Annotated in this window: 50 protein-coding genes (1 of these 50 cut by a window edge); 24 read left to right on the top strand and 26 right to left on the bottom strand. The window is 68.1% G+C overall.

Annotation, left to right across the window (positions count from 1 at the left end; translation table 11 throughout):
• Window positions 1–302 precede the first annotated feature (302 nt).
• From ACWEKM_RS00965 to ACWEKM_RS00935, 7 genes are all read left to right on the top strand, one after another.
• Window positions 303–1133 carry a carbohydrate ABC transporter permease gene (locus ACWEKM_RS00965; protein WP_451619001.1) on the top strand — a complete coding sequence of 277 codons (831 nt, stop codon included), beginning with the start codon at window positions 303–305 and terminating at the stop codon, window positions 1131–1133.
• A gap of 74 nt (window positions 1134–1207) precedes the next feature.
• A complete protein-coding gene (locus tag ACWEKM_RS00960; RefSeq protein ID WP_451619000.1) occupies window positions 1208–1336 on the top strand; it encodes a hypothetical protein in 129 nt (42 codons plus the stop codon).
• A 36-nt stretch (window positions 1337–1372) separates the two neighbouring features.
• Window positions 1373–1966 (top strand): carbohydrate ABC transporter permease, encoded by a 594-nt coding sequence (locus ACWEKM_RS00955; RefSeq protein WP_451618999.1) that lies wholly within the window; start codon window positions 1373–1375, stop codon window positions 1964–1966.
• A 35-nt stretch (window positions 1967–2001) separates the two neighbouring features.
• On the top strand, window positions 2002–3291 hold the full coding sequence (locus ACWEKM_RS00950) for an ABC transporter substrate-binding protein (protein WP_451618998.1): 1290 nt from the start codon (window positions 2002–2004) through the stop codon (window positions 3289–3291).
• Complete coding sequence (locus tag ACWEKM_RS00945; protein WP_451618997.1) at window positions 3288–4403, top strand: ABC transporter ATP-binding protein; 1116 nt, start codon at window positions 3288–3290, stop codon at window positions 4401–4403. The genes ACWEKM_RS00950 and ACWEKM_RS00945 overlap by 4 nt, the downstream gene beginning before the upstream one ends.
• A gap of 12 nt (window positions 4404–4415) precedes the next feature.
• Entirely contained in the window at window positions 4416–4976 is a 561-nt protein-coding gene (locus tag ACWEKM_RS00940; protein WP_451618996.1) for an HIT family protein, read from the top strand.
• Window positions 4977–5033: 57 nt separating this feature from the next.
• A complete protein-coding gene (locus tag ACWEKM_RS00935) occupies window positions 5034–5804 on the top strand; it encodes a GntR family transcriptional regulator (RefSeq protein ID WP_451618995.1) in 771 nt (256 codons plus the stop codon).
• 198 nt (window positions 5805–6002) lie between these two features.
• On the opposite strand, the gene ACWEKM_RS00930 is transcribed toward ACWEKM_RS00935, so the two are convergent.
• Window positions 6003–7382 (bottom strand): MFS transporter, encoded by a 1380-nt coding sequence (locus tag ACWEKM_RS00930; protein WP_451618994.1) that lies wholly within the window; start codon window positions 7380–7382, stop codon window positions 6003–6005.
• Window positions 7383–7804: 422 nt separating this feature from the next.
• On the opposite strand from ACWEKM_RS00930, the gene ACWEKM_RS00925 reads away from it, so the two are divergent.
• Window positions 7805–7927, top strand: a complete 123-nt coding sequence (locus ACWEKM_RS00925; protein WP_451618993.1) for a hypothetical protein — start codon at window positions 7805–7807, stop codon at window positions 7925–7927.
• Between the two features lie 370 nt (window positions 7928–8297).
• Here the strand turns inward: ACWEKM_RS00925 and ACWEKM_RS00920 are convergent, their stop codons facing one another.
• Both ACWEKM_RS00920 and ACWEKM_RS00915 read right to left on the bottom strand, forming a co-directional pair.
• Window positions 8298–10109, bottom strand: a complete 1812-nt coding sequence (locus tag ACWEKM_RS00920; protein ID WP_451618992.1) for a hydantoinase B/oxoprolinase family protein — start codon at window positions 10107–10109, stop codon at window positions 8298–8300.
• On the bottom strand, window positions 10109–12196 hold the full coding sequence (locus tag ACWEKM_RS00915; protein WP_451618991.1) for a hydantoinase/oxoprolinase family protein: 2088 nt from the start codon (window positions 12194–12196) through the stop codon (window positions 10109–10111). Before ACWEKM_RS00915 ends, ACWEKM_RS00920 begins: the two co-directional genes overlap by 1 nt.
• Window positions 12197–12569: 373 nt before the next feature.
• Between ACWEKM_RS00915 and ACWEKM_RS00910 the strand changes: the two genes are divergently transcribed.
• The 3 genes from ACWEKM_RS00910 to ACWEKM_RS00900 all read left to right on the top strand — a co-directional run bounded on the left by ACWEKM_RS00910 (window position 12570) and on the right by ACWEKM_RS00900 (window position 16432).
• Window positions 12570–13271: a GntR family transcriptional regulator gene (locus ACWEKM_RS00910; RefSeq protein ID WP_451618990.1), complete on the top strand. Its 702-nt coding sequence runs from the start codon at window positions 12570–12572 to the stop codon at window positions 13269–13271.
• 659 nt (window positions 13272–13930) lie between these two features.
• Window positions 13931–15412: a diaminopimelate decarboxylase family protein gene (locus ACWEKM_RS00905; protein ID WP_451618989.1), complete on the top strand. Its 1482-nt coding sequence runs from the start codon at window positions 13931–13933 to the stop codon at window positions 15410–15412.
• 219 nt (window positions 15413–15631) lie between these two features.
• The gene (locus ACWEKM_RS00900) at window positions 15632–16432 is read left to right on the top strand and encodes a nucleotidyltransferase domain-containing protein (protein WP_451618988.1); all 801 of its coding nucleotides are present in this window, start codon (window positions 15632–15634) and stop codon (window positions 16430–16432) included.
• An 86-nt stretch (window positions 16433–16518) separates the two neighbouring features.
• On the opposite strand, the gene ACWEKM_RS00895 is transcribed toward ACWEKM_RS00900, so the two are convergent.
• A complete protein-coding gene (locus ACWEKM_RS00895) occupies window positions 16519–17274 on the bottom strand; it encodes a TetR/AcrR family transcriptional regulator (RefSeq protein WP_451618987.1) in 756 nt (251 codons plus the stop codon).
• Between the two features lie 86 nt (window positions 17275–17360).
• On the opposite strand from ACWEKM_RS00895, the gene ACWEKM_RS00890 reads away from it, so the two are divergent.
• Window positions 17361–18941, top strand: coding sequence for an MFS transporter (locus ACWEKM_RS00890; RefSeq protein ID WP_451618986.1), 1581 nt, complete (start codon window positions 17361–17363; stop codon window positions 18939–18941).
• Window positions 18942–19069: 128 nt separating this feature from the next.
• Window positions 19070–19663, top strand: coding sequence for a TetR family transcriptional regulator (locus tag ACWEKM_RS00885; RefSeq protein WP_451618985.1), 594 nt, complete (start codon window positions 19070–19072; stop codon window positions 19661–19663).
• Window positions 19664–19677: 14 nt separating this feature from the next.
• Here ACWEKM_RS00885 and ACWEKM_RS00880 read toward each other — a convergent pair whose 3' ends face one another.
• On the bottom strand, window positions 19678–20709 hold the full coding sequence (locus tag ACWEKM_RS00880) for an SMP-30/gluconolactonase/LRE family protein (RefSeq protein ID WP_451618984.1): 1032 nt from the start codon (window positions 20707–20709) through the stop codon (window positions 19678–19680).
• A 172-nt stretch (window positions 20710–20881) separates the two neighbouring features.
• On the opposite strand from ACWEKM_RS00880, the gene ACWEKM_RS00875 reads away from it, so the two are divergent.
• From ACWEKM_RS00875 to ACWEKM_RS00845, 7 genes are all read left to right on the top strand, one after another.
• Window positions 20882–22699 (top strand): flavin-containing monooxygenase, encoded by a 1818-nt coding sequence (locus ACWEKM_RS00875; RefSeq protein WP_451618983.1) that lies wholly within the window; start codon window positions 20882–20884, stop codon window positions 22697–22699.
• Window positions 22700–23088: 389 nt separating this feature from the next.
• Window positions 23089–23430 (top strand): ArsR/SmtB family transcription factor, encoded by a 342-nt coding sequence (locus ACWEKM_RS00870; RefSeq protein WP_451618982.1) that lies wholly within the window; start codon window positions 23089–23091, stop codon window positions 23428–23430.
• On the top strand, window positions 23427–25190 hold the full coding sequence (locus ACWEKM_RS00865) for a SulP family inorganic anion transporter (protein ID WP_451618981.1): 1764 nt from the start codon (window positions 23427–23429) through the stop codon (window positions 25188–25190). Before ACWEKM_RS00870 ends, ACWEKM_RS00865 begins: the two co-directional genes overlap by 4 nt.
• Complete coding sequence (locus ACWEKM_RS00860; RefSeq protein ID WP_451618980.1) at window positions 25190–25600, top strand: pyridoxamine 5'-phosphate oxidase family protein; 411 nt, start codon at window positions 25190–25192, stop codon at window positions 25598–25600. The genes ACWEKM_RS00865 and ACWEKM_RS00860 overlap by 1 nt, the downstream gene beginning before the upstream one ends.
• Window positions 25600–26025: an ATP-binding protein gene (locus tag ACWEKM_RS00855; RefSeq protein ID WP_451618979.1), complete on the top strand. Its 426-nt coding sequence runs from the start codon at window positions 25600–25602 to the stop codon at window positions 26023–26025. Before ACWEKM_RS00860 ends, ACWEKM_RS00855 begins: the two co-directional genes overlap by 1 nt.
• Window positions 26026–26078: 53 nt before the next feature.
• Window positions 26079–26474, top strand: a complete 396-nt coding sequence (locus tag ACWEKM_RS00850; RefSeq protein WP_451618978.1) for an STAS domain-containing protein — start codon at window positions 26079–26081, stop codon at window positions 26472–26474.
• Window positions 26475–26540: 66 nt separating this feature from the next.
• Complete coding sequence (locus tag ACWEKM_RS00845; protein WP_451618977.1) at window positions 26541–26891, top strand: zinc ribbon domain-containing protein YjdM; 351 nt, start codon at window positions 26541–26543, stop codon at window positions 26889–26891.
• Between the two features lie 350 nt (window positions 26892–27241).
• On the opposite strand, the gene ACWEKM_RS00840 is transcribed toward ACWEKM_RS00845, so the two are convergent.
• From ACWEKM_RS00840 to ACWEKM_RS00825, 4 genes are all read right to left on the bottom strand, one after another.
• Entirely contained in the window at window positions 27242–27580 is a 339-nt protein-coding gene (locus tag ACWEKM_RS00840; RefSeq protein WP_451618976.1) for an ArsR/SmtB family transcription factor, read from the bottom strand.
• Window positions 27581–27585: 5 nt separating this feature from the next.
• Window positions 27586–27771: a hypothetical protein gene (locus ACWEKM_RS00835; RefSeq protein WP_451618975.1), complete on the bottom strand. Its 186-nt coding sequence runs from the start codon at window positions 27769–27771 to the stop codon at window positions 27586–27588.
• A gap of 167 nt (window positions 27772–27938) precedes the next feature.
• The gene (gene bla, locus ACWEKM_RS00830; RefSeq protein WP_451618974.1) at window positions 27939–28868 is read right to left on the bottom strand and encodes a class A beta-lactamase; all 930 of its coding nucleotides are present in this window, start codon (window positions 28866–28868) and stop codon (window positions 27939–27941) included.
• A gap of 227 nt (window positions 28869–29095) precedes the next feature.
• Window positions 29096–30220 carry an FAD-dependent oxidoreductase gene (locus tag ACWEKM_RS00825; protein ID WP_451618973.1) on the bottom strand — a complete coding sequence of 375 codons (1125 nt, stop codon included), beginning with the start codon at window positions 30218–30220 and terminating at the stop codon, window positions 29096–29098.
• A 606-nt stretch (window positions 30221–30826) separates the two neighbouring features.
• Here ACWEKM_RS00825 and ACWEKM_RS00820 point away from each other — a divergent pair.
• The 3 genes from ACWEKM_RS00820 (at window position 30827) to ACWEKM_RS00810 (ending at window position 34906) form a co-directional block, all read left to right on the top strand.
• Entirely contained in the window at window positions 30827–32365 is a 1539-nt protein-coding gene (locus ACWEKM_RS00820) for a UvrD-helicase domain-containing protein (protein WP_451618972.1), read from the top strand.
• A 97-nt stretch (window positions 32366–32462) separates the two neighbouring features.
• Window positions 32463–34133: a protein kinase domain-containing protein gene (locus ACWEKM_RS00815; protein WP_451618971.1), complete on the top strand. Its 1671-nt coding sequence runs from the start codon at window positions 32463–32465 to the stop codon at window positions 34131–34133.
• Between the two features lie 236 nt (window positions 34134–34369).
• The gene (locus ACWEKM_RS00810; protein ID WP_451618970.1) at window positions 34370–34906 is read left to right on the top strand and encodes a hypothetical protein; all 537 of its coding nucleotides are present in this window, start codon (window positions 34370–34372) and stop codon (window positions 34904–34906) included.
• Between the two features lie 96 nt (window positions 34907–35002).
• Here the strand turns inward: ACWEKM_RS00810 and ACWEKM_RS00805 are convergent, their stop codons facing one another.
• The 12 genes from ACWEKM_RS00805 to ACWEKM_RS00750 form a co-directional block, all read right to left on the bottom strand.
• Window positions 35003–36265 (bottom strand): amidohydrolase family protein, encoded by a 1263-nt coding sequence (locus ACWEKM_RS00805; RefSeq protein WP_451618969.1) that lies wholly within the window; start codon window positions 36263–36265, stop codon window positions 35003–35005.
• Window positions 36266–36377: 112 nt separating this feature from the next.
• Window positions 36378–37820 carry an amidase gene (locus tag ACWEKM_RS00800; protein ID WP_451618968.1) on the bottom strand — a complete coding sequence of 481 codons (1443 nt, stop codon included), beginning with the start codon at window positions 37818–37820 and terminating at the stop codon, window positions 36378–36380.
• On the bottom strand, window positions 37817–39697 hold the full coding sequence (locus ACWEKM_RS00795; protein ID WP_451618967.1) for a dipeptide ABC transporter ATP-binding protein: 1881 nt from the start codon (window positions 39695–39697) through the stop codon (window positions 37817–37819). The genes ACWEKM_RS00800 and ACWEKM_RS00795 overlap by 4 nt, the downstream gene beginning before the upstream one ends.
• A 10-nt stretch (window positions 39698–39707) precedes the next feature.
• Complete coding sequence (locus tag ACWEKM_RS00790) at window positions 39708–41288, bottom strand: ABC transporter substrate-binding protein (RefSeq protein WP_451618966.1); 1581 nt, start codon at window positions 41286–41288, stop codon at window positions 39708–39710.
• Window positions 41289–41358: 70 nt separating this feature from the next.
• Window positions 41359–42249, bottom strand: coding sequence for an ABC transporter permease (locus tag ACWEKM_RS00785; protein ID WP_451618965.1), 891 nt, complete (start codon window positions 42247–42249; stop codon window positions 41359–41361).
• A complete protein-coding gene (locus ACWEKM_RS00780; protein WP_451618964.1) occupies window positions 42246–43211 on the bottom strand; it encodes an ABC transporter permease in 966 nt (321 codons plus the stop codon). The genes ACWEKM_RS00785 and ACWEKM_RS00780 overlap by 4 nt, the downstream gene beginning before the upstream one ends.
• A gap of 399 nt (window positions 43212–43610) precedes the next feature.
• Window positions 43611–43931, bottom strand: a complete 321-nt coding sequence (gene fdxA, locus ACWEKM_RS00775) for a ferredoxin (protein WP_451618963.1) — start codon at window positions 43929–43931, stop codon at window positions 43611–43613.
• A 5-nt stretch (window positions 43932–43936) separates the two neighbouring features.
• Window positions 43937–44938, bottom strand: a complete 1002-nt coding sequence (locus tag ACWEKM_RS00770) for an NAD(P)/FAD-dependent oxidoreductase (protein WP_451618962.1) — start codon at window positions 44936–44938, stop codon at window positions 43937–43939.
• Window positions 44939–45118: 180 nt separating this feature from the next.
• Window positions 45119–45967 carry an IclR family transcriptional regulator gene (locus tag ACWEKM_RS00765; RefSeq protein ID WP_451618961.1) on the bottom strand — a complete coding sequence of 283 codons (849 nt, stop codon included), beginning with the start codon at window positions 45965–45967 and terminating at the stop codon, window positions 45119–45121.
• The gene (locus ACWEKM_RS00760) at window positions 45964–46911 is read right to left on the bottom strand and encodes a DODA-type extradiol aromatic ring-opening family dioxygenase (protein WP_451618960.1); all 948 of its coding nucleotides are present in this window, start codon (window positions 46909–46911) and stop codon (window positions 45964–45966) included. The genes ACWEKM_RS00765 and ACWEKM_RS00760 overlap by 4 nt, the downstream gene beginning before the upstream one ends.
• Window positions 46908–48245: a M20 family metallopeptidase gene (locus tag ACWEKM_RS00755; protein WP_451618959.1), complete on the bottom strand. Its 1338-nt coding sequence runs from the start codon at window positions 48243–48245 to the stop codon at window positions 46908–46910. The genes ACWEKM_RS00760 and ACWEKM_RS00755 overlap by 4 nt, the downstream gene beginning before the upstream one ends.
• Window positions 48246–48360: 115 nt before the next feature.
• Window positions 48361–49617, bottom strand: a complete 1257-nt coding sequence (locus ACWEKM_RS00750) for an aromatic ring-hydroxylating oxygenase subunit alpha (RefSeq protein ID WP_451618958.1) — start codon at window positions 49615–49617, stop codon at window positions 48361–48363.
• A gap of 168 nt (window positions 49618–49785) precedes the next feature.
• On the opposite strand from ACWEKM_RS00750, the gene ACWEKM_RS00745 reads away from it, so the two are divergent.
• Entirely contained in the window at window positions 49786–51279 is a 1494-nt protein-coding gene (locus ACWEKM_RS00745; RefSeq protein ID WP_451618957.1) for an AMP-binding protein, read from the top strand.
• A 115-nt stretch (window positions 51280–51394) separates the two neighbouring features.
• Here ACWEKM_RS00745 and ACWEKM_RS00740 read toward each other — a convergent pair whose 3' ends face one another.
• The 5 genes from ACWEKM_RS00740 to ACWEKM_RS00720 form a co-directional block, all read right to left on the bottom strand.
• Window positions 51395–52351 carry a quinone oxidoreductase family protein gene (locus ACWEKM_RS00740; protein ID WP_451618956.1) on the bottom strand — a complete coding sequence of 319 codons (957 nt, stop codon included), beginning with the start codon at window positions 52349–52351 and terminating at the stop codon, window positions 51395–51397.
• Entirely contained in the window at window positions 52351–53205 is an 855-nt protein-coding gene (locus ACWEKM_RS00735; protein WP_451618955.1) for an alpha/beta fold hydrolase, read from the bottom strand. The genes ACWEKM_RS00740 and ACWEKM_RS00735 overlap by 1 nt, the downstream gene beginning before the upstream one ends.
• Before the next feature lie 60 nt (window positions 53206–53265).
• Window positions 53266–54114: an alpha/beta fold hydrolase gene (locus ACWEKM_RS00730; protein WP_451618954.1), complete on the bottom strand. Its 849-nt coding sequence runs from the start codon at window positions 54112–54114 to the stop codon at window positions 53266–53268.
• Between the two features lie 180 nt (window positions 54115–54294).
• The gene (locus tag ACWEKM_RS00725; RefSeq protein WP_451618953.1) at window positions 54295–55098 is read right to left on the bottom strand and encodes an enoyl-CoA hydratase/isomerase family protein; all 804 of its coding nucleotides are present in this window, start codon (window positions 55096–55098) and stop codon (window positions 54295–54297) included.
• A protein-coding gene (locus ACWEKM_RS00720) for a CoA transferase (protein ID WP_451618952.1) crosses the window boundary here: on the bottom strand, window positions 55095–56819 show its 3' portion. Its footprint extends 576 nt past the window's final position; only the last 1725 of its 2301 coding nucleotides appear in the window; the start codon falls outside the window, past its right edge — the gene reads right to left on this strand; its stop codon occupies window positions 55095–55097. Before ACWEKM_RS00720 ends, ACWEKM_RS00725 begins: the two co-directional genes overlap by 4 nt.

The raw sequence follows: 56819 nt of genomic DNA, 5'->3' as shown, positions 1-56819 counted from the left end.
TGGATCGCACGTTTCAGAGAAGGAGGGCATCCCGTGACTGACGCGACGTGTACGGCCCTTGGTGACACACGTGTGCCGGCCACCGTTGACGGCGACCACTACGGCGCCGAGGCAACGACGCTGCCGGCTGCCGTAGTCGGGATGGGTCAGTGACCGTCACCCGAGCAGCGGACCGGCGCAAGAAGATCAATCGTTCCTCTGGCGACGCCGACGCCGGCGGACCTGAAGACTCAATGCGAAGTGGGTCCCGGCGGCGAAGGATCATCCGGGCTTGCGCGCCCTACATACTGCTCACGCCTGCGATGCTCCTGCTCACCCTGTTCGTGTTGCTGCCCGTGGGCATCGTGACCGTGTTGTCCTTGTTCCACTACGATCTGCTGGCCGGTTCGCACGATTACGTGGGCCTGGGCAATGTGCAATCGCTCGTTCGCGGGGGACAGTTGCTGCCCGCGCTGTGGCACACAGTTCTTTACTGGCTGATCACGGCGCCGGTCATCGTGATTGCCGGACTCCTGGTTGCCGTGGCCATCAACTCGCTCGGCAAGGGATCCGGACTGTGGCGCACGGCGTATTTCATGCCTGCCGCGTCGACCCTCGCCGCCATGTCCGTGATCTGGTCGTGGATGTTCTACCCGAGCAGCGGCGTCATCGACTCCACGCTCGGTCGCGTCATCGGTGTGAGCGGCTGGCTCGGTTCGACGACGTGGGCGCTGCCGGCGGTGGCACTCGTCGGTGCCTGGCAAGGAATCGGCTCGTCCATGATCATGTTTCTGGCGGGTCTCAACAACGTGAACCCTGATCTGGTCGAAGCCGCTCGGCTCGACCATGCCGGAGCCTGGCAGCGTTTCTGGCACGTCAGTTTTCCTGCGCTGGGGCCTTCGCTTGCGTTCGCGGCCGTGGTGGCGACCCGCAATGCGCTGAGCGTCTTCGACCAGGTCCAGGTCATGACGGCGGGCGGTCCGGTACGTGCCAGTACCACGCTGTCGTTCCTGGTGTGGCAGCAGGCAATCACCTTTGGCAATCTGGGCGGTGGGTCGGTGATCAGTGTGCTTCTGTTGTTGCTGGTCCTGGCTGCCACGTTTGTTCAGCTACGCGGCTTCGGCCGACGGTGGGAAACGGCAGGCGCGCGATGACCCTGTCCCGCCGCACGACCCGCCTCGCACGCCTGACCACTACTCATGGAGTACTGGCCGGGGGAGCTGTTGCGATGCTCTTCCCGTTCTACCTCATGGTCCGCTCCGCCTTCACACCCGAGCCGTACATTCTCGACGGCAGTCTTGGCCTCTCCCACCTCACGCTGGAAAACTTTGCCGCCGCCTGGCAGGCCGCGCCGTGAGGCCGGTATTATCTCGACAGCATTCTCGTCACCGGGTTGATCTTTATCTGCCAGCTGGCCACTGCTGTTCCTGCCGGGTACGCGTTGGCGCGACTGCAATTCCGCGGCAAATCCTTTCTGTTCTGGATCGTGCTCGCCTGCTTTATCGTGCCACCCCAAGTCGCCGCGATTCCGAATTATGTGATCCTGGCGCACGCCGGGCTGAACGACTCCATCGCCGGCCTGATAGTTCCCTACACCTGCACTGGCTTTGGGATATACCTGATGCGCCAGTTCATCCTCTCCATCCCGCAGAGCCTGTTCGATGCGGCGCGGCTGGATCGAGTCGGCCCCATCGCAATGGTGTGGCGGGTGGTTCTTCCCAACGTCAAGCCGGCCATCCTTGCGCTGGCCGTCTTCAGCGTGATCTACAACTGGAACGATCTTTTCTGGCCCTCCCTCATTCTCCGCAGCAACACCCACGGCACCGTACCGTACGGAATTTCACTCTTCGCATCCCAGGAGTCCGGCTCCAACTACGGGGCTCAGATGGCGGCTGCCACCCTGGCGGTCATCCCACTTCTTCTCGGCTTCCTGGCCTGTCAAAAACACTTCGTTCGCGGGCTGGCTCTCGCTCGCGGACTCGACTGATCCCGCTTCGACATCCCGAAGGTGAGTATCTGAGCATGTCTGTCGATATCTCTCGTCGCACGCTGCTGGCCGGCGCCGGAGCCCTGAGCCTGGGCGGACTTGTGGCCGCCTGTGGCGGCGGCTCATCCAGCACAGGACAGGATCCGCTGGAACTCGTCGTGATCGACAACGCCGTATACGGATTCCTGCCGGCCCTGCTGTCGAAGCTCTACGGTCCCGACGCGGCCGGCACCGTCAAGCTGGTCAAGACGCCGGGCAACTTCGACTCCGTCGATCAGCGGGTCCAGTCCGACCTGGCCGCCGGGGTGCACGACTCGCTCGCCATGATCGGCGGCTACAACCTTGGCAAGTATGTTTCGGCCAAGCGAGCCGTCGACCTCGGCCCCCTCATCTCGTCCAGCGGTTTCGATCAGGCGCAGATGGTTCCCAACCTCATGGACCTCTGCAAGGTCGACGGCAAGCTCTACGCGATGCCCTACTCCATCTCCACCTGCATTCTGGTCTACAACGCGGATGCCTTTACCAAGGCGGGTCTCGATCCGCGTAAGCCACCGAGGACGTTCTCCGAAGTCCGCCAGTACGCCCAGCAACTGGTCGAGTCGAAGACGACCAAGTACGGCGTCACCTTCGGCAACGACCACAGCAACAACTTCATCTTCCAGAATTTCCTGTACTCCAACGGCGGAAGGATGGCCTCCGCCGATGGCATGACACCAGCCTTCAACGAAGAACCAGGTGTCGAGGCACTGCAGTTCTGGGCGAAGCTGTTCAAGGACGGCCTCGGCCAGACCATGACCGGCCAACAAGAAGAGGACGCCTTCGGGCGAGGCGACCTGGGCATGCTGTACACCAGCTCGGCGAAAATCGTCGGAATTGCCAAGGCATCGAAGTTCGACCTCCGCACCGCGGTCATGCCCATCCCCGACGGCGGCACCCGTCGATGTGTCGCAGGACTCGGCAGCATAGTCCTTCTCGATCAAGATGCGCAGCGTCAGAAGAAGGCATTCGATGTCATCTCACGCCTGGTGAGTCCAGCCGCGATCACTACACTCGTGAAATCCACGGGACTTTCCTCGGTGAATCAGGTGGCCACCCGCGACAAGAAATATCTGGGCGGCTTCTTCACCAATCCGCTCTACGCGCCGGGGAACCAGCAACTCGCAGACACCATCAACCAATTCACGTTTACCGGATCGCAGTCCAATCAGATCAGCGACGAGCTCAAACAGGAAATCATTCTCGCTCTGCGCGGCTCGAAGAGCCCCAGCCAGGCACTCAACGACGCGGCCAAGCAAGCATCCACCCTCCTGGAAGAGTCCAAGTGACCGAAGCGAACACCCAGCAGTCATCGGGACCCGAAACGTCGCGCAAACGTCCCGGCCACTCAGGTCTCGGTCATACGGTCCACTGCAGGAAAATAGCCAAGTCCTTCGACAAAGAGGCAGGCTACGCACTGGACCACGTTGACATCACCATTCCAGCGGGCCGGATCACTGTGCTGCTCGGCCCCTCCGGGTGCGGCAAGACCACTTTGCTCCGCTGCATCACCGGCCTGGAGACCCCCACCACCGGCACGATCGAGTTGGACGGCCGCGATGTCACCGCGCTTGCCGCCGAAGAGCGCGGAATCGCGATGGTCTTCCAGAACTATGCCTTGTACCCGAACAAAACCGTGCGAGGCAACATCGAGTTCCCGCTCCGCATGACCCGTGTACCCCAACAAGAGCGGCGGGCGGCGGCCAGCGACATCGCCGCGCTTCTCAAACTGGAGGGACTGCTCGACCGCCGCCCCGCTCAACTGTCGGGCGGACAACGTCAACGTGTGGGCATCGCCCGCGCCCTGGTCCGCCGTCCAGCCGTGCTCGTCATGGACGAGCCGTTCTCCAACCTGGATGCCGAGCTGCGCGCCAGCATGCGCACCGAACTGTCGGCGCTGCAGCGGCAACTCGGCATGACCGTGGTGTTTGTGACCCACGACCAGATCGAGGCTCTGTCCCTCGCCGATCACCTCGTCGTCATGAACGCCGGACAGGTCGAGCAGGCCGACGCACCGGACACGGTCTACAGCCGGCCGGCCACCACCTTCACCGCCGGTTTCCTCGGAGCCATGAACCTCTTTCCGGTGAACAGGCTTCCCGCCGACTACGATTACCGCGGTGCCCACAGCATCGGTGTTCGACCCGAGGATCTTCAGCTCGGTCCCGGCCACAGTGACGACCTCACGTTCGCCGGGACCGTCACAGCCGGCGAACTGCACGGACGGGACCGTCTGCTGCGCATCGAGACCGAGGCAGGCACAACCCGCGTACTCGTCCCCGCTACAGTCCGACCATCCGGACCGCTCATGATGCATGCCCGGCCGGCGCACTTGCACTACTTCGACGCCGACGGACAGCGCATGACCACCACGCCGGTCCAGCACCCCCACCACGCTTGAGGAGCTGCTTCCATGACTGTCAGCGGAAAGCCCGAGACGAATACAGTCGACGCGTTCCGTCCCGAGCCGGACTCCGACTGCATGATGTGCTCCGAGATCGAGGTCGGACCCAGCGAGGTCACCAAGGGGCGCTACATCGCTGATCTCACTGCCTCAAGACTGCTGCTTTTTCCCAACCAATATGTCAGAGGGATATGCATGCTCATCAGCAAGACGCACGCCACAGAGCTGCATCACCTGCCGGCGACCGAAGCCGGCGGCTACTTCAATGACCTTCTCCTGAGTTCTGCGGCCGTCGAGGAGGCGTTCCAGCCGCACAAGCTCAACTGGGAGGTGCTGGGAAACTGGGTTCCGCATATCCACGGATTCATCAAGCCCCGCTACCTGGATGATCCGATCCCGGACAACCGGATACCCCACGACGTTCCGTGGGAAGTTATCGATGAGCAGGAGATGGACCGGCGGGTCGAACTGGTCCGCGACGCACTCTTCGCGGCACTGGACCGTGCCCCAAGGCGTCTTGAGCTCAACGTTGTCCTGGATCCACGCGGAGACGATCGGCACACCGGCTGACCACCCCAGCCAAGTCGCCACCGGCCCCCGAGCACCCGAGAAGAGCCCACCAGCATCATGCCAAGCATTCACCTCAACCGGCACAACGGAACAGCGCTCTACCGCCAGCTGAGCGAAATCATTGAAGGCCGTTTGAAGGCCGGAGAGTTCCCGCCGGGTAAGCGTCTGCCGAGTTTGCTCGAATTCGCCGAAGAATACGGAGTGAACCGGCTCACCGTCCGGCAGGCACTGGACGAGCTCGCCCGGCGAGGCGTCATCGAGGTGAAGCAGGGGAACGGCACGTTCCCCGCTGCGACCAAGGTTCGTTTCGACATCGGGGCCGTGCCCAGCTTCACCCATAACATCTCGGTCCACGGCGCGACCACGGATACCCATCTCCTCGACGTCCGCACCGTTGCGGACAAGCGAATCCAAACCGAACTGGGTACGACCGAGCGCCTGATCCGCTATGAACTCGTACGCTACGTCGATGGAATTCCCTGGAGCCTCAGCACCATCTGGATCGACCGCAGCCGGCTACCGCGCCTGAAAACCTACTGGCCCTCGACGGAAGGCACTGGATCGCTGTTCGATGTACTGCGTGATCATTACGACATCGAACTGCGCCGGGCGTACCGCACCTACTGGAGCGAACTCGCAGAACCCCGCGACGCCGACCAACTCGATGTTGCTGTCGGCTACCCCATCCTGGCATCAGAGGGCCTGGACAACACGCAACACGGCGAACCGATCCTGTTCACCACGTCGAAGGGTCGCGGGGACCGGATGAAGGTGACCTTCCGGTACAACGATGCGCACTCACACGAAGCTGCCGAAGACCAGAGATAGGGCATGGGTGCCATGCTTTTGGCTATGGCAGCAGGGCCTCTTGGCGGTGCTCGGTCGGGATCGGTTGGGATCGCAACCCCGAGCGGCCAAGAGGACCCGCTGTCATGTCCCGGCTGCCGCCGGATTACCTGGGCAAGAGCCCTGTTCGATAGGTCAAGCCCGCCGGGCGGTGAGCAGATGGCGTCTGAGCGCCACCGATCAGGAGCTGACCCTGTCCTGCCCGTTGGCAATGACTGCCGATTGTCCCGGGTGGCGCCTGGGTTGCGGGCCCTCGCTCAGGGACACCTTGTATGTCTCGGGAGCAGCGAGCACGAAGAAGAACACCACCGCGGCAAGCACGGCGACGTACACGCCCGGGGCGAGTCGGCTGCCGGTTTGTGTGACCAGGAATGCACACAGCAGCGGCGCGGTTCCCCCGAACACGGTGTAGGCGATGTTGTACGCGAACGACGCACCGCTGTAACGGACTCGGGTGGGAAACATTTCCGCCTGGGTGACCGCCATGCCTGCTCCGACTATGCCGACGCCCAGAACCAGCATGGCCTGGCCGAGGACGGCCGACCACAGACTGCTTGCCTGTGCGACGGAGAACGCGGGAACACCTAGGACAGCCAGGGTGGCACAGCCCGTATACAGTACGGGCTTTCTTCCCACTCTGTCACTCAGTAGACCGAACACCGGGGCGACGACAAGGAAAAGCGAGTATGCGATCACGGTCGACAGCAGCGCGGCGGTCTGGGAGATACCGATGTTCACGGTCAAGAAGGTGACGAAGTATCCGCTCACGATATAGAACACAACTCCGGTGACCGCGCTGAAAGCCAGAACGTAGACGATCTGCTTGGGGTACTCCTTGATGGCGCGGACCAGCGGCAGCTTTTCCACCGTGTCTGTCGCCTCCACCTCTTGGAACTCGGGAGTGTCCTCCATCTTGAGGCGGATCCACAGGCCCACGAGCGCCAAGGGCGTCGCGATCAGGAAAGGCACGCGCCAGCCCCAGGAAGAGTAGGCGCCGGGCGACAGCGACGACGTGAACGCCAGCACTGTAAGGGCGCCGGCTATGGTCGGCAGCACGGTGGACGTCAGTGATATGGCTGCCCAGAATCCCCGGCGCTCGGCCGGCGCGTACTCCACGATGAACGAATTCGCGCCGGGGAATTCACCGCCTGCCGAGAAACCCTGGATGAGCCTGGCCACCAGCAGCAGGAGCGGAGCCAGCAGGCCGATCTGGCCGTAGGTCGGCAGAAGACCGATGATCGTCGTCCCCACACCCATCATCAGGATCACAGCGGACAAGATGTTACGTCGGCCGATCTTGTCACCGAGGTTCCCGAAGAAGAACCCGCCCAGTGGGCGTACCAGAAAGCCAATGCCGTAGATTCCGAATGTGGCGAGCAGGGCTGCGGTCTTATCGCCTTCGGCGAAGAAGTGGGTCGCGATCGTCGGCGCGGTAAATCCGTATACCGCCCATTCATACCACTCGACGAAGTTTCCAACAGTGCCTGCAGCAAGGGCCTTTCGCGCCGTTCTGGCGGACCCGTTCGAACTCTTCGTATCTGATGCTGTCCTGGTGACCATCGTTTTCCTTCCGATCTGATTTCCCGTTCCACCGCAGGCAGGCCCTGCCGTCACCCAGGTGACCGCAGTGACACGTGTCCTTCCGTCGAGTGGTAAGTCCGAGATGAGGCGGTCGGCTCTCTGCGCTACGTCCGCTGGCACCTGCACATGCCACACGGGGTCTTGTCGAGGCTGGTGGCTGCCTCGTCTGCGAAGAAGTCGCCGCTTCCGTCGGGGAACAATGACGTCGCTGAAGGTTCCCTGGTGCCGACCGCGAGATCATTTCATTCTGAAGTTGCTGGTCACGGGGGTGATGTGACCGGTTGGACAGCAGGTGGTCATCTACTGTCGAGGCCGGTTCGCCGGAGATACATGTCGGCGTTCTCGTCGGCGTCTACTGTCCGCAGGGATCGGGGAGTTCGCGGTCGGGGAGAAAGCGACCGGTGTCGGGGGTGGTGACGTGGGTGATGCGGCGGCGGATCGTGGTGGCCGATCGGGCCGAGCAACTGCGCGAGGAACCAGCAGAAACGGTGGCTGAGGCGGCCCTGGAGGTCGCGGAGGTGTGATCGGCCGGTTCGCCGGGACCGATCGCGCGGTCGAGGCGGGGGAGGCGGGGGAGGCGGGGGAGGCGGTCATGGATACGGAGTTGAAGCAGCTGACCACGTCGTCCGGGGCGGGCAGGAAGCGGCTGGTCCCAGGCCACGAGGGGGATGGACGCGGACATGCTGCCGGCGGAGTACCCGGCGGTCATGCGACTGGTGGCTGATGCCGTGGAGCCGGCCCAGTCCGGCAAGGTGCTCGGCAGGGGCCCGCTGCCCGGCCCGGTCGAGGCCGGCGCAGCATGCCGGGGACGAGCGAATCACCCGGATCCGTCAGCGATTTCCTGGGGCGGGAGCCTGCCGTCGGGACGATACCGGGCCGGGGCACGGTCTCCCGTCACCGATGATCGCGAACACCTTCGCGGAGCCGGGCCCGCAGCTCGGCCGTCGCGTTCTCGTCGACAGTCAGGTCCTCCCGGCTGCCGGTGATCACCACGCCGTAGACCTCGCGCGCGTGGTCGGTGCTTTCCCAGCGTTCGAGTACGTCCTTGAGCACGCGCCGCGGATCGCGGTCGAGGGGATCACCGTATCCTCCGCCGGAGCACTCGACACCGCGCACGGCCTCGCCCTTGTCCAGCTTGACCGTGGCATTGTTGGGCAGGAGCGTTTCCTTGCCGTCGGCGTCGATGAACCACCCGGCGGCCAGGGCTCCGTCGCGCCCGCCGAGCACCCCCTGGGGCGCGTTGACCTGCCCGTCACAGGGATAGATGACCGAGACACCGTCCTCCTTGGACTCATAGGCCAGATCGACCGTGGCCCCGCCCCGGTGTTTGCCGGCCCCGCCGGCATCGGTGAGCATGCGGATGTGCCGGTACTGGATCGGCATCTTGATCTCGTCGATTTCTACCGAATCACGGTAGGTGAGACCGGCCGAGCTCGGCAGGTTCCAGGTCAGCCAGCCGTCGGCCGCTGGGCTGGCGGGTCCGCCTGCGGCACCCATGAGAATCTGATTGACGAACCGGTCACCGATCCGGGAGTCGAAACCGGCGACCACCGCGTGCGGAACGCCGAGCCCGACCGGCCCCTCGGCGATTCCGTAGGGCTCGCCGAGTTGAGCGAAGGCCGCGCCCACGCAGTTGGTGACCCGTTCGGCGAGGTTCGTCGTCGCGACCGAGCAGCTGTGCGGGAACTCCGGGATCCCTACGGCCGCGCCCTTCTTGAGCTTGACGTCAATACGGCGGAACGCCCCCGAGTTCTTCGGCACCCGCACATGCAGACCGTTGAAGATGCCGCTGTAGACGGCGGACATGGTGGTGGCCTCGGTGAGATTCAAACCGCAGTCGACGTTGGGCACATTGTCCGTGAGGTCGACCGCGATGCGTCCGTCGGCGGACTGTATGTCGATGTCGACCTGGAACGCCAGGCCCTCGGGCAAGTACGGCTCGAACGGGTCGTGCTGACCAGTGTTGTGCAACGTTGCCTGGGGGAGGGCCTCGATGGCATGACGCATGAGATCCTCGGAGTAGTCGAACCAGTCCCGAATGAACTGCTTGACCACATCCTTCCCGTACTTGGCACACAACTCCTTCAGCCGCCGTTCGGCGACCCGAGTGGCCCCGAGCGCGGCGAGGAAGTCGCCATGCCATTGGCGCGGTACCCGAATACGGGCCATGCACATGCGCATGATGTCGTCGTTGGTCGTGTAGTCCCGCTGCACCCGCACGGCCGGGAAGATCAGCGCCCCTTCCTCGTACACGTCCTTCGCGGCGGCATGATACGTGGTCGGGACGGAGTTGCCCGTGTCGGCCTGGTGGGCCTTCGCCACGGCGGTGAACATGTGCTCACCCTCGACGAACACCGGCACCAGCACCGCATGATCCGCGGCGTGGGAGTTGCCCCCATAGGGATTGTTGTCGAGGAACGCGTCACCCTCGGCCAGATTCGGGTGCGCGGCCAGAACATTCGCGGCCTGCAACTGCACTCCAAAGATGTGCACGGGAATGCCCTCCGCGCACACCAGCAGTTCGCTGTCGGCCGTGGCGATCGCGCAGGAGAAGTCGCGCCCGCTGTTGATCACAGCTGAACGGGCCGAGCGAAGCAGGGTGGTGGTCATCTCCCGCACGATGCCGTCCAGCCGGTTGGCCAGGATCGCGGTGAGGATCGGATCGAACTCCTTGTTGCCAGGAGTATCCAGAGTATCGCCGGACATCAGTGGATGTTCCCTTCCGGAGCAACGTGCAGGATGTAGTTGCCAGAGCCGCTGACCTCCGTGGCCATTCCCGGATAGACGACCAGTGTGGTCGTGGGCTCTTGAATGATGGCCGGCCCGGTGACTTGCTGGCCGGGACGCAGATCCTGGGAGAGGTAGACGGCCGTATCGATCCGCCCTGCCTGCCCGAAGAAGCAGCTGCGTGTTTTCGAGGGAGCGCCGTGGGTTCGGGAAACCTTCGGAACCGGAGGATGCCGCGTGTCCAGGTGAGCCGTGAGCCGGGCCTTCCAGCTGATGAATTCCAGCCCTGCCGAGTCGTCCCGGAAGGCGAACAGGCGCTCGTGTTCGTCATCGAAGGCTTTACGGAGCTGAGCTACGTCCTCATCGTTGTGGAACCTGCTGACGGGGACCGGCGTCACGATGTCCCACACCTGACCCTCGTAGCGGGCCTCGGTGAAGTACTCGATGGTGCAGCGGTCCTCGGGCAGACCGATTCGGGCGGCGAAAGCCGACAGTTTGTCTTCCAGCCCGGCCAGCGTCCGGTTCACACGCTCCAGGTCGAACGTGTCCGACCGGGTGATGACCGATGCCGATTCCTCCTTGACGATATCCGCGAAATGCATCCCCGATGCGGACAGCGCCGCAGCGGTCTTGGGGAGGATGACGCGCTTGCTGCCCAACTCCGCGGCGATCTGCATGATGTTGATGCCGGCGGCGCCTCCCCCGGCGACCACCGTGCTCTCTTTGGGGTCCAGGCCCTGAGAGATGGTCATGTCATAGACGGCCTTGACCATATGGTCGGTGGCCAGGGTGAGAATTCCCCACGCGGTTTCGTCCACGCTGCGGCCCAGTTTCCTCGCCACCCGGTCCAGAGCTTTCTGGGCTGCGGGGGTGTCCAGGTCCATGCGGCCACCGAGGAAATGGTCCGGGTCGAAGAAGCCCAGCACACACGCGGCGTCGGAAAGGGTCGCTTCGGTGCCACCGCGCCCATAACACGCGGGCCCTGGCTCGGATCCGGCCGAGTGCGGGCCGACGCGCAGGAGCCCGCCGTCGTCCACCCAGGCGATGGAACCGCCGCCGGAGCCGATCGAGCGGATGTCCACGGAGGAAATCCCGAGCAGATCCCCCTCCCATTCACCGCCCAACCATGTTTCCCGGCTGTGGACCAGTTCCGAGTTGTGCGACAGACCCACGTCGAATGTCGTACCGCCGGTGTCGCAGACTATGGTGTCGCCGCCGAAGCCTTCCGCTGTCGAGAACGTCACGGCGGCAACCGGAGCCATCGCGGGCCCCGATTTCGCGGCATTGATCGGTGCCGCGATCATTTCCTCGACGGTCATGACGCCGCCAACGCTGGACGAAACCAGCAGCTGACCCGTGTAGCCGAAGTCACGGAGATCCGATTCGAGCTGGCGAAAATGACTCTGCATCAGCGGTTTGAGGGAAGCGTCGATGGCTGTGGCAGAGGCCCTGCGATATTCCCGCACGATCGGCGCGATCTGGTGCGAGAGGGTGTAGGGAACGCCGGGGAGGATCTCCTCGATCAGCTCTGCGATCCGCAACTCATGCGCCGGGTGGACGATCGACCACAGCAGACACACCGCCACCGCCTCGTAGTTTTCTTCACGAAGCTGGTTGAGGATGCCTCGCACGGCGTCTTCGTCGAGCGCCTTGGTGATCCGCGCTTCCGAGCTGACGCGCTCGGGGACCTCGAAAGTCCTGCGCCGCGGGATATAAGAGTCCGGGTACTCGGTGGTGTAGTCGAAGACGTCCCGCTTGCCGCCTTCCTTGAGCACGAGGATGTCGGGGAATCCTTCGGTGGTCAACAGCGCGGTCTTGGCCACCGTACGGTTCACGATCGCGTTGGTGGCCCGCGTGGTTCCGTAGATGAACGAATCCGTGTTCGCCGCTATGGACTGCGCGGAGATGCCCAGGTCTTCACCGATGCGATCCAGTGCCTGGCGCATCCCGTCGAAGACCCGGTTGTGGGTGGTCAGGGCTTTGCCGATGTAGTGGTTGTCGTTCTCGTCGCGGACGACGACGTCGATGAAGGTACCGCCGGTGTCAGCGGAAACGGCGAAGCGCATAAAAAATTCCTTGCTACTCGACGACCAGCATGTGATCCAGAGGGCTGAAACTAATCAGCGGGCCGACTCGACGATTTCTCGTTTCCCTGTAAACCTTGACGTCTTCCGGGTATTTCCGATATGCGGCCTTCTCTGCTTCGGATCGGCGGGATCACGGCCACGGGGATGCGGTGGCGGCAAGCCGGGCCGGCGCCCGGGTCGTGGATTCCTGGCCCAGTGAAGGTCGACAACAACACGTTCGACGAAGTGGTCCCCTCAATCAGGTCACGGCCACCCGGTCACATCATCGATCAGACAACTCGGTTTGAGGTACGGTTTGGCCGAGTATCATAGGCGGAGTGTGCAGTGTCAAGACCGTGTACTGAGGGGATGAATGAAGTCTCAAAACGGCAACGGCCAGGCTGTCGAGGCTCTGCGCGAGCAGATCTACCAGCGCCTGTGCGACAACCTGCGCGGCGGGAGGTTCGCGCCCGGCGAGAAGATCACGATCCGGCAGATCGCGGACCGTGAGGGCACCAGCCCGACACCGGTGCGTGAGGCCCTGTACCGGCTGGTGGCCAACGGAACGCTGGTGGCCGAGACGAACCGCTCGACCCGGGTGCCCCTACTGACCGGCGCTGACATTCGAGAGTTGCGGGATATTCGGGCCACTGTAGAGGGGCTGGCTGCGGCGCGAGCCGCTGAGATCTGTGATGCTTCGCTCATCACCAGGCTCCGGTCGATCAGCGCGCAGCTGCGGGAGGCCCGCGAGCAGGAGGACTACGAGACGGACCTGCGCTGCGTGTACGAGTTCCAGTTCGGCCTGTACCGCGCCTGCGCCATGCCCTATCTCATCCAGATCATCGAGGGCTTGTGGCTGCGCACCGGTCCCTATCTGACCCTGCTGTACCCGGACTACATGCAACGTGTGACCTCTCTGCGCGGGGACTGGCGTGAACGGGTGTGTGTCGCCCTCGAACAGCACGATGCCGACGCGGTCCGGAATGAGATCGACCGCGATGTACGGGAGACGCTGAGCCACCTCGCCTCGATCGTCGAGGCATCGCAGTTGCTACGGGCCGGTGGTCGACGCTGACGAAGCAGTACAACCGCCCTCCCGGCGGCGGGTGAGCCTACGACTCCGTCGGCGATGACCGAGCGCGGTCGGCCCGTGACGTGAAGACGGCCGCGCGGGTTTCGCCTGCCCGCCTGCCCGCCTGCCCGCCTGCCCGCCTGCCCGCCTGCCCGCCTGCCCGCCTGTCTCGCCGGGCACGCCCTCCGCCGCCGGCTGAGCATCGAGGCGAATTGGACCTGCCCTGGGCGAAGGCGTTCGCGAGCTACTGGCAGCAGCTCACAGCACGCACGGGCCGTACCCCGACCCGACGGGGACCAGGCCGGAGGAGAAGCGGCAGCATCCCGGCCCGTGGAACCCGGCACACCCACACCTTCCACCCTTGACACCGCACATCTTGTCTACGATGATGAAGAAAATCATACCTCAAACTGCGAATTGCGTGATGCGGTGTTGGAGGTGCGGTGCATTGACTGTGGCTGTCAAGCAGGGGCAAGGAGCCTGGCAGTGGGACACGGGTGGGCCTCACTTCCCTTCGCGGGACGGTCACGCGCCGAGATTCCGACTGTGAGGCGGTGCCATGGCGCACGGTGGGGTCGGACCCGTTCCACATTATGGAAAACCTCAAGGCTTTGCCCTGAAAGCAAGCTGAGTTCTCATTTCACCAAGGAAACGGAGCTGCCATGTCTGAATCCTCCGCATTCGCCGACCCTGTCTCCGGCTACGGACACGATGCCCTTTCACCTGTTCTCACCACAACCGACAGTTTGAGTGTGGCCGTTGATGGCTGCCTGATGGTGGAAGGCCGGCGGGCCGATGAGCTGGTGAAAGAGTTCGGCAGTCCGCTCTATGTGCTGTCCGAGCGGACACTGAGAGCCAATTACCGCAGGGTGGCCCGTGCCATGGCCGCCGCCTGGCCGGTAAAATCAAAGATCCTCTATGCGATCAAGGCGAATAACAACCTCGCGGTACGAGCGATCTTCCACCAAGAAGGAGCCGGGGGTGACTGTTTTGGTGAAGGCGAGCTCTACGCGACATTCCTCGGCGGCGCCACGCCAGATTCGGTCGTGTTGAACGGCAGCAACAAGAACCCTCGTGACCTACGTGCTGCGGCCGAACTCGGGCTGGTCATCAACATCGACGGGGAGGACGAGATCGACTTCCTTCGAGAAATCGCGCGGGAGCTGGGTCGGTCTGTTCGTGTCTGTCTGCGTTTGCGCGCGATCCCGGCGGAGTTCACGGATCGGACTCCGGACTACATCGACAGCGCTGGACGATCCCTTGCCGAGAAGATCGAGGGCGCGCAGTGGGGTTTCTCCGTCGAGAGTGCCGCGCGGCTCATCCCGGCCATCATGAACACGCCGGGGCTTGATCTGCTCGGTTATCACCATCACCTGGGTCGGCTTCTCCCGGACCTGGACTACAACACGGCCTGGGCGCGCGAGCTCGTGGGTTCGATCGGTCTGCTCGAGAAACATACCGGCTTTGTTCCCCGCCTGCTCAACATCGGCGGCGGGTTCGCCCGCGAACGGGACCCGGAGTCTCGCAACCGGGAGCTCAATCCGAACAGGGTCGAAGACCACATCCGGGCGGTCACCCGCGAGTTGATCGCCGGCTTGAACGGGTTGGGCTTTCCGCTCCCGGAGCTGTGGGTGGAACCCGGGCGCTATCTCGTGGGGAATGCCGGTGTGCTGTTGGGGACGGTCGGACAGATCAAACGTGACCTGGGGCGGATCTGGGTCAACGCCGACTTCTCGATCAACAACCTGATGCGGATCGAAACCTCCGGCAGCAACTATCACGTCCTGGCCGCCAACCGCCTCCGCACGCCCGCGGTCGAGCCGGTCACGGTCGTCGGCCCGCTGTGCACCGGTTCCCCGATCTCGCGCGAGCGCCCCATGCCGGAGCTGAAGAGGGGTGACATCCTGGCCGTGCTGGACGCCGGCATGTATGCCGAGACCGCCTCCACGCAGTTCAATGGTGTACCGCGCCCCTGCACCGTGCTCGTGAACGGCGACCGCGTCGACGTCATCAAGGAGCGGGAATCGGTCCTGGATGTGTTCGCCCAGCACCGTGTACCACCGCGTCTACGTGCCGTGCCGCACCGCCCGCAGAGCGAGATCGAACCCGAACCCGAAAACGATCGCGAGACCGACAACGCCTGATTCGAGCCCGAAGACGGACGTGCCCGGGTACGCGTAATTGCTGGGCACGTTCCGTCAGGATCCAACCTATGCCGGAAAAATCGTCGACTGGGCTGAGCAGCCCTGGCCTGCCGTTGGGCGATCGACGGGGCGTTGAACCACCGCCTATCCGCTCGCATGATGCCGCATCGTCTCAGAAATCCGTTCGGGGTGGGCGACAGCACACGGCACAATCGCCTCATGAACGAACGAGGACTGGACGGCGACGGAACAATCGCACGTGAAGGCGCTTTGGACCGAGTGCCGCCACTATTCGGGCCCGTGGTCGACGCGGCCCGCAGTCATATCGCCGAGACGTTCGAGAGCCCGCGGCTGCACAGTGCCTACCTCTACGGCAGCATTCCCCGCGGCACCGCCACACCCGGAGTTTCCGACCTCGATCTGCAGCTCGCTCTCCATGACGAGCCCACTGAAGCCGACCGCGCTGACGCCAAAGCGATCGAGGCCGCACTCGACCAGGCATTCCCCCAGATCAATGGCGTCGGGATCCTGCTGACCAGCACATGCGCTCTGCTCAGTGATGCCAGCCGTTACGACGGCGGATTCTTCATTGCCTGTCTTTGCACCCCGCTGCTCGGCCCCGACCTCGCAGAACAACTGCCTCATTACCGCCCCACAACCCTGCTCGCACGTGAAACGAACGGCGACCTCGCCCGCGTGCTGCCACGCTGGCGTGCCAAAGCCGCCGAAGCCACCACGGACGCACACCGTCGAACCCTCAGCCGCGTCGTCGCTCGCCGTATCGTCCGCACCGGGTTCACTCTGATCATGCCTCGATGGGGCGGCTGGACCAGCGACCTCGGCAAGTCGGCCGAACTCTTCGGCCGGTACTACCCGAAGCGCGCTGGACAGATGTGTATCGCCGCGTCCATCGGCCGCGCCCCCTCGGCCGATCCGGTAGCGCTGGGAATGCTCATCGACGACCTCGGCACCTGGCTGGCCGCCGAATACACAGCCGTGCACGGCGAGAAAGAGGCATGACAGGGACTGACGAACGGTCGAGGCACGGGCGTATCCGACAGCGGTTCGGGGTGAGGCTGCTGTGGGTGTGAACGAGGTGATGAAGGTCAGGCGGGTTTGGCCTCGGAACGGTTCACCGCAGCAGAGGGTCCTGTGCTGTCGTTCTCCAGCGCGGGGGCGAGGAGGTGGCAGAGGGAGTCGGCCAGCAAGTGGAGCGGGTCGGCGGTGTCGAGGGGCCAGCCGACGGCGATCCAGGCGGAGAAGAACGACTCGGTCTGGAGCACGGCCATCAGGGCGCGTTGGCGGGCTTCCGCGGGGTCGACGCCCCGCCAGCGCTCGGATTGCCCGACGAGCAGGCCGACGTAGCGCTCGTGCGCCTCGACGTACTGGACGCGGCGGGCGCCCATGCTGCGCAGTGCCGCCGGGGCCGCGGCGTTGGCCACGCGGCGGATCGGCGCCACCTCCTCCCAGCGGGTCTGCGCGCTGTCGAGCCAGGCACGCACGCTGGCCAGGGTCCACTGCGGCAGGGCGGCCAGGTCGGTGTACGCCTCCTCCATCAAGGCGTACACACGCGCGACGAGGGCGTCGAGGATGTCGGCCTTGCCGGGGAAGTGGGCGTACACGGTGGCCCGGGTCACGCCGGCGGCCTGCGCGATGTCCTCCATCCGCGCCTCTAGGAACGATTTTTCGGCGAACACCTCGACGGCGGCGTCGAGGAGCCGCAGGTGTGTGAGTCTCTTCTGCTCCGCGCGCAGATTCTTACGGGGCACGGGTTCGGCCCGGCCAGTGTCCGGGGGAGTCGCGGCGTCGGAAGCGGGTGGGGTACCCCGCTGGGCGGTCTGCCGCGTGGTTGAGCGATGCATGACTTCACCATACGCCGTGTATGGTGAGCTGGTCTCGCTATACATGGCGTATAGCGACTTGCCGATTCGGCCGGGAGCCCCCTCTGATGAGCACCGCTGTGAACAAGTCGAGTCCCACGGACGCATCGCCCGAGTCCCGCCGACAAGTGCTGAAGGCGCTCAGCGGGCTGCTGCTCGCGCTGTTCGTCTCGACCTTCAGCAGCACGGTGGTGTCGAGCGCGTTACCGAAGATCATCGGAGCCGTGCACGGATCGCAGACTCAGTACACGTGGGTGGTCACTGCGACGCTGCTCACCACGACGGTGACGACTCCGATCTGGGGCAAGCTCGCCGATCTCGTCAGCAAGAAGGCCCTCGTGCAGACGGCGATAGCCGTCTTCATGCTGGGCGCCCTGGCCTCCGGGATCAGCCAGACGGCCGGTCAACTCATTGCGGCGCGCGCCTTGCAGGGCATCGGGGTGGGAGGGGTGCAGGCTCTCGTCCAGATCGCGCTCGCGGCCATGATCCCGCCCCGGGAGCGCGGGCGTTACAGCGGTTACCTCAGCAGCGTTACGGCGACGTCCACCATCGGCGGGCCGCTGCTCGGCGGCGTCATCGTCGACACCTCCTGGCTCGGCTGGCGGTGGTGTTTCCTCATCGGAGTACCGGTCGCCGTCGTCGCGCTCCTGCTGCTCCAGCGGACGCTGAACCTCGCCGTCATCCGACGGGAGAACGTGAAGATCGACTATCTCGGGGCCACCCTGATCGCCGCGGGCGTCAGCGTGCTGCTCATCTGGGTGTCGTTCGTGGACAACTCCTTCGCGTGGGGCTCTTGGCAGTCCGCCGCCATGGTGGGTGGCGGACTGGCACTGATCCTCCTGGCCGTGTGGGTGGAGTCGCGCGCCGCCGAGCCCATGGTCCCGCTCGCCATCGTCAGGCAGCGCACGACCGCGTTGGCGATCGTCGGCAGCCTCGCCGTCGGCACGGCCATGTTCGGCGCGTCGGTCTTCCTCAGCCAGTACTTCCAGCTCAGCCGCGGGCACACCCCGACGGAGGCGGGCCTGCTGACGATTCCGATGATGGCCGGCATCCTGATCGCCTCCACGGTCGCCGGCCGGCTGATCAGCCGAACAGGGAAGGTCAAGCCGTTCGTCATCACCGGCGCCGTCCTCCTCACCGCCGGATGCGCCGGCCTGGGGACCATCGACTTCCGGACGCCCATGCTCTTCCTGAGCGCGTCGATGCTGTGCGTCGGGATGGGTGTCGGTATGACCCTGCAGAACCTTGTGCTCGTGGTGCAGAACACCGTTCAGCTGAAGGACGTCGGCGCGGCCAGTTCCACGGTGTCCTTCTTCCGCTCCCTCGGCGGCACGATAGGTGTCTCGGTCCTCGGCGCCGTACTGGCCCGCCACGTCCACGACGAGATCGCCGAGGGCCTCGCCTCCACCAGGCTGGCCGGCGGGGCCGACTCCGTGGACAACACCGCGCAGTCCCCCGCGGTGCGGGAGATCGTTCGGATCGCGTACGGAGACGCGACGGCGCAGGTGTTCGCGCTCTCGGCCGCCGCGGCCGTCCTCGCCGTCGTCGCGGCGGTCCTGCTGCGACCGGTTCGGCTGCGCAGCAGTCTCGACCTGCCGGAGAAGACCGCGGCAGCCGCTTCTCGGTCGGCCGACCCGGTCGCCGACTGAGGCGCGGCATTGTCGACCGGCACGGCAACGACCTGCCGGTCGACGGCGGTGTGATCGCAGCGGTGTGCTCCGGCCGCATTGGGAGAGATACCTGAACCGTGCCTGATCCGGGCCGATATCCTCACGCTGTGACACGGCGACCCCTCCCTGACGAGCGACGGCCGGCGAACGACGGGCCGAAGGCGGCCGCGCGCAACCGGGCCGCTCTCATCGCCGCTGCCCGGGAGATCTACGCGGAGCACGGGCTGGACACTCCGCTGTCCGCGATCGCGCGCCGGGCCGGTGTCGGCCAGGGTGTGCTGTACCGGCATTTCCCCGACCGGGCCACGCTGGCGCTCGCCGTACTGGAGGAGAACGTCCGGCAGATCGAGCAGGCGGCGGCAGCGCACGGCACGGACATCGCCCAGGTCCTCGGCGTCCTGACCTGGCACCAGACGGACTCGATCGCTTTCGTCGGTATCCTGCACGCCGATGAGGTGAGCAGCCACTCCGGCACCCCCGCCTATGCCCTGACCTTGTCCCAGCGGGTCGAGCGAGCCCTGCGCAGACATCTGCCGGGCGGGCATCCGCTCGCCGCGGCGCCCGATGATCTCATGATCGCCATCAGCATGGTCTCCGGTGCCGTCACCGGCCCCACCCGCGAGCAGCGGGAAGGCCGGGCCCTTGCGGCCTGGCGGCTGCTCGGTGTCGCGGTGGGACCGGTGCGACCCTTCGCGGGGTGAGCGGCGGCGGGGCCTCAGCCGCCGTTGGACTGGCGGGTCCCCTCGGCCAGCGCGTCGAACGAGTACACGTAGCCCCCGTCGGGTCCGCTGACGGTCATGTACGCCTTTGTGCCGCCGGGTGTGATGGCCACGTTGGTCGCCATTTCGAGCCCTTCGGCGGCGCGGGCGGGAACCTCCACGGTCGCCAGGCGCTCACCATACTTGCTGTACACCACCATCGCGGGCCGGCCGGACAGGCCCTGGTAGAGGTTGCCGTCCGCGTCCACGGCGATCGAGTCGGTCTCCGCGATCCCGCCGTCGACCCGGATGGCGGTGTGCCGGGACGCGACCCGGCCCTCGCCGTCGAGGAGGAGGTAGGAGATGCGGTTCTGCGTCAGCTCGCTGAACCACAGCCCGCGGTAGTCCGCGTCGAAGGAGATGCCGTTCGGCGCGGACAGGCCGTCCGCCAGGACGGTGGCGCCCTTCCCGTCGCGGTCGATCCGTACGACGCGGCCCTTCGCCTCGCCCTCGGTCATGCCGCGTGAGTCGCTGACGTACAGATTGCCGTCCTGGTCGAAGGCGAGGTCGTCGGGGTTCATCCGCGCGCCGTCGACCTCGCCGGAGAAGAAGGTCCGCACGTCACTTCCGTCCGGGGCCAGACTCACGATGTCACCGTGGGAGAAGTCGGTCAGATAGACGCGTCCGTCGTAGGGGCTGAACTGGGCCGAGGTGTAGGTGCCGCGGTCGTCGGTGTGGACCTTCTTCGAGGTCTTCTTCCGGACGTCCACGCGCAGCAGCTTCGGTTCCCCGGCGGGAGCGGTGACATCGACGACAAGCAGCTTGCCGTCCTCGTCGAAGGTCGGTCCCTCCAGCAACGTCATCCCGGTCTGCTGGTGCGTCTGCGTCACCCGCATCACCTTCTGCGCACGGATGATGCGGTCCCCGCCGGCGCCGGCGCCGGCCGCCGTGTCCGCGGCGGGTCCACCGGTTTGCGTTCCGCACCCGGTGAGGGCCAGCACACCGACCGCGGTGAGCCCGGCGAAGGGGCGGATCGAGAATCGTCGCATGTCAATCACACTTCCTGTCCGAGGTATGCGGAAGCAACCTCCGTACCAACCGGACAGTGCTGTCCGGTCCTTGTTACCGTAGTGCACGGCTGCTCAAGTCCCATGATTTCTCGGCCACTTCATGGGCGAGGTGGCTTCATCGCAGTGAACCGGAAGGAACAAGGTCCCCCACATGGCACATTCGCAAGAGCTGTCGACCGAGGCACTCGCCGACCTGCGGGAGCGTTATCGGAGCGAACGGGAGCGACGAGTACGGCCCGACGGTGCCCGGCAGTATCTCCGCGCCGACGCCGAGTTCGGCTGGTACGCCACCGATCCGTACGTCGGTGAGGTGGCCGAGCGCGGGCCGGTGCGCGACACGGTGGACGTCGCGGTCGTCGGTGGCGGATTCGGCGGCATCCTCGCGGGGGCGCGGCTGCGCCAGCGGGGCGTGGAGCGCGTCCGTGTCATCGAGACGGGCGGTGACTTCGGGGGGACCTGGTACTGGAACCGATACCCCGGCATCCACTGTGACGTCGAGTCGCACGTATATCTGCCGCTGCTCGACGAGACCGGATACGTCCCGGAGTGGAAGTACGCGCCCGGTGAGGAGATCCGTCGCCACGCGGTGCGGATCGCGGAGAAGTTCGACCTCTACGCCGACGCCCTGTTCTCCACGTCCGTCACATCCTTGACCTGGGACGACACCTCCGAGGCATGGATCGTCACGACCGACCGGGGCGACAAGTTCCGGGCCACGTACGTCATCACGGCCACCGGCACCCTGTCCGAGCTGAAGCTCCCCGGCATCCCCGGCATCGAGAACTTCAAGGGGCACACCTTCCACACGTCACGCTGGGACTACGGCTACACGGGCGGCACCCCGGACGGCGGCCTCACGGGCCTCGCGGACAAACGCGTGGGTGTGGTCGGCACCGGCGCCACCGGCATCCAGGTCGTCCCGAAACTGGCCGAGGACGCCGAGCACCTCTATGTCTTCCAGCGCACCCCCTCCACCGTGGACGTGCGCGCCAACCGCCGCACCACCGCGCAGGACGTCGGCGCCGAACGCCCGGGCTGGGCGAGCGAACGACGCGACAACTTCCTGCGGATCGTCTCGGGCGAGACCGCCGACGACGACCTCGTGGCGGACCAGTGGACCGGGTCGGCGGGCCTCCTGGAGAAGCTCCTGCCGAGCTTCCGCCGGCAAGGCGACCGAGCGGCCTTCGAAGCGGCCTACGAGGCCGCGGACGCCGCCAAGATGAACGAGGTCCGCGCCCGCGTCGAGGAGATCGTCACGGACCCGGAAACCGCGGAGAAGCTCAAGCCCTGGTACCGGTACGCCTGTAAGCGCCCGACCTTCTCCGACCTGTACCTCCAGGCGTTCAACCGCGACAACGTCACCCTGGTCGACACCGCGGACACCCACGGCATCGAGCGGTTGACCGAACACGGGGTCGTCGTCGGGGACACCGAGTACGCGCTCGACTGCCTCGTCTTCGCCACCGGCTTCTCCGTCGGTGTCTCCGGTGTCCACTCGGGTCGGCTGCCCGTGCGAGGCCGACAGGGCGTCCAGTTGCAGGACGCGTGGCGGGAGCAGGGACCCCGCACGCTGCACGGTTTCACCAGCAACGGCTTCCCGAACCTCATCCAGCTGGGTGGTACGCAGGGCGCCGCCAGCGTCAACTACACACATGTGCTGGACGAGCACGCCGTCCACGCCGCGGCACTCGTCGTCGCCGCCGAGACCGCGGAAGCCTTGATCGAACCCTCCCGCGGGGCCGAGGACGCCTGGATCGCCACCCTGGCCGACGGCGCCCCCGACCACGAGTGGTTCCACGCCGAATGCACCCCCGGCTACTACAACGCCGAAGGCCGCGGCCGGCCGAACGGTCCGATCGCCTACCCCCGCGGCGCGGTCGCCTTCCACGACCTGCTGAGGCGGTGGCGGGAGGAGTCCATGGCCGAGGTGCTCAGCGCCAGGACCGTCCTCCGTCAGCAGAGGATGTAGTCGGACACACCCCATCATCTCTGGTCGGCGCGTCTGCACACCACGGGCGCCAAGGCGCCGCCGGGCGGCCCCGGCTGCCGATGAAGACGACGGGTACCTCGTTCACCCGCGCGCTGGGGCGGGTGAACGAGATCTCCGCGTCCCAGCCTGCCTCCGCCACCGGCTGACCTGTCGGCTGTGACTGCGGCGGCCTGGTAGGGCATCAGCGCATATATGTGCGAATCGCAGCAAAACGGATATCGGAATTGCGAAATTTTGCAATTGGTTACATGCTGTGGTTGGTGCGCCCGTCCGTCCTGACCCGGTAGCCGCGGGCGCAGCACATCCGTGTTGGACGTCTGTCGTGTCCGCCCCGCGAGGGTGGGGTCTGCCAGGGAAACCGAGGGGTCGTGTCCGTTCCGCTGTACCAGGCCAAGGCCGAGTTCTTCCGGATGCTGGGGCATCCCGTACGGATACGGGTGCTGGAGCTGCTACAGGACGGGCCCATGCCCGTACGGGAGTTGCTCGCCGCGATCGAGGTGGAGCCCTCCAGCCTGTCGCAGCAGCTGGCGGTGTTGCGCCGCTCCGGGATCGTCGCCTCGACGCGCGAGGGCCAGGCGGTCGTCTACGAACTCGCGGGTGGGGACGTCGCGGACCTGATGAAGGCCGCGCGCCGGATCCTGACCGAGATGCTCGCCGGGCGGAACGAGCTGCTGGCCGAGCTGCGGGAAGCCGAGGTCGCCGCGCGATGAGCACCTCACTCAGTGGGGCCCGGGCCCGGATCACTTCCCTCGGTGGGGTTCGGGCCCGGATCACTTCCCTCCTGCCCGGTCGCAGCGACCTCGCGGAGGTGCAGCGCGACCCCCGGCGGGATCTGCTGGCCGGTCTGACCGTCGCGATCGTCGCACTGCCCCTCGCGCTCGGCTTCGGAGTCTCCTCCGGCCTCGGCGCCGAGGCGGGCCTGGCGACCGCCGTGATCGCGGGCGCGCTGGCCGCGGTGTTCGGCGGTTCGAATCTGCAGGTGTCCGGGCCGACCGGAGCCATGACGGTGGTGCTCGTCCCGATCGTCGGCCAGTACGGGCCGGCCGGTGTGCTGACCGTCGGGCTGATGGCCGGCCTCATGCTCGTGGCGCTGGCCGCGCTGCGGGCCGGGAAATACATGCAGTACGTGCCTGCCCCGGTCGTCGAGGGCTTCACCCTCGGCATCGCCTGTGTGATCGGGCTCCAGCAGGTTCCGAACGCGCTCGGCGTGCCGAAGCCCGAGGGCGACCGCGTCCTCGTTGTCACCTGGCGGGCGTTCGAGGAGTTCGCCAAGGCCCCGAACTGGACCGCCGTCGGGTTCGCCGTGGCAGTGGCCGCGGTCATGCTGACCGGTGCGCGATGGCGACCGGCCATCCCCTTCTCCATCCTCGCCGTGATCGCCGCGACGATCGTCGCGCAGGCTGCCGACCTGGACGCGGCCAAGCCGATCGGCGACCTCCCCTCCGGGCTGCCCGCCCCCTCGCTGTCGTTCCTCGACCTCGGCTCGCTGGGCACCTTGCTCGCCCCGGCGGTGGCCGTGGCGGCACTCGCCGCCCTGGAGTCCCTGCTGTCGGCCTCCGTCGCCGACGGTATGACGGTCGGGCAGAAGCACGACCCGGACCGTGAGCTGTTCGGCCAGGGCCTGGCCAATATCGCCGCCCCGCTCTTCGGAGGCGTCCCGGCGACCGGAGCGATCGCCCGCACCGCGGTCAACGTCCGCACAGGAGCAGGGTCCCGCCTGGCCGCGCTCACCCACGCCGCGGTCCTCGCCGTGATCGTGTTCGCGGCCGCGCCCCTGGTGTCGAGGATCCCGCTCGCCGCCCTCGCGGGTGTGCTGCTGGCCACCGCGATCCGCATGGTCGAGGTCGGCTCGCTGCGCGCCATGGCCAAGGCCACCCGCTCGGACGCGTTGATCCTCGTCCTGACCGCGGCCGCGACCCTGGCCCTGGACCTCGTGTACGCCGTGATCATCGGCCTGATCGTGGCGGGCGCCCTCGCCCTGCGCGCCGTGGCCAAGCAGGCCCGCTTCGACCAGGTGCCCCTCGACCACGGAGACCACAGTGCAGAGGAGCACACCCTGCTCGCCGAGCACATCGTCGCCTACCGCATCGACGGCCCGCTCTTCTTCGCCGCCGCTCACCGCTTCCTGCTGGAGCTGACCGAGATCTCCGACGTCCGCGTCGTCATCCTGCGCATGTCCCGGGTGTCGACGATGGACGCCACCGGCGCTCTCGTGCTGAAGGACGCGGTGGAGAAGCTGAACCGGCGCGGCATCGCCGTCATGACGTCCGGCATCCGGCCCGGCCAGCGTCAGGTCCTCGACTCGGTGGGCGCACTCGACCTTCTCCGCTCGGACGGCCGGGAGTACGCCACCACCCCGGAGGCGATCCGGGGCGCCCGCGATCACCTGGAGATGGCCGGCGTCCTGCCCACCGTGCCCAAGCGGCAGACGAGCCCGAAGACGACAGACGTCAGCGAGGAACCCGCCTGATGAGCACCGCTCCCGCCCCCCTGCGCATGATCGAGATCTCTGGCGCGGAGGCGCTGTGGCTGCTGGAGGGCAGCAGCCTGGGCCGGCTGGTGTTCGTCCAGCGGGAGTTGACCGTCGTAAGGCCCGCCCGGCATGTGTGGGAGTACGGCCGTCTGATCGTGCGCACCCCCGTGCAGGCAGCCGCGGTGCAGGCGACGGTGACTTACCACGTGGACGAGGTCCATGCCGCGATCGGCACCGGCTGGACGGTGAGCGCGGCCGGTCCCGCCGACGTGATCACCGACCCGCACGAGGTCGGCCACTACCGGCGTACGCTCACCGGCTGGACACACGGCCCGCATGACTCGGTCCTGCGCATCCACCCCCAGACGGTCACCGGGTTCCGCCTCGCCCGTGGGACGGAAGGCTGATGTCCACGCAGCTTGAGGCGCTGCCCCACCGGCATGTGCTCACCCTGCCGAGCGAGCCGGCGGCGGTCCGGGTGGCCCGCCAGACCGCCGAACGGACCCTGATCGAGTGGGGGATCGGCCTGCGTCACCCCACCGTGGATCCGGCGCTGTTGATCCTGAGCGAACTGGTCACCAACAGCGTCCGGCATGCCGCCGCGCTCTCTCCGCAGGTCACGGTGTTCTACGCGGCCGGCGCGGACTGCCTGGCCTTCGCCGTCCACGACCGTCACCCCTACCAGCCGTCGTTGTACGCGCCCGGCACCGGAACGGGAGCCGGAGGTCTCGGCACCGTCATGGAGCTCACCCTGGGCCTGGGCGGCACCGCCGTCGTCCGGGGCGATGCCGACGGCAGGGGCAAGAGCATCTGGATCACCCTCCCTCTCTGACCGGAGAGCAGACCCCCAACGGGTAACCCGCACAAGGAAGTTCACTCACTGTCATGACCATCGACTGGCGCTACACGACCGAGCAGCACCTCGGCATCCTCTCCGTCGCCGGTTACCTCGGCCCGGACGCGGTACACCGTTTCCGCGGCGCGATCGGCTGGGTCGTCGCCCGCGGCACCGGACCGGTCGTCCTCGACCTGACCGAGCTGCGCAGTTGGTCCGCCGATGGTCAGCTGGCCATCACCGAGGCGGCGCGCCGCCTCGCAGTAGCGGGCCGCAGCCTGGAGTTGGCCGCAATCCCAGCCGACGGCTCCCTCGTCCCGGCCGGCGACTGCCCGGACATCCCCGTCCACTGCAACCTGACGGCCGCCCTCGCGGCCCATGGCCGAGGACCGTCGGTCTTGGCGGAGGGGCAGCAGGAGTGGCGCACGGACGGCTGGCCCACCTGACACCCAACCCCCACACCCACCCGCACGACATACGTATCGACTCACCGAGTGAAAGACACTGGTCCCATGAGTGAAGCACTTCCCCCTTGCCCTGAATGCTCCGGCTCGTACACGTACGAGATGGGCGCGCTCCTCGTCTGCCCGGAATGCGGCCATGAGTGGTCGCCGTCCGACTCACCGGCCGACACGGGCGGGGACAAGGTCGTCAAGGACGCGGTCGGCAATGTGCTCGCCGACGGCGACACCGTGACGGTGGTCAGGACGCTGAAGGTCAAGGGCAGCCCGACGGGGATCAAGGCGGGCACCAAGGTGCGCAACATCCGCCTCGTCGACGGGGCGGACGGCCACGACATCGATTGCAGGATCGACGGGTTCGGTGCCATGCAGCTCAAGTCCAGCGTGGTCAAGAAGGTCTGAACCGGCTCTCGCGCCGCGCCGCCGGCACCGGTCAGCCGCGGTCGGTGCCCTGTGTCGACTGAACGGGACGCCCGCCGAAGGACGCTTCAGCATACGGGCGTCGCCGTAGCGTGGGCAGACACCGCCCGGGCCTACGGCGGTGGGGCGGCCCTTGAGATGCCGGACCGGACCAGCCGTTCGTCATGCCGTGGACGGCCGTCCGGGGGAGCGGAGACCGCCCACGAGCACACTTGATCATCTCCAGGAGTGGGGGCGATGCGCCAGGGCCGACCGGAGCCGGGATCGGGTCCGGTGGGCCCCTTGTGGAACCTGGACCGCCCGCCGCAGCCGGAACCGGCGGGCGTCGCCGCTCACCGTGGCGGCTCCGTTCGGCGCAACTCGGCGAGCAGGTCCTGGCGTCCGGCCAGCAGCACGGACAGGATCCGCCGGGCCGCGGCCAGCAGCTCCGCGACATCCCCGCCGGCCAGTTCGTAGACCACCGTGGACCCGGTGCGGGTGGCGGTGACGATGCCGGAGCGGCGCAGCACCGCCAGCTGTTGCGACAGGTTGGACGGCTCGACCTCGATCGCCGCGAGCAGGTCGCGTACCGGCTTCGGGCCGTCCTGCAAGAGCTCCAGCACCCGGATGCGCACCGGATGACCGAGCATCCGGAAGAACTCGGCCTTCGCCTCGTACAGCGGAACCGGCATCCCGATCACCCCTCGTCCGCCGCCAGGTCCGCGCCGACGTCGATGCCGTGCAGACGCGCCACACGCAGCGCGTCGTCCAGCTCGTCCTGCGCGACGGCCACCTCGTAGGCGTCCTCGGCCTCCAGTGCCTGCGACAGTGCGGCACGCGCCTCGCGCACCCGCTCCCGTACGGCCTCAGCGAACCCGCCCACCCGGGACCACCTCCTCTAGAACCTGGTCGACAGGGCAACTAGCGAATTGAAGAACTCTTCAATCCTAGGCGACGGGAGCCTGGCTCGGTTCCACCGACCGGTGCCGGTAGTCGGTGTCGGGGTCGGGGTGCGTGAGGGGCGCCATCATGCTCCCGTGCGTTCGGGAGTCAGGTGAGCGTTGCCGCCACAAGCGCGGCTGTATCGGCGACCAGCGACTCGTCTGCCGGTGCTGTGGAGTCGTGCTTCGTGGACAGGACCGCCAGCACGATCGGGCCCTGGCCCGGCGGCCATGTGATGCCCACGTCGTTGGTGGTGCCGTAGTCGCCGGTGCCGGTCTTGTCCGCGACCGTCCAGTCTTTGGGCAGCCCGGCGCGGAAGCGATTTCCGCTGGTCGTGTTGGACAGCAGCCATTGGGTCAACCGGTCCCGGTCCGCCTCTTCGAGGGCCTTCCCGAGGGTGAGCCGACTGTAGGTCCGACCGAGGGCGAGCGGGCTCGAGGTGTCGGTCACCCTCCCTGGCTCTGCCGAGTTCAGATCGGGCTCCCACCGGTCCAGCCGCGTCACACTGTCGCCGATGGAACGGCAGAAGCGGGTGACCGCGCTCGGGCCGCCGAGCTCACGCAGCAGCAGGTTCGCCGCCGTGTTGTCGCTGTAGCCGATGGCGGCCGCGCAGAGGTCGGCGACGGTCATGCCGTCCGCGAGGTTGTCCGGCAGTCCTGTGATCGGCGCGTGGCCGGACTCGGTGACATCCTTGTCGGTGTAGCGGATCAGCTTGCCGAGGAACGTGCCGTCACGGTCGAGGTCCCTCAGCACCGCTGCCACAGCGATCGTCTTGAACGTCGAGCACATCGGGAACAGGTCCCTCGCCCGGTACAGCACTGTCCTGCCAGTGGCCAGGTGCTGGGCGAAGACCCCGAGCCGTGCGGAATGCGCGCGTTCAAGAGTGCGCAGGGGCCCGGTGATCTCCTCGCGGCCCGCGCCGATCTCCTCGCGGCCCGCGCCCTGGGCGAAGGCCGTTCCCCCTGCGGGGAGAACGACGGTGAGAGCCGTCGCGGTGACCCCGGCAAGAACCCCACGCCGACTCGGGCGCACCTCCATGAACGTCCTCCTCCGCTCGCGCCGTCACCGGTCATGGCAGTCGCCCACTTCAAGGCATCTGATCCCTACTTGCCCACCATCAGGACGCGGCTTCGGACGACTCGGTTCCCACACCGCGGCCCCAACTGACGGAGCAGCAGGTCCATTGTGTGGAGCCTCCAGGGCTCCCTCGATCATCAACATTTGAGCAAGAGGGGACAGTCACCGTGGTGACCTCGGCCGACGGCTCATGGGGTCTGCTCGTCCCGGGTGAAGAAGGTGATCAGTTCCTCGAGTGAGGGGTTGTCCGGGGCTTCGGCTTCGGCTTCGCCGACTGCGGCACTGCGAGGGAACAGCGCTTGCTCGTACTCGGCCAGCGCTGCCTCGACGTCGTCGGGGTACGCGGCGAGGGCCTCACCGAGTTCAGCGCCGTCCAGCATGGCCAGGTTGGCGCCTTCGCCGTTCGGGGGTATGAGGTGGGCGGCGTCGCCGACCAGGGTCACCCCCGGCACCCGATCCCACCGGTGCCCGACCGGCAGCGTGTAGTGGGGGCGCAGGACCGGCGCGGTGTCGCTGTCGGTCATCAGGGCGGTGAGTTCCGGCGCCCAGCCGGCGAACTCCTGCGCAATCCCCGCGGTGGCCGCAGCGGCATCGGCGAAGTCGATACCGGCAAACCAGTCCAGCGGCTTGGACAGCATCACGTAGGCGTGGAGGGTCCCGTCCTTCTCCCGGTGAGCTGTGATCTGCCTCTCACCCGACTCTGCCGCGAACAGCGATCCGCCACCGACAGCCTTCGCGGCAGCAGGGTGCCGTGTGTCAGCGTCGAACAGATAGGTTTCGACGAACGACGTGCCGGTGTATTCGGGGGTCGCGGTGGAAAGCAGTGGTCGGATGCGTGACCACGCGCCGTCCGCACCGACGAGCAGCCTCGTGACGGCGGTGGTGCCGTCGGCGAAGGTCACCTCGTGGCGGCCCTCGTCGAGGCCACGGGCACTGCTGACCTTGTGGCCCCACCGGACGGTGTCGGGCGGGAGCGAGTCCAGCAGGATCTGTCGCAGTTCCCCGCGCTGCACCTCGGGGCGTCCTCCTGTGCCGTCGTCGGCCTGGTCAAGCATGACGGTCCCGTCCCGGTCGAGGACCCGCATCGCCTGGCGGCCCTCCAGGATGATGCCGCGGAACTCGTCCATCAGACCCGCGGCCTGCACGGCGAGTTGGCCGTTGTAGTCGTGGATGTCGAGCATCCCGCCTTGCGAACGATCTGTCGGTGAGGCATCCGCCTCGTAGACCGTGGCCGGGATGCCGTGGAGGTGCAGGACACGGGCGAGCGTCAGTCCGCCGAGTCCGGCTCCGACGATCGTGATGTCAGTGGTCATGGTGATCCTTGCCTGTCGCACGCCTGCCGGATGGGCATCCGGCAGGATCTCCAGGAAGGCTCCAGCCCTCCGCCGACAAGCCGCCGACATCGAGCCGACAGCCCCGACATGGGACCGACACCGCGGTTTCACCGCCCGAACACGCCTGGTCAAAGCGCCGATCAGCCAGGAGGAGGCTCAGTGCGCGTTCTGACGCGGATGTTCCTCAGACCTCGTCGGGTTGCCGAGGGTGGCTCGAACGGTGGCGGTGCTCCGCACCACCGCCATGCAGAGCCCGGCGGTGACCACCGTGGCGGGCTGAAGGCCGTCTCGGTCCGCACGCGACGATGTCAGCTACGGGCACCGTCGCCGACGGCAGCGGTTCGGCGTATTGACGGTGGAGCGGTCGGTCGCGGGGCTATCCGTACTCCAAGCACGGCCCCAGGCCGTGTCCTTCGAGCGCAGCCAGCGCGAGAGTTGGCAACCGGCCACCGCCGTGAACCGGGCTGCGTCCGGTCCGCCCCGGTGTAGCGGGCGTGGATCCGGTGATCGGCGGACACGGGCTCTCTCTGTGTGTCACCTTGCGATTGCGCTACGAAGCAGCACCCCCTTTTTTTGAGGAGCATCATGCCCGCACCCACCGCCGAGCAGAGCGACGCCATCGACACTTTCCGGCGCGGGGATCACCTGGTCCTGCAGGCCGGCGCCGGAACCGGCAAGACGACCACCCTGTCGATGATTGCCGCCAGCACCGGCAAACGGGGCCGGTACATCGCCTTCAACAAGGCCATCGCCACCGAGGCATCCCGTAAGTTCCCCGGCAACGTGCTGTGCAAGACGATGCACGCGCTCGCGTACGCCGCGGTCGGGCACCGCTTCAAGAGCCGGATGGACGCGCCCCGCGTCCCGGGGTGGAAGACCGGCGCGGCCCTGGGCATCCGCATCAACATGCGCGTGCGGATCGGCGAGCGCAATGTCACCAACAAGGCTCTGTCCTACACCGTGCTGCGGACCGTCACCCGCTTCTGCCAGTCGGCGGATCCCGCCATCCAGCGCTACCACGTCCCGCGTCTGCGCGGCATAGAGGACGAACACCTCCACGCCCAGCTCGTCGACCTCGTCCTGCCGTACGCGGACCGGGCATGGAAGGACCTGCAGAACCCCGAGGAGGGCGTCGTGCGCTTCGACCACGACCACTACCTCAAGCACTGGGCCCTCACCCAGCCGCGCATCGACGCGGACTTCCTGCTCCTGGACGAGGCACAGGACACCAACCCCGTGGTCGAGAAGGTCTTCAACGACCAGCGGGACCATACCCAGTTGGTGATGGTCGGCGACTCCGCCCAGGCGATCTACGGCTGGCGCGGAGCGCGCGATGTGATGAGCGGCTTCGAGGGCACCGAACTCGCGCTGTCCCAGTCGTTCCGCTTCGGCCCCGCGCTCGCCGAGGAGGCCAACCGGTGGCTGGGCATCGTGGACGCCCCGATCCGCCTGGCCGGCACGGCCGCGATCAACACCCGTCTGGAACGCGTCGAGCGGCCGGACGCGATCCTGTGCCGTTCCAACGTCGGCGCGATGCTCGAAGTCATGCGCCTGCTCGACGAAGGCCGCAGGGTCGCCCTGGTCGGCGGCGGAGAGTCCCTGCGGGCCCTCGCGAGGGCCGCCCGCGACCTGAAGGCAGGCAAACGCAGCACCCACCCCGAACTGATCCTCTTCGAGTCCTGGGGCGAACTCCAGGAGTACGCCGAGTACGACCCCTCCGGCCGGGATCTGCTGCCGCTGGTCGATCTCGTCGACGAACACGGCGTCGACGTCATCCTCAGCGCAGTGGACAGGCTCGCCGTCGAGCAGGGCGCCGAGATCGTCGTCTCCACCGCCCACAAGGCCAAGGGTCGTGAATGGGCCTCCGTCCGCATCGGCGAGGACTTCACCGAACCCGTCGATCAGGAAGCCACCGACCAGAACGGCGACCCGCTGCCCGGCGACATCGACGACGCGGAGGCCCGCCTCGCCTACGTCGCCGTGACCCGCGCCCGCCACCAGCTCGACCTCGGCGGCCTGTCCTGGATCAACCAGCACCCCGACGGCAAGGTCGGCGGCAAGCGCCCGCCCCAGGACCCCGGATCACCCTCGCCCTGGGACCTGCTGGGCCCCTCAGCGAACTGACGGCCCGGCCGGGACGTACGCGTCTGCCGAATCGTTCGCCGCCCGGCGTGGCACGATAGTGGGTTGGGTCAAGTGCCGTGCTTTTAGGGGGTGTTGGGTGGAGCCGTTGACCGGCGACGATCCGAGGCAGGTCGGGCCGTATCGACTGCTGATGCGCCTGGGCGAGGGCGGGATGGGACAGGTGTATCTCGGGCGCTCGCCTGGTGGCCGAACGGTGGCCGTGAAGTTGGTGCATGCCGGGCTGGTCGGAGCGCCGGGCTTCCGCGAGCGGTTCGCCCGGGAGGTGCGAGCATCGCAGGCCGTTTCGGGGACGGGCACCGCGCCGGTGGTGGCCGCCGATCCTGATGCCGTTGTTCCGTGGCTGGCCTCCGCCTACATACCTGGTCCGTCGCTCGCCGAGGCTGTGCACCGACACGGGCCGCTGCCCGAGGCGTCATTGTGGCGACTCCTGTCCGGGCTGACCGAGGCGTTGGAGGTGGTGCACGCAAGCGGGCTCGTGCACCGAGATCTGAAGCCCTCGAACGTCTTGTTGTCCCTGGACCGGCCGCTGCTGATCGACTTCGGCATCGCGAGGGCCGCCGACGGGGCGGCTCTGACCGGGGCCGGACTCGTGGTGGGTTCGCCCGGGTACATGTCGCCGGAGCAGGCCGAAGGGCGGGAAGCGACTGCGGCCAGCGACGTGTTCTCACTCGGCGCGGTGCTCGCATACGCGGCGACCGGGCGGGACCCGTTCGGTGGCGGTTCCGGCCCGGAGTCGCTGTACCGGATCGTGCATCACGAACCCAACCTGACCGGTTTGCCGGACGCGTTCGCCGCCATCGTGCGGGAATGCCTGGCCAAGTCCCCGGAGCACAGACCTTCCCCGACGGCGCTGCGAGCCCGGGCGGGAGCCGCCCGCCGCGACGACGGGGCCGATTGGCTGCCGGCTCCGGTCGCCTCCGCGATCGCCCGCAAGGCCGAGCATCTGCTCAACCTGGACGGGGAGGAGGACGCCGAGGCCGTGAGAAGGCGGACCGCGGTCCCAGCCACCCCCGTCGTCACCGAGGTGGATTCTCGTCCGGCGCCCGATCCGCATGCCGAGCCGACCCAGGCAGCGGCCGATCGCGGTGTGCCCATACCCCCGCCGCAGGCGGTGCCCGCCCATCCCGGCCCGGTCCCCTCTCCTGCGTACACGGTGCCGCAGCCCGACGTGGCCCGTACGAGACGTCACGGCGGGGGTTTCAGGGCCCTGCTGTGGGTCACCATCGCCGGGATCGCAGCGGTCACGGCGGTGGCCATTGCCGCCAATGCCGGAGACCGTTCGACGTCTTCTGGAGCCGACCCCGGCAGAACTTCGGCGCGTCCGACCGAGCAGGCGACGGACCACTCGACCGATCCGGGGACGAACGAACCGACCGGGCAGGTGACAGAGGCCCCGTCGCCCGTTGTCGGTGAGTGGCGCGGCAGCTACTACTGCGCCCAAGGGCAGACCGGTCTGACCCTCACCATTTCCCAGGACGACGGCGACCTCACCGCCACCTTCGCCTTCTACCCGATCGCCTCCGATCCCGACGTGGCCCGAGGATCCTTCGCCATGCGGGGGACTTACCACGGCACGCGAATGAGGCTCTATGGCGATCACTGGCTCGAACAGCCGGAGGGCTACGACATGACCGGCCTGTCGGCGGTTGTCGCCGGGAAGTCACCGCAGAAGATCACGGGAGCCGTCACTGACGCTGACGGCACCACGTCGGACAACTGCACCACCTTCTCAGTGGAGAAGGGCTGATGAGGCATCGACAGCCGAAGGAGACCGCGGTCGCGAAGCGTTGGCCGCTCGCTTGTGGCCGGTGACATGTCTGTCAAGCCTCATGCAGCAGGTGCCGCTTGAGGTGTTCGGCGCAGGATGCTGTTTGTGGCGCGGGTGGTGTGCGGGATTTGCCGGACTTCTGTCTCAACGGGGGTCTACTGTTACGGATATGCCGCGTTATCACCGTGGTCGGTTGTCAGTTGAGGAGGAGTTCTGTGTCGTCGCCGTGTGATCCCCGGTATGCCCCCGCCGGCGATGTGAGTGCAGCGCTCATGATGATCGACTCCCGGCTGAAGGCCGTCTACGACGGGAGGACCGGGACCGATGCTGAACAGCAGGCGCTGATCGGTCAGTTCGCCGCGTCCTTGGGTCCCAGGGGGGTCGATGACGTGCTGGACGGTGCGTGCACGCTCGTTTTCATGTTCATGAAGTGGCTGCGGGCGGCATACGAGGCCCATGACAAGGATGTCATCGAGTACGTGGTTCCCAGCTTCGTGGCCACGATGCGCTTGATGCCCAGGAGTGTCCCTCCCGAGGTCATCCCCACCATGGCCGGTCTGGTGATCGCTGCGGGCACCGGTCTGAGCCCCAGCCTGTGGCGCCAACAGTACGGGTACTGGACCGAGGCCGAGCTGACTCCCCTGGAAGCGACCGCCTTCCTGCTCGCGGAGCACATCAACCGCCTCACCGATGACCAGGACTTCGCCACCCGCTTGGTCAGCGAAGCTCTGTCCAGTGTGGACGGCGACTGACGAGCCGCATCCTGGCCCGCCCCGCCCTCCCAGTGCCTTGCGTGGGAGAGCGGGGCGCCATGGCCACCCGGCCTGGACGAGCATCTGGATGAGCACCTACCGGACGGCTTCGGGCAGGGCGTGTTTGGCGATGCGGCCTTCCTGCATCACCAGCACCACGTTCGCGGGGTCGCCGAGCACATCGATGTCGGCGACCGGATCGCCGTCGCACACGACGAGATCGGCGGTCTTTCCCTCTTGGACGGTGCCGAGTGTCTGATCCAGTCCCAGCAGTTGGGCGGCGTTCAGTGTCCCGGCGCGGATGGCCTCCAGTGGCGTCAGCCCCAGCTTCGTCAGATGGCCGAGTTCGCGGAGGTTCTGGGCATGGGGACCGGCACCGGCATCAGTGCCGAGTGCCACCTTCACCCCGCGTCGAACCGCTTCGCTCAAGCGCTCCATGGCAGCGTCGGCCATGCGCATCTTCTTCTCGTAGGCCGCGGCCGTGAAGCGTCCCTGGTCGCCGTGGAAAGTCGACAGGGTGGGAACCAGGAATGCGTCGTTCTCCAGCATCAGGTCGATGCCTTCGTCGTCGATGAGATAGCCGTGCTCGATGCTGGTCACCCCGCCGCGCAGGGCGTTCTTGATGCCTTGCGCGCCCTGTGCGTGCGCGGCGACCGGCCGACCGCGATGGCGGCGTGTCTCGTCCACGACCACCGAGATCTCCTCGGTGGTCAGGCCCTCGTCCTCGGGCTGGTCGTTCGGGCTGTTGACGCCACCGGTCGCGCAGATCTTGATGACATCGGCGCCGTCGCGGAGCAGCTTCCTCGTCGCCAACCGGACCTGGGTGGGATCGTCGGCCAGTTCACTGAACGGCTCAAGCAGGGCCGACGGGTCGTAGCCGCTCGGCGTGCGGAAGTCGGCGTGTCCACCGGTGTGGCTCATCAACCGCAACGCGACATGCAACCGGGGCCCCTCGATCAGGCCCTGGGCCACCGCGTCCCGGTAGCCGGCCTCGATACCGCCGAGGTCTCGCGCCGTCGTGATCCCGGCATGCAACGTCTCGCGCATACGCTGCGCGCGCTGGAAAACGGTGACGATCGGACGATTGGTCAGCAGCCTTCCCGTGAAATCGGCGTTGCTGTCCATGAGGAAATGCAGATGGCAGTCGAAGAACCCCGGCAGCAGCGTGCGTCCACCGAGATCGATGACCGTCGCGGCGTCGATCCGCGGCCTTGAGCTCTCCGGCCCGACATAGGTGAACCTGCCGTCCTGCACCATCACGGCAACCGACTTGACCGGGGCGGCCCCGGTTCCGTCGATGACCCGGGCGCCGGTGAACACGATCGGGTCCGGCGATCGACCTGTGCGGTCCTCGGTCATGGCGTACTCCTGTCCCAAGGGGGATCCGGACGTCCAGTCCGGTGCGTTGGATGTCTCGTTGTCTGCTCCGGGGCGCGAGTGCGCCTCCTGAAGCAGTTCTTCGCGGGTGTCTTCAGTCGCCGTGTCTCGCCTCACCCGCGAAGACCGGCGGGTGGAGCGACGCCCAGGGACGTTCCGTCTCCAGCTGTGCCGCCACGCAGACCAGCAGGTCTTCGCGTCCATAACCCGCCGCCAGTTGGATGCCGATGGGCTCGCCGGACTCGGTCAGCGACGCGGGCACCGCGATCGCGGGCTGCCCGGTGGTGTTGAACGGCGCGGTGAAGGTGAGCACATCCACCGACTTCTGCAGGCCGTCGGCTTCCCGCCATGGCCAGCCCACCGGCTTCGGCGGCGTGGCGAACACCGGGCTCAACAGCAGGTCGAACTCCTGCCACCATTGCGCCATGGCAGCGCGCAGCCGCCCCTGCCAGACGAAGGCGTCGGCCAGCTCCAGTCCCGTGATCTCCCGTCCGCGCCGCACCCAGAACCGGGTGACGGCGTCGAGGTCGTCGGGACCGGGCCGCTCACCCAGCTCCGCGATCAATGCGTCAAGGGTCTGGACCGCGGTGACGCTGAGCGCGTCGAAGAACGCCTTCAGGCACATCGGATCCAGCATCAGCTCCGGATGGGCGTATTCGACCTCGTGTCCGAGCCGCTCGAATGTCCCAGCGGTCTCCAGTACGGCGTCCCGCACCGGAGCCACGACCTGGGGGGCGTGGTCGGGCGCGTGGGCGAGGACACCGATCCGGAGCCGCCCGGGATCACGGCCGACCATCGCGGCCAAGCCGCCTGGCGGAAGGGGGGCGGGGCCGCCCTGGTCTCCTGGTGCGCGACCGCTCACCGTGTCGAGTACCACCGCGGTGTCGCGTACGGTCCGAGTGACCACTGCCGGGACACTGTGCCCCCAGCGATTGGTCCGGCCCGGGCCCGCGCTGATGCGCCCCACGCTCGGCTTCAGGCCTATCAGGTGGCAGAACGCGGCCGGCATGCGGATCGAACCGCCGCCATCGCCCCCCTGGGCCACGGGCACCATGCCCGCGGCGACCGACGCCGACGCGCCCCCCGACGAGCCGCCGGGAGTCAAACCGGTGTGCCAGGGATTCCGGGTGACCCCGTGGACTTTGCTCTCGCTGACCGAGGCGAGGCCGAATTCCGGCGCCGAGGTCTGGCCGACCACGAGGAAGCCGGCCTCCTTGAGACGCCGGACGATGACGGCGTCCTCCCGGGCGGTACGGCGGTGCCCGGCCACCCAGGCGCTTGCGAAGTTCGCGGGGTCGCCCTCGCTGTCGTTGAGCGCCTTCACCAGCAGGGGCACTCCCGCGAAGGGGGCGTCGCCGCGGATCCGCCCGGCCTCGTCGAGAGCCTGGTCGTACCTTCGGTGAGTGATGGCGTTGATCTGCGGATCGGTCGCCTCGATCCGTTCGATGGCGGCCTCGACCAGCTCTCTGGGTGATGCCTCGCCGCACCGGATCAGCTCCGCCTGGGCCACGGCATCCAGGGTGGCCAGGTTCGTCATGCGCCTATCTCCTCTGTGGCGGGGAAGTGACAGGCCACCGCATGCCCCGACCGGACCGAGACCAGTTCCGGTGCTTCCGCGCGGCAACGGGCTTCGGCCTTGGGGCATCGGGGGGCGAAGGGACATCCCCGGGTTTCCGCCGCCCGCTGTTCGCGTGGTTTTTCCTCCGATGGGTCCGCCGGCACCGCTTCGGGCCGAGCACGTGGATCGGGCGACGGTACGGCTTCGAGCAGCGCCCTGGTGTACCAGTGCGCCGGCGACGCGAACAGGGTCTGCGCCTCGGCGACCTCCACGACGCGCCCCGCGAACATCACCACGACCCGATCGGAGACGGCTTGGACCACCGCGAGATCATGGGAGATGAAGACGTAGGTCAACGCCTCCGCCCGCTGGATTCTGAGCAGCAGATCGAGTACCTGGGCCTGCACGGAGACGTCGAGCGCCGAGGTGGGTTCGTCGAGGACCACGACCTCGGGCCGGGCGGCGATGGCACGTGCGATGGCGATGCGCTGCTTCTGGCCGCCGGAGAATTCGTGCGGCAGCCGGTTCGCGGCCTCGGGCGGCAGACCGACCTCCGCCAGCACTTCGTCGATCCGCTGCCGTGCCGTATCTCCGCTCACGCCGCCGGCGGCCAGCGGCTCGCGCACCGAAGACGCCACCCTTAGTTTCGGGTTGAGCGAACCCGCCGGATGCTGGAACACCATCTGCACGGCACGCCGGAAGGCTCTCAGCCGCTTGCCCCGCAGCTTGCCGTAGTCGGCTCCGTCCATCTCCAACCGGCCCGAAGTGGGCCGGTCCAGCCGGACCAGCATCTTGGCGAGGGTGCTCTTGCCCGAACCGGACTCACCGACGACACCCAGTACTTCCCCTCTGCCGACCCGCAGGGAGACATCGCGGAGCGCGTGCACGGCATGGCCACCCGAGCGGAAACTGCGGCTCAGCCCGTCCACGGCAAAGAGCACGGAGCTGTCCGGATCGGCCCTGCCGTGCACCGGATCGGCCTTGCCGTGCGGCGGATCGGTCGGCTCGGGCCGGATGCGCCTGCCCACGGTGGGCACCGAACCGAGGAGCATTTTCGTGTACTCCGAGTCCGGGCTCACGAGCACCTCCTCGGCGGTGCCGGTCTCGACGATCTCGCCGTCCCGCATGACCGCCACCCGGTCCGCGGTCTGCGCGATCACACCGATGTCATGCGAGATCAGCAGGATCGCGACACCGAACTCGTCACGGATCGTCCGCAGCAGCCGCAGGATCTCCGCCTGGACGGTCACGTCCAGGGCCGTGGTCGGTTCGTCAGCGAGCAGCAGCCGTGGCTCGCCCGCCAGCGCGAGCGCCATCGCCACCCGCTGCCGCAGCCCACCGGAGAGCTGATGCGGATACTGGCGTGCCCTGCGCTCCGGTTCCGGCACACGCACCCGGCGCAACAGCTCCAGGACGGCCTGCTGCCGCTCCTCGCCCTTCAGATTTCGATGCCGCCCAACCACCTCCCCGATCTGCCGACCGACGCGCATGCTCGGGTCCAGCGCTCCCATGGCGTCCTGGAAGACCATCGCGACCTCACCGCCACGCAATCGTGTGAGCGCCTTGTCGTCCGCGTCCGCCAGGTCGGTGCCGCACACCTCGAACCGTTCGGCGGACACACGTGCCTGCTTCGGCAGCAGTCCCAGGCAGGCCATCGCCACCGAGGTCTTGCCGCTCCCGCTCTCGCCGATCAGGCCGACGATCTCCCCGCTCCTGACCGTCAGGTCGATCCCACGGACACTGGCCGGCGCCGAGCCGTACCGGACACTGAAATCACGGAACCGCAGCACGGTTTCCGAGCGGCGTCCCGCGTCCTGCCCCGTTGTGCTGGAGCCGTCCACAGCTGCGGAGTTCATCGTCTCTCCCTCATGAGATCCAGGCGTCCTTGAGGAACATCCGGGTGTTCGACGCCTCGGTGGTGAACCCCGTGAGCTTGCTGGACCACACGTCGTACACCGTGGGTGTGGCATACGGGACGATCATGTACACCCGCTGCGCCACGTACTGGTTCAGCTCCCGGTACATCCGGCGGCGGTTCTGGTCGCCGTCCGCCTTCTGCACGGCGTCCGACATCAATCGCCACAGTTCCGGGTCGTCGACCTTCGTCGCCTTCGCGTTCTTCTCGAACCACAGGCTCATGTACTGACTGGCGTCCGCGTTGAGCGCGGAGGTCAGCTGGATCATGTCGGCGTTCCAGTTGCCGGACAGCAGATTGCTGACCAGTTGCTCGAAGGGGACCTGGGTGATGTCCACCGTCACCCCGATCTTCGACAGCTGTTCCTTGATGAGCTGGGCGGTGGCGAGCTTGTCCGGCCGGTTCGACCGGATCGCCAGCTTGAGCCGCACGGCCTTCGCCCCCGCCTCGGCGAGGAGCCGCTTCGCCCTGGCGGGGTCGTACTGGGTGTTGGGCAGATTCTTCGCCTGCTCGGACACGAACGGGTCGCCGGGCGGGACGATCCCCGAGGGGACACCGGCCCCTTGTGCCCCGATGCTGATCAGCTGCTTCCGGTCGATGCCGATGCTGATCGCCTCGCGCACCTTCTCGTTCGCCAGTGGGCCGTCCACGGTGTTCAGTCCCAGCCAGTAGGCGCCCACGTTGTATCCGGGGCCCACCGTGAACCTGCGCTGCTTGAGCATCGTCGCGATCTTCGGCAGCGTCACCTGGATGGCGTCCACGGTTCCGGACTCCAATGCCTGGACCCGGGTGGACTCATCGGGCATGACCTGATAGTTGATGGTGTCGATGTACGGCTTCGGCTGGTCCCAGTAGTCGGCGAACCGAACGGTCTTGATCAGGGCGCCTTCCCGGAACTCCGCGAGCTTGTAGGGCCCCGTCCCGTTCTCGTGCGTCTTGAGATGGTTGGCCGAGTGGGACCGGACCCATCGTTCGTTCACGATGCCGGCGCTCCAGGGCTGGGCGAGCAGATGCAGCAGCGACGCCTGCGGTTTGGCCAGCTTCACCACGACCGTGTGGTCGCTCGGCGCGGTCACATCCTTGATGTGGTAGAGCGACGCGTACGGCGAGTGGACGGCGGGATCGACGATCCGTTTGAGGCTGAAGACGACATCGCCGGCTTTCAGCGGCCGGCCATCGTGAAACGTGACATTCCTGCGGAGCGTGAATTCGTAAGTGGTGGGCGTTGTTTGTTTCCACGAGGTCGCCAGCGACGGTCGCAGAGTACTGCCGTCGGAACCGAGGGAGAGCAGTCCCTCGTAGAACTGCGCGGCCAGGCGTTTCGCGTCGAACGCCTGGGCCAGGATGGGATCGAGTCCGTTCAGTGGCTGGCTTTCGTCGCCGATGGTGAGGGTGCCGCCACGATGCGGCGTGCCGGCTGAGGCACCGGACCGCGCCTGGGCTCCGCCTCCGCAACCCGTGAGGGCCGTCGACGCGGTGAGTACCGCCGCCAGGACGAGTATCAGTCGTCTGACCGGCCTGGGTGATGCCATGGTGTGGGTTCCTTCTTTCCGGGCCCCGGGGAGGGGACAGGTGACCACTGCCGCTGTGCGCGGCGGTCGGTCAGACGACGGAGCGGCGTGATGTCGCGAAACCTTCGCCGATGAGTCCCCATCCGATCGAGGACAGCAGCAGGGCCCCTCCGGCTCCGAGAACCAGCCATGGGGAGATGGTCAGATAGATCTGAGACTCGGCGATCATCCGGCCCCAGCTCGGCGTCGGTGGCTGAACTCCGAGGCCGAGGTAGCTCAGGGCCGACTCCAGCAGAATGACGATGGCCGCCGAGTTGGCGAGCTGGACCATCATCAGCGGAAAGACGTTGGGGAGCAGGTGTTTGAGGACGATCACGGGGGACCGCACTCCGGAGATCCGCGCGGAGAGCACGAATTCCAGATCACGGAGTTCCAGGCACCGGGCACGGACTATCCGTGCGAAGTGCGGCAGTGACACGAACGACAGGACCGCGATCAGGGTCGTCACCGATGGCGTGAGGACGGTGACCGCGGCAAGCCCGAGCAGGAGGGAAGGGAAGGACAGCAGCAGGTCCACCCCGCTCATCAGCGCGGTGTCCAGCCAGCGGCCACCGACGCCGGCCGCGAACCCGATGGCGGAACCGGCCACCAGCGCAAGCAGCGAACTCGCCAGTGCGATCGACAGTGATGTGCGCCCGGCGACGCACAGCCGCACGAAATAGTCCCGGCCCAGGTCGTCCGTGCCGAGCCAGTTGGTCCCATTGGGCGCGGCGAAGGGCGGTCCGGCCACGTCGTTCGGCGAGAAGGGCCGGATCATGGGAGCCACATAGGCCATGGCGAACAGCACGATCAGGATGCCCAGACCGCAGGTGACCCCGGCGCCGAGCCGGCGGATCCGGCGTGCAGGGCGAGCGGCGGGTGTGTCCGCCGGGGGCCGCGTCCGGGCCACCTGCGCATCCGACAGCAACGACGACTCGCTCATCGCGCCTCACCCACCTTGGGATCGATCAGCCGGTGGATGAGATCCACCACGAGGTTCATCAGGATGTAGGTCAGTCCCAGCAGCAGGATGCATGCCTGCGTCACCGCATAGTCCTTCTGCAGCAGTGAGTTCACGGTGAGCTGGCCGATACCGGGGATCGCGAAGACGTTTTCGATCAGGATGGAGTTGCCGACCAGACCGGCCAGTTGCAGCCCGGCCACCGTGACCACCGGTCCCGACGCGTTCCGCAGCCCGTGCCGCAGTGTCGCCCCCAGACGGGTCGCCCCGGTCGCCAGAGCGGTACGCATATAGTCCTGTTCGTAGACCTCGATCATCGAGGCACGCATGAACCGGCACAGCGTCGCACCGAGGGGGAGTCCCAGCGCCAGCGCGGGCAGGACGACACTTTGCAGGTTCCGCAACGGGTGATCGGACAGGGGAACGAACCCGACGGAAGGCCAGTCCGGGACGATGAACGAGGTCACCAGTATCAGACCGAGACCGAAGACGAACACCGGCGTGGCCAGGCCGAGAAAGGCCGACGCGCGGGCCAGCCGGTCGACGATCCGGCCCTGGCGAAGGGCCGCGATCGCGCCGGCGGGCACGCCCCACAGGACCGACACCACCGTCGCGGCGAGGGCCAGCTCCAAGGTGTTCGGCAGTCTTTGCTTGATGAGGTCCAGGACCGGCAGTCCGTTGTAGACCGAGAGTCCGAAGTCCCCGTGCAGCAGCCTGTCGAGCCACATCAGGTACTGCTCGGTCATAGGCCGGTCGAGCCCGAGATCCGTGGCCAGCCGTGCCCGGGTGGCCGCGTCGGAGTACGGGCCGGCCAGGACGTCGGCAGGACTCCCGGGCAGCAGCCGAACGAGTCCGAACGCGAGGATCGACAGGACGAAGAGAACGGCGAGTCCACGAAGGACCCTGCCGATGAGGAACCGTATCAGCGGTGGCAGGCGCATCATCCGTCTTGCTCGCCCAGCGACTGCTGCGAGGGGGCGGCTGGGTGGGCCCAGCCCGGTCACGTGGAGCATTGCCAGACCTCTCGGTTGAGATCCGTCATATGGATCGTGAACAGTGGCCGATACTTTTCCCTGCCGGACGAGGGCGGCCAAGGGGCGCATTCCGCTCAGCGGACCCGTGACCGAGAGGGATCGGTGTGTGGGCCGCTACCGCCGTCCGTGATCTGTCGCCTCGACGGGCCGCCCACGAGGTGACCCGTTGTCTCCCGATCGCATGGACACACGGTCGCACCCGCTCGTGGGCTTGGGGCAATGTGTTCGTTCACCTACTCTTCGTACTTTGTACGGGCGGTCGGCCCGCGTCAAGAGGTCCGACGGGACGCCCGAGGGTCCGCACGGCGCTCACCGGGCGCTCACCAGGGGTGTGTCGATGCCTACCGGACCGAACGAGGTTGCCCCGCCGGGAGAGCCGAGCGGGGCCTCGCGTCCGGGCAGGACCTCCGTGAAGAAGCGCCGGTTGTCCTCCCGGAAATCGGGTTCCGCCGTGCGGTCGACGGTGATCGCCTGCTCGGGGCAGGCCACTTCGCAGGCGCCGCAGTCGATGCATTCCAGGGGGTTGATGTAGAGCTTGCGCTCACCCTCGTAGATGCAGTCGACCGGGCATTCCTCGACGCAGGACCGGTCCATGATGTCGACGCAGGACGCGCCGATGACGTACGCCATGTCTGTCAGTGCTCCTTCTCGGTGGAGTGCCCGGGGAAGAGGGCGGCCTGTGGATCGAGGACCGTGGCCGCGTTGTTGACGGCGGTGGCCGCCTCGCCGAAGCCGACCGAGATCAGGCGGACCTTGCCCGGGTAGTCGGTGATGTCGCCCGCGGCGAACACGCGAGGCACATTGGTGGCCATGCGGGTGTCCACGGCGATCTTCCGGGCCCGCAGCTCCAGACCCCAGTGCTGGAGTGGGCCGAGGTCGGCGACGAAGCCGAGGGCCGCGACCACCTTGTCGGCCCGGACCAGCCGGGTCTCCCTTGTCGTGCGGTGCCGAATCTCCGCCTGTTCCAGGCATGTTGCACCGAGCAGGCGGCTGACCTCGCAGTCGGTGATGATGCCCACGCCGAGCGCGCGGGCCTTTTCGACGGACGCGGCGTGCGCGCGGAAACGGGCGGTGCGGTGCACCAGGGTGACCGTGCGGGCGACGGGGGAGAGCGTGGCGGCCCAGTCGAAGGCGCTGTCGCCGCCGCCGACGACCACCACATCCTTACCCGCGTGCTCGGCCGGGTCCGGCACGAAGTACACCAAGCCGCGCCCCAGGAACTCCTCGCCGGCCGGCAGCGGCCGCGGTGTGAACGTGCCCACTCCGCCGGTGATGACGACGGCCCCCGCCCGCACCGGGCGGCCCTGGTCGCTGCGGACCACGGGGCGGCCGTCGTCCGGATCGTGCGTCAGCTCGACGGCCCGGTGTCCGAGCAGGTAACGGGGGGAGTACGGTGCGGCCTGGGCGACCAGACTGTCCACCAGGTCGCGGCCGCGCACGGCGAGGAAACCGGCGATGTCGAAGATGGGCTTCTCGGGGTACATCGCGCTGATCTGCCCGCCGGGCTGCGGCAGGACGTCCATGACGGTGACGCTCAGACCGCGGAATCCGGCGTAGTAGGCGCCGTAGAGGCCGGTCGGACCGGCACCGATGAGAAGGACGTCGGTGTCGTCGGTGTCGTCGGTGAGTTGGCTCATGGTTGGCGAGCGTAGGAAGAACGGGCGGTCCTACCAACGGAGCCGTTCCGTTGAACAGGACGGCCGGACAGGACGGTTGGAGAGGGCGCCGGACAGGACACCCGGACAGGACGTCCGGCGGACGGACAAGAGGGGCCCGCAGGACAGCGGGCCCCTCTGTTCGTCCTTCGTCATACGTGTTCAGGCGAGCGACCGGCCTATGCCCAGTGCGGCGGTCCGCAGCGCCGCCGCGTGCCCGGCCACATCCATCCGGTAGCTGGGCGCCGTGACGGACAGCGCGCCCACCAGACTGGTGCCCTGGGCGAAGACGGGCACGGCGAGGCTCGCGTAACCGAGCCGGATCTCCTCGGTCTCCAGCGCGATCCCGTCCTCGCGTATCCGGTCCAGCTGCACGCGCAGCCGGCCGGGGGAGACGACCGTGTGCCGGGTGAACGGCTTGAGGCCGCCCCGTACCACGGCGACGAAGAGCGACGGAGGCGAGTGGGCCAGGATCGCCTTGCCCGTCCCCGTGCAGTACAGGGGGAGCCGTCCCGCCACCCGGGACTCGGCGTTCAGCCCGCGGTGCGGGAAGATCTTGTCCAGATAGACGACGTCGAGGCTGTCGTGGATGGCGAAGTGGATGGTCTCCTGAGTGATCAGAAGCAGGTCCTCCAGGTACGGCTGCACGGCCTCGCGCAGGATCCGCTGCCGGTGCACCCGTTGCCCCAGCTCGAACATGCGCAGGCCGAGCCGGTAGTCGCACCCCTCTCGCTCCAACAGCCCCCAGGCGACCAGCTCCTGGGCGAGCCGGTGCACGGTGGCCTTGGCCACCCCCGACCGGCGCACCAGCTCGGCCAGCGAGAGCGCGCTGTCCTCGGCGGTGAACGCCTCCAGGATCGGACGGACCTTTCCCAGAACGGAGTTCATCGAGTCGGCGACGGCGACGGCTTCGGCCGCCGGCACGGCGGGCCGGGGGCGGAGCGGGAAGCCACGGGTCTCGGCGGCCGGCCGGCACCGGTCGGCCGTCGGCACTGAGGCCGCGACGCTCATGCGCGCTGCGCCTGCGGCTCCAGCACCGCGACGCCCATCCCGGTGAGCCACTCCGGCATCGGTTCGTAGGCGAGCCGCCGACCGGGTGTGTGATCGAGCGCGGCGGCCATGAGCAGCCACGTACGCAGCTCCTGCCCACCGTTGCCCGCCGCCTGCTCCAACTGCTCCGTCGTGTAGGTGCTGAGCCGGTGTGCCTCGCCACGTTCGATCAGGGACAGGAACTCCTCGTCGAACTCGGGTGTGATGGCCGCCTCCGCGGCCCTGATGATCTCGCGGCGGCGGGAATCGTACTCCTGCCAGTTCTCCCGGCCGTCGAGCCAGGCGCCGACCATGAACTCCTCGTCCTCGCCCTGCGGATCGCGCCAGTCCGGCCATGGAAGACGGTGCGAGAGCCCACCCGAGCCGACCACCGCGACGCGCCGGTCGTGCGGGAAGACGAGCACCGCGTCGCGGATCGCGCGCCCCAACCGCTCGCACCGCTGGGGCGTCGGCAACGGATGCGCGAACACGTTCACCACCAGCGGCACGATCTCCACGTCCAGCCCGTCCAGCAGGTACTGGATCGCATGCGACTGCCCGTGGTCGATCTGCAGCCGTGCGGAGAACGCCAGGTCGAAACGCCCGCTTTCCACAAGGGAGTTCGCGATGTGCCGGGCGAGCGGCACGTCCACGGGCTGTGGCCCCTTCGGAGTGCCGGACTCGCCGCTCGCGACGCACTCGCCGACGCCGAGTGTGAAGGCGGGGATCAGGTCGAGCCAGAACCCGCGGAAGTGGTTGGAGCCGACCAGGACGACGGTGTCCGGGCGGGCCTTCGCCAGCGCCCGGCGTGCCTCGCCGAGCGCGTCGCGGAAGCGTTCGGCGCGGTCCTTGTGGAGGGTCTGCTCCCAGTGGGTGTTCATCAGCGTGCTGTGGGAGGCGCCCACACCCAGCACGATCTCGGTCATGCCGTTGCTCCTTCCAGCTCTTCGCGCGAGCGGGTGACGGTGTCGACGGCCGTGCGGATCAGATGGCGGGTCAGTTGTTCCATGTCCCGTACGGACACGGTGTTCATGCCACGGGAGAAGTCGATGTCGAAGGGAGCCTCGGTGACCTTCGGCATGCCTACCCGCACGGTCGGGATGCCCCGCCCCCGCAGGATGTTCGCGTCGGTCGCACCGCTGTTGCCGCGGATGATCTCGTGCGCGCGCCCCTCGAATGCCTCCCAGCCCGCCACGGCGCTGCGGAAGATCCAGCTCTCCCGGCTGGTCCGGGTGCCCGGGATGGCCAGGAGCATCTCCACCGTGGCGTCCAGGCCCGGCAGCTCGCGCCGCAACTGTGCCACGGCCGCGGTGAATTCCCGTTTCGCCCGGATCGGCGTCGTGTCCGGGCCGATCCGCAGATCCACCCGCAGGGTGCAGCTGGCCGGTGTCACCGCCGCCATCCGTGGCCAGCCGCCGCGCACCGACGACACGATGCCCTGCGGGGCGACCGTGCCCCGCGTGTGCCGCCCGGCGTATTCGACGAACCACTGCTCCAGATGCCGTACGACGTCGCCGGCGCGGTCGATCGCGTTGTCGTACGGGAGGCGGTGGCGCGAGCCCGCGTAGGTGTGGATGCCGTGCACGGTGACCTCGAACCACACCAGGCCCACCTCCTCCCAGGACACCGTCCAGCCGGGCTTGGCGATGATCGCGTAGTCGGTCCACACACCCTGCTCCAGCAGGAACGAACAGCCCACGCCCTGCCCGGTGTTGGCGCGGCTACTGCCCGGGCGGGCATTGGTGGGCATACCGCCCGCGCCGAAGGCGGCGACCAGGTCGCCGGTGAGCGGGACGCCGGCCAGCGAGATCGCCTCGGCGGCCATCATCACGCAGGCCGCGTGGCCCTTGGGGTTGGCGGCGCCGAGACCGGTCACCAGGTCGTCGTAGACGGTGGCCTGCGGGCGCATGTCCTCCCGCAACTCGGGCCCGATCCACGGCAGGTCCTCGCTCTCCACGCCCACCGTGAGGGTGTCGATGGGCGCGTAGAGCATCAGGTCGGGACCGCTGCCGTCGCCGTCGAGCCGGGCCCAGGCGTTCGCCTGACAGCCGTCGATCGGCTGGAGGCGGGCGCGCAGGCCGACGGAGGCCAGCGTGGCGGCGATGTGCTCGGCGAGCGGCCGTTCGTCGCCGGTCGGGCTGGGGATGCCGACCAGGGGCACGATCAACTCGCGCAGCCGCTCGGGGGTGACATGCCGCCATGCCTCCGACACCCAGGCGCGGCGCCGCTCGTCCAGCCCCGCCAGCCCCACCGCGCTCACTGGTTCACCCGGTGGACCTGGGTCATGGTGGTCTGCTCGAAGCGCTTCTTGGCGAGCGGGAGCGCCAGCGCGATGGCGGCCCCGGCGAGCAGCGTGAACAGAGTACGGGCCATGGTCAGGTCTCCTTCGCGGTCTTGGAGTCGGAGTCGGCGGTGGTCGCGGTGACCTCGACGGCCGCGAGCTTTCTGCCGTACTCCTCCTCGCTGAGGTTGCGCCAGGCGGTCAGCGACACGTCGGGCCGGTAGAGCTTCTCCGGGGGCGCGTCGGTCACATCGACCATCCAGGCGTCCTGCCCGGAGAACTGGCCGTGGAACAACCAGCGGACGGCGCCCAGGTACTTGGCATAGAAACGGAGGGTCTCCCAGCCCTGGGTGAAGTTGACCATGACGCCGACGTAGCGGTGGTGGTCGTCGTCGACCGGGACGTAGAACTCGTAGTGGATGAAGTTCGGGTACGCGATGCGCAGCACACCCGGCATCGACAGCGAGGCGAATCCCGGGAACTCCTGGGCCTCGATGGTGGGATCGACCCTGTCCGGCCTGCCGGTGTTTCCGATGTTGAAGGTCTCCTTCGGCGGCTGCTTCTTCCACCAGCGCTTGTTGGTCCAGCGGCCGACACCCGGGAAGTCGGCCTCCCAGTGAACCTCGTCCTGCACGCGGTAGATCCAGCGGCCCTGCGGCACGATCCTGGTGATGTTCCAGGTGGGCATCGGCTTGAGCAGCCGCCAAAGAGCCGTCCGGTGCAGGTACTTGGCGTGCCCCTCGTCGAAGCCGTTCTCGCAGGCGAAACGCCAGTTGCCGGCGCGCGGCTGGATGCGGCCGCCCATCACGAAGGCGTTGGAGACCAGCTCCTCGGGCAGCTGCTCGTCGATCGGGTGCGGCTGCTCGGCCGCGACGGGGAGGTACACCCACACCATGCCCAGGCGTTCCTCGACCGGGTAGGTGCGCACCCCCAGCTTGCCGGTCAGGCGGCAGCCGGGGCCGTCGGTGATCACCGCGGACAGCTTGCCCGTGGGCAGGTCGAAGGTCCAGCCGTGGTACGGGCAGCTGACCGTGGACTGGAACTGCTGGTCGCCCTCGGACAGCGGGACACCGCGGTGCGGGCAGCGATCGTGCAGTGCGTACGCCCGGCCCCCGTCGCGGATCAGCATGATCTTCTCGCCGCAGATGGTGAACGGGAGCGGCTTGCCGGTGATGTGGGTCGACCAGGTGACCGGGTACCAGTAGCCGCGGAAACCGGATCCCGCCGCGTCGTAGTGGGGCCAGGACGACCAGTCCTGGCGACCCGGTCTGTCGGCGGCCCCGCGTCGCGAGCGGGCCGGCGTCCTGGCGGCGGCCTCCTTGCGGTCCGGTGCTTCTTCGCTCGTCGTCATCCTGCCGTGGCCTCCTGTTCCTGCTTCTGCCGGTGTGCGGCCACGAGCATCCGCCGTGGCCCGGCCGCCGCCTATGGGACTGTTCCGGTGAACGGACCCGGGCCGCGGTGGACCGCTGAGCGAACCGGCGGCCTTGATCGGCACGTGGGCGACGGACACCATCCGCGCATGAACCGCATGACGATCCCCGGCCTCGTCGACGCGGCGGCCACGCAGTTCGGCGACCGGACCTTTCTGCGGACCAGCGGCGTTCGGCGTACCTACGAGGAGACACGCACGGCCGCGGCCACGATGGCCGGCGCGCTGGCGGCCCGGGGCTGCCGGCCGGGGGACCGGGTCGCCGCGCTGCTGCCCAACCGAGTGGAACTGGTCGATCTGATCCTCGGCTGTGCCTGGCTGGGCGCGGTCGTGGTACCGCTGCACACCGCCCTGCACGGGCGGCTGCTGCGCCATGCGCTCCAGGAGGCCGGGCCGCGCTTCCTCTACGCCGAGGGCGAGTCGGCACAGCGCGCGGCGGATGCCGGGTACGAGGGCCGGGTGTGGGTGCTCGGCGCGGACGACGCCCCCACGCCCGCAACGGCGGAGGCGGTCGCCCCCTTCGCATCGCAGCCGGGTGACACCGGCGCCGTTCTGTTCACCTCCGGCACCACCGGACCCGCACGTGGGGTGCGCTGCCCGCAGGCCCAGTTCGTGTGGTGGGGACGGAACGTGGCCGACGCCCTCCGCCTCACCGCCGACGACACCCTCTACACGTGTCTGCCCCTCTTTCACACCAACGCCCTCAACACGCTGGCGCAGGCGATGACGGTGGGCGCGCAAGTGGTGGTCGACGAGCGCTTCTCCGGCTCGCGCTACTGGTCGCGCGTGGCCGAGACCGAGGCCACCTGTGTCTACCTCCTCGGCGCGATGGTCCCGATGCTGCTCGCCCGGCCCCCGGCTCCGGACGAGCGCACACACCGGGCGTGGCGCGGCCTCGCGCCCGCCACTCCCGGCCCCTTGTGGCACTCGTTCCGGGAGCGCTTCGGCGTCACCCTCGTCGACGGGTTCGGCTCCACGGAGACCAACCTGGTCATCGGGCACACGCCCGACGACCATCGGCCGGGATTCATGGGAACGGTCCGTGCGGGCTTCCACGCCAAGGTCGTCGGCGCGGACCTCACCCCGGTCCCCGACGGCACACCAGGTGAACTCGTCGTCCGCACCGAACGGGAATTCGCCTTCGCCACCGGGTACCTGGGGCATCCCGAGGAACCGCCAGGCTCCTGGCGCCGGACCGGGGACCGCGTGGTCCGCGACCCCGACGGCTGGTTCCGCTTCATCGACCGCGTCAAGGACTGCATCAGGCGCCGCGGCGAGAACATCTCCTCGTACGAGGTGGAGACGGCGCTTCGCGCTCACCCCGCGGTCGCCCAGGCGGCCGCGTTCCCGGTGGCCTCCGAACTGGCCGAGGAGGAGGTGATGGCGGCCGTCGTACCGCGTGCGGGGTGCGCGCTCGACCCGGCGGACCTGGCGCGCCACTGTGCGGGGGAGCTGCCCGGGTTCGCCGTGCCCCGGTATGTCGACATCGTCGAGGCGCTGCCGCTCACGGAGACCGGCAAGGTCCGCAAGGCGGCGCTGCGCGAGCGCGGCGTCACGGCCGTGACCTGGGACCGATGCGGCTGAGACCGGTGCGGCTGAGTGTGCGGTACCGAGCCGGGTGCGTCGTCACGTGCGCGCCGTTCCCCGCGCCACCGAAGGGCGCGGGGGATATCGGGGTCCGGCTCCGTCGTGTGCCGCGCTACCCGTCCCGGCCGGGGAGGACGACCGCCCGCCCCCGCACCCGGCCGTTCCGCAGCGCCTCCAACGCGGCCGGGGTGTCGCCGAGCCCGAACGTCTCGACGGGCAGCGTGAGGTCACCGCAGGAGAGCCGTCGCACGAGTTCGCCCGAGATCTCGCGGGCCCGGCGTTCCTGGCGGATCATGTTGACGGGGAGGAGGGCGACGTCGTCCAGGAGCCAGCTGGGCAGGTCGAGTTCGACGCGCGGACCGGCCACGTACCCGATGACGACCGCGCGACCGCCCTGCCGCACCCACCGGCTGCGGCCGATCAGGCCCTCGCCGCCGAGCGTGTCGACGAGGAGCGAGGCCGAGCGGGCCTGCGCGAGGTCCTCGGCGTGGGCCGGCACCACGGCCCGCGCCCCCTCGGGCACATCGGCCAGTTGATCGGCCCGGCCCACCACGCCGGTCACCCGCGCGCCCGCCGCGAGCGCCTGCTGGGCGACCATGGAGCCGACCGCCCCGGCCGCCCCGACGACGATGACCTCCTCGCCCTTGACCACCTCGGCGACGTCGTGCAACGCGACGTAGGCCGTGGTGGCCGGGACGAAGAAGCCGGCCGCCACGGCCGGTTGGAGCGGAGCCTCAAGCGGGGTGACGGCCTTGCGCCGCACGCTGACCCGCTCCGTCCACGTACCGTCGCGGACGATGCCGAGGCCACCGCCGCGCAGTACGACCTGGGTGCCGGGTGCGAGGCCGGAGTCGTCGTCGGCCTCCAGAACGGTCCCCGCTCCCTCGACGCCTCCGATGTACGGCAGCTGCGGCCTCATGCCGAACTCACCCGAGGAGACGGTCACATCGAGGTGCCCGACCCCGCCCGCCTCCACCTGGACCAGGACCTCTCCCGGCCCGCGTACGGGTTCGGGCACCTCCTCGACAACCGGCGCGGCGCCCCACGTATGGAACCGGGCCGCCCGCATCAGTCGGCCGCCTTGCTCAGGAAGGCGAGGCTGAGAGCGTTGTAATGCTCGGCCTGCTCGTGCTGCGGCCAGTGCCCGCAGTTCTCCAGCAGCTCCAACTGGGAGCCGCCCACGGCCCGATGGATCGCCGTGGCCTCGGGCACCTCGCCGAACGGGTTCTGGCGGCCCCACACGATCAGCGTCGGCTGGGTGATCCGGTTCAGCTGCTCGGGGCGCAGGAGGTTGCGCCGGCGCCGTTCCATGTCCTGGAGGGAGAGAAGGTTGTCGACGCCCGCGACGAACTCCGGTGTGTGGTAGATCGCGTGCCGGACCTCGACCAGTTCCTCGGTGGCGTCCTTGTCGTCGGCCATGAGCAGCTGCATCCGCTTGCGAGTGAGGTCGAGGTCGTCGCTCCTGACAGCGTTCTTGGTGCTCGTGCGGATGCGGTGCATGACCTCGGGGTTGGCCACGGTGCCGCCGGAGCACAGCAGTTGGAGGCTGCGCACCCGCTCCGGGTGGTCGATGGCGGCGCGGGCGCCGACCCAGCCGCCGAGGGACTCGCCGACGATGTGGGCACTGTCGATGTCGACGGTGTCCAGGTAGTCCATGAGGTGGGCGACATAGTCGGCGATCTCGTAGGGCCGGTCGGGCTTGCCGGTGTAGCCGTGGCCGAGCAGGTCGAGGGCGTGCACGTCGTACCCGGCGTGCGCGCTGATGTTACGCGCGAAAGCCTCCAAGTGGCCGCTGGTGCCGTGCAGGAAGACGACGGACTGCGCGGCCGGGTCGCCCGCCCGCAGCGTGCGGGTGGTGACGCCTGCGGCATCGACGTATTCGAGGCGGAAGGGGGTGGGGCTGATCTCGGTCCAGATGGTCACGGGCCGGTACTCCGTCCGGGAGTTGGGAAGAGGGCGGGTTCAGGAAGGGGAGAAGGCGGTTCAGGAAAGGGAGCCGAGGAAGCCGCTGACCACTGAGTGGTAGGCATCGGGACGCTCCTCCTGGAGGTGGTGCGAGGCGTGGTCCATCACATGCAGACTGCCGCCCGGCACCATGCGCGCGAGCATCAGCGGATAGTCCGGGGTGAGGAACGCGTCCTGCATGCCCCAGATGAAGAGCGTCGGCGCCTGGATCCGGCCCAGTTCCTCCGTCAGGTCCTGCCAGTCGCCGCGCGGCGAGTCGGACATCGCGGCGAGCGCGCGCTCGCCCTCGTCGAGGCTCTGCTCGTAGCGCAGGGTCAGGGTCTCCTCGGGGAGCTTCGCACCGTCGTACCACTCCAGCCTGGTGATCAGTTGGCGCATCTTCTCGCGGGTCGGGCCCTCGCCGCCGTAGTAGACGTCGCGGGCCGTGCGGCCGCGGTGCCCGTTCTCGGGGAGCGGGGCCAGGGGGCCGTAGAAGACCGGCATGCTGCCGGTGACGACCAGGGACCGGACCCGGTCCGGGTACTTCGCGGCCAGGTTGAGCGCGATCGTGCCGCCCCAGGAGTTGCACACGAAGTCGGCGCGATCCACGCCGAGGGTGTCGAGCAGGCCGACCGTCCTGGCCGCGTGGTGGTCCCACATCGGCCCCTCGATACGGGACTTCTCCGACCTGCCGTACTGGTGGATGTCGACGAGCAGACAGCGCCGGTCGGCCGCGAACAGCGGGGCGACCGGCCCGAAGTCGCTCCACGCGGTGCAGCCCGGGCCCCCGCCGTGCAGAAAGACCGTGTCGGGCCCGGAGCCCAGATCGTGGTAGTGGTAGCGGATTCCGGCGCCATCCGCGTAGTGGCTCTCCGGTGCTGGTGACATGCCAGTCCTCCTGTACGAGTTGGGCTGTACGGAGTCGAGCCCATCACCGTGCCGGCCCCAGGCCCAGCACGACGGTCCGCTCAGCGAACCCGTACCGGGCGCGGTCGGCACCCGAGGCGGGATCCGAGACGGCGTCCGAGACGGGACTGACACCTTGTCGGCCCGATCGCCCGTCCATGATCAGTGGCCGGTGAACACCGCTTCGCGCTTGTCCAGGAACGCCTGTAGGCCCTCCGCCGCGTCGGCGGTACGGGTCAGCTCGGCCACGCCCTTCTCCTCGTGCTCCAGCGCCTGCTCGACGGGCAGCCCGTAGCCCTCGTCCACCACGCGCTTGAGCAGTGCGACGGCCGCCGTCGGCTTCGCGGCGAGGAGCCGGGCCCGCTCGGCGACCAGGGCCTCGAACGCGGCCGGTTCCGCGACCACATCGACGAGTCCCAGTTCCAGGGCCCGCTGCGCCGCGAGCCGTTCACCCTCGATCATCAGCCGTTTCGCCAGATGCGGTCCGACCAGCCGCGGCAGTCGCTGGCTGCCCCCGGCGCCGGGGAACAGACCGAGCCGTATCTCCGGGAACCCGAACGTGGCCTCGGCGGAGATGATGCGGAGATCGCAGGCCAGCGACAGCTCGGCACCGCCGCCGAGGGCATGTCCGTTCATCGCCGCGACGACCGGTTTCGGTGCTTGCTCGATCAGCCGCTGGACGTCGATCCAGCGCCGCATCCTGGCCTGGTTGCCCGCCGACAGATCCCGCATCACGGCGATGTCGGCACCGGCGATGAAGAAGCGACCGGTGCCGGTGATGACGATGCAGCGCACCCCCGGGTCGCCCGCGAGCGACGGCAGGACCGTGCGGAACTCCTCGATCATCGCCGGGTCGACGGCGTTCGCCTTGGGCCGGTCGACCCGGACCGTGGCCACGGCGCCGTCACGAGACACGTCGAGTACGGAGGGTGCCGTCACGATGTTCTCCTCGTTCTCCTTGGTCATTCGGTTACGCCTTTCGCGGCCAGGACGTCGAGTTCGTCGTCGGCCAGGCCGAGCAGCTCATGCAGGACTTGGCGGGTGTGCTGGCCCAGGAGGGGCGCGGGCGCGGTGAGCGCCCCGGGCGTCGCGGCCAGCCGCGGGACGATGCCCTCGTGCCGGACCGGTCCGGCCAGCGGATGCTCAAGCACGGGGTAGAAGCCGCGGGCCGCGAGCTGCTCATCGGATTCCACCAGGTCCTGCCCGGTGGCCACGACCGCCGCCGGAACGCCCTTCGCCTGCAGCAGCGCCGCGAGTTCCCAGGCGTCCTGTGTCCGTGTCCAGGCCGCCAGGGCCGCGTCGATGGCGTCCTCGTGAGCGCGCCGAGCCGCCAGGCCGCCGTCGCGGCACGGCAGGGCGACGAGACCGGTCAGCGCGCGCCACTGCACATCGTCCGTCACGGAGACGGCCACCCACCGGTCGTCCCCGGCCGCCGGATACACACCGTGCGGCACCGCATGCGGCGACCGGTTCGGGTACTCGGCGGTTCGCGGATCCGGTTCGCCCCCGCCGAGCACCGGCTCCAGTACGGCCGGTCCCATGGTCGCGGCCATCGCCTCCAGCTGGGACAGGTCCACCTGTCCGCCGCGCCCCTGCGCGAGCAGGTCGAGCGTGGCGAGCACCGCGGCATTGGCGGCGACCATGTCGCCGAGCCCGAAGGTGAGGCCCTGCGGCGGGCCGCCCGGGTCGCGGGTCTCGCTGGACAGGCCCGACATCGCGGCGAGCGTGTCGGCGAACGTCACGGCCCGGCGCCAGGGGCCGGTCTGTCCGACCCCCGCCATCGACACCAGGATCACCTCGGGATTCAGCTCGCGCAGCGACGCGTAGTCCATGCCCCACCGGGCGAGCACACCCGGGCTGTAGTTCTCCACGACCACGTCGCAGTGCGGCACCAGCTCCCGCAACAGGCGTCGGCCCTCCCCGGTCCGCAGATTGAGGGCGACGCTCCGCTTGTTCCGGTTGAAGTTGAGGAAGTACCCGCTGTCGTCGGGGTCGTCGCCCGGTCGCAGATGCATCGAGAGGGCGAACCGCGTGGGGTCCGGCCGGTGCCTCGACTCGACCTTGACGATGTCCGCGCCGTGCTCACCGAGCTGCTTCGTGACGTACGGTCCGGCGAGCACCCAGGTCAGGTCCAGCACTCGCACCCCCTGCAAGGCCCGGGGCTTCGCCGAGGCGCTCAGGCCGCGTGGCTTCGGGTGCCGCCAGGGCCTCTCGGGCCGCGGCACCTTGCGAATCGCCTCCAGTACGAGGGGCCGGGGCAGTCGCGTCCACGGGAAGCCGACGTCCGCCACACCGCCCTTCGGCAGCCCGTCGCCGGTGATCGTGACGAGGAAGCCGCGGTCGCGCAGCTGCGGGTTGGCCGGCAGCCGCTGCGCCGGTACCACCTCCGCCCAGGGCAGAGCGCGCGCTCGCGCCTCCCGTGCGAGGTCGGCGGCCGGCCACCGCGCCACGAACCGCTGTACCAGCTCGTCGACATGGGGTCGCCCCCGCCAGCGGAAGGCGGCGTCGTTCCAGCGTTCCTCGGCCAGGTCACCGGCTTCGCCGCGCTCCACCAGCCACGCCAGCAGGTCGGTCCACATACGGTCGCTGCCCGAGTAGCCGCCGGCCACATAACCGTCGGCCGCGGCGAAGATCCGGTGCGCCACATGCTCGTACACTCCGCCATTGCGGACCGGGACGCGCCCGGC

It is taken from the genome of Streptomyces sp. NPDC004752 (assembly GCF_053601275.1).
This window is presented reverse-complemented; position numbering and strand designations above follow the sequence as displayed.

Excerpts from the sequence above, each read along its gene's own strand:
- ACWEKM_RS00965 (WP_451619001.1), top strand. The coding sequence starts at position 303 with ATGCTCCTGCTCACCCTGTTCGTGTTGCTGCCCGTGGGCATCGTGACC.
- ACWEKM_RS00960 (WP_451619000.1), top strand. The coding sequence starts at position 1,208 with ATGCTCTTCCCGTTCTACCTCATGGTCCGCTCCGCCTTCACACCCGAG.
- ACWEKM_RS00950 (WP_451618998.1), top strand. The coding sequence starts at position 2,002 with ATGTCTGTCGATATCTCTCGTCGCACGCTGCTGGCCGGCGCCGGAGCC.
- ACWEKM_RS00940 (WP_451618996.1), top strand. The coding sequence starts at position 4,416 with ATGACTGTCAGCGGAAAGCCCGAGACGAATACAGTCGACGCGTTCCGT.
- ACWEKM_RS00935 (WP_451618995.1), top strand. The coding sequence starts at position 5,034 with ATGCCAAGCATTCACCTCAACCGGCACAACGGAACAGCGCTCTACCGC.
- ACWEKM_RS00930 (WP_451618994.1), bottom strand. The coding sequence starts at position 7,382 with ATGGTCACCAGGACAGCATCAGATACGAAGAGTTCGAACGGGTCCGCC.
- ACWEKM_RS00920 (WP_451618992.1), bottom strand. The coding sequence starts at position 10,109 with ATGTCCGGCGATACTCTGGATACTCCTGGCAACAAGGAGTTCGATCCG.
- ACWEKM_RS00915 (WP_451618991.1), bottom strand. The coding sequence starts at position 12,196 with ATGCGCTTCGCCGTTTCCGCTGACACCGGCGGTACCTTCATCGACGTC.
- ACWEKM_RS00910 (WP_451618990.1), top strand. The coding sequence starts at position 12,570 with ATGAAGTCTCAAAACGGCAACGGCCAGGCTGTCGAGGCTCTGCGCGAG.
- ACWEKM_RS00905 (WP_451618989.1), top strand. The coding sequence starts at position 13,931 with ATGTCTGAATCCTCCGCATTCGCCGACCCTGTCTCCGGCTACGGACAC.
- ACWEKM_RS00900 (WP_451618988.1), top strand. The coding sequence starts at position 15,632 with ATGAACGAACGAGGACTGGACGGCGACGGAACAATCGCACGTGAAGGC.
- ACWEKM_RS00895 (WP_451618987.1), bottom strand. The coding sequence starts at position 17,274 with ATGCATCGCTCAACCACGCGGCAGACCGCCCAGCGGGGTACCCCACCC.
- ACWEKM_RS00890 (WP_451618986.1), top strand. The coding sequence starts at position 17,361 with ATGAGCACCGCTGTGAACAAGTCGAGTCCCACGGACGCATCGCCCGAG.
- ACWEKM_RS00880 (WP_451618984.1), bottom strand. The coding sequence starts at position 20,709 with ATGCGACGATTCTCGATCCGCCCCTTCGCCGGGCTCACCGCGGTCGGT.
- ACWEKM_RS00875 (WP_451618983.1), top strand. The coding sequence starts at position 20,882 with ATGGCACATTCGCAAGAGCTGTCGACCGAGGCACTCGCCGACCTGCGG.
- ACWEKM_RS00865 (WP_451618981.1), top strand. The coding sequence starts at position 23,427 with ATGAGCACCTCACTCAGTGGGGCCCGGGCCCGGATCACTTCCCTCGGT.
- ACWEKM_RS00860 (WP_451618980.1), top strand. The coding sequence starts at position 25,190 with ATGAGCACCGCTCCCGCCCCCCTGCGCATGATCGAGATCTCTGGCGCG.
- ACWEKM_RS00855 (WP_451618979.1), top strand. The coding sequence starts at position 25,600 with ATGTCCACGCAGCTTGAGGCGCTGCCCCACCGGCATGTGCTCACCCTG.
- ACWEKM_RS00850 (WP_451618978.1), top strand. The coding sequence starts at position 26,079 with ATGACCATCGACTGGCGCTACACGACCGAGCAGCACCTCGGCATCCTC.
- ACWEKM_RS00845 (WP_451618977.1), top strand. The coding sequence starts at position 26,541 with ATGAGTGAAGCACTTCCCCCTTGCCCTGAATGCTCCGGCTCGTACACG.
- ACWEKM_RS00840 (WP_451618976.1), bottom strand. The coding sequence starts at position 27,580 with ATGCCGGTTCCGCTGTACGAGGCGAAGGCCGAGTTCTTCCGGATGCTC.
- bla (WP_451618974.1), bottom strand. The coding sequence starts at position 28,868 with ATGGAGGTGCGCCCGAGTCGGCGTGGGGTTCTTGCCGGGGTCACCGCG.
- ACWEKM_RS00825 (WP_451618973.1), bottom strand. The coding sequence starts at position 30,220 with ATGACCACTGACATCACGATCGTCGGAGCCGGACTCGGCGGACTGACG.
- ACWEKM_RS00820 (WP_451618972.1), top strand. The coding sequence starts at position 30,827 with ATGCCCGCACCCACCGCCGAGCAGAGCGACGCCATCGACACTTTCCGG.
- ACWEKM_RS00805 (WP_451618969.1), bottom strand. The coding sequence starts at position 36,265 with ATGACCGAGGACCGCACAGGTCGATCGCCGGACCCGATCGTGTTCACC.
- ACWEKM_RS00800 (WP_451618968.1), bottom strand. The coding sequence starts at position 37,820 with ATGACGAACCTGGCCACCCTGGATGCCGTGGCCCAGGCGGAGCTGATC.
- ACWEKM_RS00795 (WP_451618967.1), bottom strand. The coding sequence starts at position 39,697 with ATGAACTCCGCAGCTGTGGACGGCTCCAGCACAACGGGGCAGGACGCG.
- ACWEKM_RS00790 (WP_451618966.1), bottom strand. The coding sequence starts at position 41,288 with ATGGCATCACCCAGGCCGGTCAGACGACTGATACTCGTCCTGGCGGCG.
- ACWEKM_RS00785 (WP_451618965.1), bottom strand. The coding sequence starts at position 42,249 with ATGAGCGAGTCGTCGTTGCTGTCGGATGCGCAGGTGGCCCGGACGCGG.
- ACWEKM_RS00780 (WP_451618964.1), bottom strand. The coding sequence starts at position 43,211 with ATGATGCGCCTGCCACCGCTGATACGGTTCCTCATCGGCAGGGTCCTT.
- fdxA (WP_451618963.1), bottom strand. The coding sequence starts at position 43,931 with ATGGCGTACGTCATCGGCGCGTCCTGCGTCGACATCATGGACCGGTCC.
- ACWEKM_RS00770 (WP_451618962.1), bottom strand. The coding sequence starts at position 44,938 with ATGAGCCAACTCACCGACGACACCGACGACACCGACGTCCTTCTCATC.
- ACWEKM_RS00765 (WP_451618961.1), bottom strand. The coding sequence starts at position 45,967 with ATGAGCGTCGCGGCCTCAGTGCCGACGGCCGACCGGTGCCGGCCGGCC.
- ACWEKM_RS00760 (WP_451618960.1), bottom strand. The coding sequence starts at position 46,911 with ATGACCGAGATCGTGCTGGGTGTGGGCGCCTCCCACAGCACGCTGATG.
- ACWEKM_RS00750 (WP_451618958.1), bottom strand. The coding sequence starts at position 49,617 with ATGACGACGAGCGAAGAAGCACCGGACCGCAAGGAGGCCGCCGCCAGG.
- ACWEKM_RS00745 (WP_451618957.1), top strand. The coding sequence starts at position 49,786 with ATGAACCGCATGACGATCCCCGGCCTCGTCGACGCGGCGGCCACGCAG.
- ACWEKM_RS00740 (WP_451618956.1), bottom strand. The coding sequence starts at position 52,351 with ATGCGGGCGGCCCGGTTCCATACGTGGGGCGCCGCGCCGGTTGTCGAG.
- ACWEKM_RS00730 (WP_451618954.1), bottom strand. The coding sequence starts at position 54,114 with ATGTCACCAGCACCGGAGAGCCACTACGCGGATGGCGCCGGAATCCGC.
- ACWEKM_RS00725 (WP_451618953.1), bottom strand. The coding sequence starts at position 55,098 with ATGACCAAGGAGAACGAGGAGAACATCGTGACGGCACCCTCCGTACTC.